This window comes from Pseudomonas sp. LAIL14HWK12:I1, assembly GCF_003202095.1.
Classification (GTDB): Bacteria; Pseudomonadota; Gammaproteobacteria; order Pseudomonadales; family Pseudomonadaceae; genus Aquipseudomonas; species Aquipseudomonas monteilii.
Map to the genome: position 1 here is coordinate 1 of NZ_QJKG01000003.1, position 57261 is coordinate 57261.

Genomic DNA, 57261 nt, shown 5'->3' on the forward strand with positions numbered 1-57261 from the left:
GGGCAGCGTTCCAGGCCGAGTATGACCAGCAGGAAGCGGAATTTCAGGGCTACATCGACAAGAACGCCCGTGCTTATGTTGCGCTGTTCGACACCCCCATGTTCAAGGTGGCCGAGCAGTACGACTACGACGGCGATCACCGCGAGTCTGGCGTGGCCTATGCCAAGACCATGGCGTTGTGCCTGGGGGGTGGCATTACCGAGGCGGTGGCGCCCGGAACGAGTCCCACGGCCGGCACCAGCGAAACGCTCTGGCTGAAATGGCTACAGGATCCTGATAGTCCCCCTTACCGCGCGTTGCTGATGCGCGACCGTGCGTTGTTGGCCGGGTTGCTGCCCAGCTTTTCCGCCACCGACGTTATCAACTGGAATGACAGCGACAAGTTCTACGGCATGCTGAGCAAGATCATCGCCAGCGACGACGCCGGCTTGCGCATGCGCAACACCCTCAAGCAGGCCATCGCCGAAATCCAGGGTGCCCTCAACGCCGCCAGCCAGCGCTTGGCGCCCAGCCTGCCGTCAGGCATTCAGAACGCCGTGCGGCACCTGAACAGCGCGACGCAGTATCTCTACAACGGTGTGCACCTGATCGAGCTGGAAGTGAAGATGAAGCTGGGTGAGTACTACGCGCTGCAGAGTGCCCACTTGCGCGAATTGCAGCACAAGGCCAATGCCTCGATTGCCGAGGCAAGGGACCGGATGCATCGCAATGTCGATGACTTCGACCTCCATTCAACCAAGGCCTGGAACAAGGTGCGGCCGATCATGCAGCACGGGCTGATGAGCCTGGCCGTGCTTGATCCACGGTTTACCCACACCATGATCAGCGTAACGGTGTGGGTGGAGGGTACGGCTGAAGAGGTGCGTGGCCGGTTGCTTGAGGGAGCCAGTAAGGCAGTGACCCAGGCGAGTAGCGCGGCACAGATTGCCTTGGTGGATATCTCGGTGGCGGCGGGGACGCTGGAGGCGAATGCGCGCAAGGTGTTGGAGGAAGTGCGCATTACTTCGCAGCAGGCGGCGCAGTTGGTGCGAACTGGCTTTAGCGGCTTGCGGGGTGTGGCAGGCAGTTGGGAAGTATTGCTCGCGATAGGCGGGTTGTATTTGCAACACGACAGCCTGAGCAGAAACCAGGATAAAGCAGAAACCGAGATTGGGCCAAAGGCTCATGAGGCCAAGTTCGCGATGCAGGGTTCGCTGTTGGGGGTATTGGGCGGGCAGATTGAGTTGATTGGACTCGTCATGCGCTCCAGCACCAGCAACATAAACAGGCCATGGGCTCGGGGGGCTGCTGTCACTGGAAAAGCCATCATAAAAATAGGCGCTGTATTGAGTGCAGTTGCAGGTGTTTTTGACACGGTTCAAGCGATTTTGGCGAGAAAACGCACTTTGGCCACTGGTGATACTACAGCTGCTTCGCATTATAAATATTCAGCTTTAGCGTCTGGGGTGGGTACAGTGGCGTTTGTGTATGCAGTTTTCAGACCTTTCGTGTTTGGCCCGTTGGGCGTAGCAGTCACATTAAGTCTAGTTGCCTATGAATTGAGTAAACGAGCAGAAAGCAAAGAAGCAACTGCTCTAGAACGCTGGGCGCGGCGATGCTATTTTGGGTTCGCGAACGAAACTCCCTCCATACACTGGAATGCTCCGGAATTTTCAGACATAGCATTCGCTGACCTCAATGCTGCGACGTTGGGCGTTCAGGCAAAACTACACTTTGAGTCGAGTTTGGCTACGGACCCTACACTCCCCAAGATAGGAGGCTTGGTCGGCTTGAATACGATGCAAAAGCTCAAGTTTCTCGTCATATTGCCCAGGTTTATTAAGGCGAAGTCCGCCTATCGCTGGAAACTGATAGCGCATCGTTTCGGTGATGGAACGTTTCCGGATTTCGTAGGTGGAGAGACTATTGCCTCGGGCGATTACCTGGCACACGCAACGAAATCACTTTCTCCATCATCGTCATTTTCTAAATTTTCACCCCCGCGCCACCCGGACTATACGAGTGATTGTTCCATTGATGAAAACCAGAGACCCTATGCCGTCGAAGACGGCAGTGTTCAGCTTGAAATTTCTGGGGTTGTGCCCCTGGTTCCTATGATTGGGACCCACAGCTTGCTCGCCGCCACTCTGCTGATTATGTATTGGCCCGACCGCAATTTGCCGGACGCCTATATTGAAGTTTGCTCTCGGGAGATGAATGAATGACGCTTAAGTCCAAGGTTTTATGGGAGCGTGCTATAGGCTGGAGCTATGATCTGCCTTCAACGGGAGAGGAGCCAGATGGCCGCTGCTGGATAGAGGCTGTAGATCCCTCGCCTAATTATTTTAATGATGTCTACCTTGAACTGCCGAGGAAAACAATAAGCCTTCGAGGGGTTTCAGCATTAATCGGTATTCCTGGTTTGCTTTTTTGCGCTGGTTCGGTACTTTCTTTGTACTGGGATTTGTTCGTGTACGGATTGCAGCGTGACTGGTTAATGAATGTATTATTTCTGATTGGCTCGCCAATAATTCTATGGGCACTCATCCCTTACGCGATAGAGGATCTTGTCTTGCCCAGAGACGAACCCATCCGCTTCAATCGCCTGCGTCGAAAAATCTACATCTACGAGTGCAAGATCGACCGCATTTTCATCTTCAGCCGCAAACGCTGGGGCGTCCAGCCCGTCGCCTATAACTGGGACGACATCACCGCTGAGGTCTACCGCATCTACGCCCCCGGCCACGGGGGCCTGATCGAAAACGTCATGCTGTCAGTCCGTAATCCCGAAACCAATGAAGTCATTGACCGTGTCTTCTTCACGCATACCTTGGACCAAGGCAAGGCCTACTGGGCTATTGCCCGGCTCTTCATGCAGCAAGGCCCTGAAGCCCTACCCACATTCGTGCACCCACCCCGCGACTGGAACGACGACGATGGCCTGAGCCACATGCATTGCCTGGCACCTAAGGTTGAATGGCCAGCGGACATAGACCGCGAATCCCGTACTGCGCCCTCTGAAGAAGATGCAGTGGATGGCACCGGCTAGAACCGCTCTCACAGGGGCTCTGCAAAAATTGCTACGGTGGATTCACCCCTTCTTCAGCCTGTAGGCCAGGGCAGGGCGGGTCATGCCGAGCAGGCGGGCGGCTTCGGAAACGTTATGCCCACAGCGCTGCATGGCCTCCTGCATCAGCACCGCCTCGACGGCGTCCAGGCCTGTACCGCTGTCGAGAATCTGCGCCACCCAGCCGGGCGTAGCCTGGTCACCGTCTGCCACCAGCCGGCCATCGCTGCCCAGTCCGATACTGTCGAAAGCCGGAGGAGCATGCGGGAACAGCGCGTCCAGGCCGATGCTCTGATTCTCGTCGGTGATAATCACCCCGCGCTCCATGAGGTTTTCCAGTTCGCGGATGTTGCCCGGCCAGTCGTATTGCAGGCACACCTGCATCGCCCGGTCGCTGAGCCCACGGGTTTTCTTGCCGTAGCTGTGGTGCAGCCGGCCGAGGAAGTGCTCGATCAGCAGCGGGATGTCTTCGCGGCGTTCGCGCAGTGCCGGAATGTGCACCGGGAACACGTTCAGGCGGTAGAAAAGGTCGGCCCGAAAGCGTCCATCCTTCACGGCCTGTTCGAGGTTTTCGTGGGTGGCGGCGATCACCCGTACATCCACCGGCCGCGTGCGGCTGTCACCCACGCGCTCCAGTTCGCCTTCCTGCAGCACACGCAACAGGCTGGCCTGGGCGCGTGGGGTCAGCTCGACGATTTCGTCCAGGAACAGCGTGCCGCCGTTGGCCCGTTCGAAGCGGCCCATGCGTGCCTGCTGGGCGCCGGTGTAGGCGCCTTTCTCTACGCCGAACAGCTCGGCTTCGATCAGGTCCGGCGGTATGGTCGCGCAGTTCAGCGCCACGAACGCGGCCCCAGCGCGCTCGCTGCGCAGGTGCAGGCTGCGGGCGATCACTTCCTTGCCAACCCCGGTTTCGCCCAGCAACAGCACCGAGGCCTTGCCAGGGGCGACTTTGTCGGTGAGTGCGCAGCAGCGCCGGTACACCGCCGACTGGCCGATGCCATAGAATTGCCCCGACTCGTACTGCAGGCGCTGGCGCAGGTTGGCCACCTGCACCTGCAGCGACTGCAGCTCGTCGATCACCGGGTCGCTCTGGAAGTAGCGCAGGAAGGTGTCGGCATCCTCCCATTGCTCCACCGGCTTGCCGATGATGCGGCATTCGCTGCCGCCGCAGCCACGGCAACTGACCTCCTTGTACAGCACCTGGCGGCCGAGGAAGAACGAGCTGTAGCTGATGGCGTAACCGAGCAGCATCCAGCACACCGGTTGCTCGGAATGCAGGGCCTCGGACTGGCAGTTTTCCACCTCGAAGGAGTCCTGCCATTCGATGTCGGCGTAGAAATGGCCGTTGTCCAGGTCGATTTCCAGCTGCAGCGGGCGCACCTTGACCATGCCCTTGAGCGAATGCAGTTGCGGGCCGATGAAGAACATTTCCACCGGGTTGCCATTGGGCCGCAGCTTGCGCGCCAGCTCGGCATCCTTCAGCCCCGACTGGTAACCCAGGCGCAGGAAGAAGCCCTTGGCCCGCTCCACGCCAAGCATTTCGATCAGCTCGCGGCGCATGCTGGCCATGGTTGCGGCCTGCACCAGCAGCATGCGCTGCTCGTCCAGCCAGATCTTGCCTTCGGTGCCTTCAAACCGTACCCGTTCGGTCAGGTCCTTCAGCGCCGGCGCAGGTTCCGGCGCCCTGTACTGGGTAATCATTCGCTTGCGCCCCTTGTTTGTAGTTGTATGGGGAATCGGCGTGCACCCGCTCAGGCAAGGCGGGTTTGCTGGTCACGCCGGGACGACCGCAGTCTGCAGGCAAGGCCCGGGTCGATCTCTTTTCTAAACCGCCTGAAAGCGGCGCAAAAGTCAATCGCCGGTGACGTTTGCCATTTGCTCAAACGGCGCTGGCGCATTTGAGCAAATGATCAAACGGGCAGCCTGCAGCGTGCGCATAGCGCTGCCTGAGGGTAACGCTGAAAAAATTAAAATCCTTTAGAAACAATTGGTTGGGTTGGGTTCTTGGCGATTTCAACGCGCCTGGCACAGCCGTTGCTCTGGCCTATGACACGTCCAACCAGAGCACCAGCGCATGACTCAAGCCACCACCACCTTCGAGCAAATGCCGCGCTATGTCCGCGTACGTAGCGAGCCGGACGCGGCATTCGTCGAGTTCGACTTTGCCATCGGTTACCCGGAACTGTTCGTCGAACTGGTCCTGCCGCGCACGGCCTTCGCCAGCTTCTGCGCCAGCAACCGGGTGCGCCACATGGACGCTGCGATGGCCGCTGCCGTCGATGCCGACATGCGCAAGTGGCGCTATGGCGAAAGCCGCGACGCGGACGATTGAAGCGCCGCCTGCCGGCGCATTGCATCCCCACAACAACAAGTACAGGACGCCTTGCATGAGTATCGAGATCAAGACGGCCACGGTCGAGCCGATCCGCCAGACCTTCAGCCACATCCGCCGCCGTTTCGGTGACAAGCCGGCCAGCCGCTACCAGGAAGCCAGCTTCGACATCGAGGCCGCCACCAACTTCCACTACCGCCCGCTGTGGCAGCCCGACAAGCTGCTCAACGACCCCAGCCGTACCACCGTGCAGATGGCTGACTGGTACGCCGTCAGCGACCCGCGTCAGTACTACTACGGCGCCTACGTGCAAGCCCGGGCACGCATGCAGGAAAACGCCGAGCACAGCTTCGCCTTCTGCGAAAAGCGCGAGCTGCTAGCCAGCCTGCCGGCCGAAACCCGTGCTTTGGTCGCGCGCCTGCTGCTGCCGCTGCGCCATGCCGAGCTGGGCGCCAACATGAACAACAGCGGCATTGCCGCCGACGCGTTCGGCACCAGCGTCACCCAGATGCACATGTTCCACGCCATGGACCGCCTGGCCATTGCCCAGTACCTGTCGCGCATCGGCCTGCTGCTGGAGGACGACGGCCTGGCGTTGTTGGCCGAGGCCAAGCAGCGCTGGCTGGACGAGCCGGCCTGGCAAGGGCTGCGCCGCTATGTGGAGGACAGCCTGGTGGTGCATGACTGGTTCGAGCTGAGCCTGGCGCAGAACCTGGTCAGCGACGGCCTGCTGTATCCGCTGTTGTTCGAACACTTCGATGCGCAGCTGGTGGCCATCGGGGCAGGGCAGCTGGGCATGCTCACCGAGTTCATGCGCCTGTGGTTTGCCGAAAGCCAGCGCTGGGTCGATGCGCTGGTCAAGACGGCCGCAGCCGAGAGCCCATACAACCGTGAGTTGATCGAAGGCTGGGTGTGTGAGTGGCGCAGCCGTGCCGTGCAAGCGCTGCTGCCGCTGGCCGAGGCCGGCCCAGGCCGTGACGCGCTGGATGCTTGTGACAGCGCCTTTGGCGCACGCCTGAAAAAACTTGGCCTCAGTGGAGACGCCGCATGACTTCCCTCGTGTACATCGCCTTCCAGGACAACGACAGCGCCCGCTACATCGTCGAGGCCATCACCCAGGACAACCCGCATGCCCAGGTGCAGCACCAGCCGGCGATGATCCGCGTGCAGGCCGAAGGGCGCCTGGAAATCCACCGCGCCACGGTGGAAGAAAAGATCGGCCGTGAGTGGGACGTGCAGGAAATGCTGATCGACGTGATCACCCTCGGCGGCAACGTCGAGGAAGACGAAGACTGCTTCGCCCTGCACTGGAACTGATCCGCACAACGACAATAACAAGGGAGACCACCATGGCCGCCAAGCGCCTCAACCAGAAAGACAAGTACCGCTGCCTGACCCGCGACCTGGGCTGGGAGCCAAGCTACCAGAGCAAGGACGCCATCTACCCCTACGAGCGGTTCGAGGGCATCAAGATCACCGACTGGGACAAGTGGGAAGACCCGTTCCGCCTGACCATGGACGCCTACTGGAAGTACCAGGCCGAAAAAGAGAAGAAGCTGTACGCCATCTTCGATGCCTTCGCCCAGAACAACGGCCACCAGAACATCTCTGACGCCCGCTACGTGAACGCCCTGAAACTGTTCCTGAGCGGCGTCACCCCGCTGGAGTACCAGGCCTACCAGGGCTTCGCCCGTGTCGGCCGGCACTTTGGTGGCGCCGGCGCACGGGTGGCCTGCCAGATGCAGGCCATCGACGAGTTGCGCCACGTGCAGACCCAGGTGCATGCCATGAGCCACTACAACAAGCACTTCAACGGCCTGCATGACTTCGCCCACATGCACGACCGGGTGTGGTTCCTGTCGGTGCCCAAGTCGTTCTTCGAAGATGCGCGCACAGCCGGCCCGTTCGAGTTCCTCACCGCCATCTCGTTCTCGTTCGAGTACGTGCTGACCAACCTGTTGTTCGTGCCGTTCATGTCGGGTGCCGCGTTCAACGGCGACATGGCCACGGTCACCTTCGGCTTCTCGGCGCAGTCCGACGAAGCCCGGCACATGACCCTGGGCCTGGAGGTGATCAAGTTCCTGCTGGAGCAACACGAGGACAATGTGCCCATCGTGCAGCGCTGGATCGACAAGTGGTTCTGGCGCGGTTACCGGCTGCTGACCCTGGTCGGGATGATGATGGACTACATGCTGCCCAACAAGGTGATGTCCTGGGCCGAAGCCTGGGAGGTGTACTTCGAACAGGCCGGTGGCGCGTTGTTCAAGGACCTGGAACGCTATGGCATCCGCCCGCCGAAGTACGTCGAGCAGACCACCATCGGCAAGGAACACATCAGCCACCAGGCCTGGTCGATTTTCTACCAGTACAGCCAGGCCACCAACTTCCACACCTGGATCCCCACCGACGAGGAGCTGGACTGGCTGTCGGCCAAGTACCCGGACACCTTCGACCGCTACTACCGGCCACGCTACGAGCATTGGCGCGAGCTGCAGGCGCGGGGTGAGCGCTTTTACAACCCGACGCTGCCGATGTTGTGCCAGATCTGCCAGATCCCGCTGGCCTTCACCGAGCCGGATGCGCCCACGCAACTGAGCCATCGCAGCCTGGTGCATGAGGGCGAGCGCTACCACTTCTGCTCCGATGGCTGCTGCGACATCTTCGCCTTCGAGCCGGACAAGTACGTGCAGGCCTGGCTGCCGGTGCATCAGATCCTGCAGGGCAACTGCGGTGGCGGCGATGTCGAGGCGGTCGTGCGCAACTACTACAACATCGACCCCGGGCAGGACAACTTCGAGTACCAGGGTTCGCCCGAACAGCAGCGCTGGCAGGCCTTGCAAGGCACCGGGCGCAAGACCGGCTGAGCCACCGAACCACCAGGGCGCCGTTGACGCGCCCTGGCCCTACAAGAACAAGAGGAACAACGCCATGCCCGTGACCTCCATCGGCACCTACACTGCCCAGCCCCTGGACCGCCAGGCCAACTTCCACGGCGCCCAGCTGGTGTACCTGTGCTGGGAAAACCACCTGCTGTTCTGCGCACCGTTCACCCTGCCGGTGGACCCGGCGCTGCCCTTCGCCGCTTTCATCGAGCAGGTGGTCAAACCGGCCATTGCCCTGCACCCGGATGCCGCCCAGGTGGACTTCGCCACTGCGCGGTGGCGCCTGGATGAGCAGCCCTTCACGCCCGACCTGGCCCGTGGCCTGGCGGCCAACGGCATCACCCACAAAAGCCTGCTGCACCTGCATACCCCCGGCCTTGAAGGCCTGGGCGGCAGCCACAACTGAGGAGTGCCGCCATGAGCTATCAAGTCACCATCGAACCCACTGGTGAACAGATTGAAGTAGAGGAGGGGCAGACCATTCTCGAAGCCGCCCTGCGCCAGGGCGTGTGGCTGCCGTTTGCCTGCGGCCACGGCACCTGCGCTACCTGCAAGTGCCAGGTACTGGAAGGCGAGGTCGACCTCGGTGCCGCTTCGTCCTTCGCTCTGATGGACATGGAACGCGACGAGGGCAAGGTGCTGGCCTGTTGCGCCATCCCGCAGAGCGACCTGGTCATCGAGGCCGACATCGACGTCGACCCGGACTTCGCCGGCCTGCCGGTGCAGGACTACCACGCCGTAGTCACTCGGCTGGTCGAACTGTCACCGACCATTCGCGGCGTGCACCTGAAACTCGACCGGCCGATGGCCTTCCAGGCCGGGCAGTATGTGAACCTGCAACTGCCAGGCATTGAAGGCAGTCGCGCATTTTCCCTGGCCAACCCGCCCCAGCAGGCGGATGAGATGGAACTGCATGTGCGCCTGGTGGAAGGCGGCGTGGCCACGGGGTACATTCACCAGCAGCTCAAGGTGGGCGATGCGCTGGCGCTGTCCGGCCCATACGGGCAGTTTTTCGTGCGCAGCTCACAACCGGGCGACCTGATTTTCATCGCTGGCGGCTCGGGGCTTTCCAGCCCGCAGTCGATGATTCTCGACTTGCTGGCGCGTGGCGATACCCGCCGCATCACCCTGTTCCAGGGCGCTCGTACCCGTGCCGAGCTGTACAACCGCGAACTGTTCGAAGCGCTGGCTGCCCGCCATGCCAACTTCAGCTATGTGCCAGCCCTCAGCCAGGCTGCCGAAGACGCGCAGTGGCAAGGTGTGCGCGGTTACGTGCACGACGCGGCCAGGCAGCATTTCGATGGCCGCTTCAACGGCCACAAGGCTTACCTGTGCGGCCCACCACCCATGATCGATGCGGCCATCACTTGCCTGATGCAGGGCCGACTGTTCGAACGCGACATCTTCATGGAGCGCTTCTACAGCGCCGCAGACGGTGCCTCCGAAGGCCAGCGTTCGGCCCTGTTCAAACGCATCTGAACCTTTTGGCGTCTGGCTCCCTGGCCACAGGGGGCTGGCGTGCACCCGACCGATAACAACAAGAAAGGTTGACCCGATGACCCCGACCCTTGCAAACCTGCTGCGCCTTGCCGTGTGTGCCTCGTTGTTCGGCGCTGCCAACCTGTCCCATGCCACCGAGGGGGGCGGCACGTCCTACCCGCTCGGTGCCGAAAACTACATGTCTGGCGCCATGCCGCCACCTGGCTTCTACGGCCAGCTGTTCGTCAACCACTACGAAGCCGACAACCTGCGCGGCAACGACGGGCGCAAACTGCCGGTGGACTTTCGGGTGCGCGCCAACGCCCTCGTGCCGCGGCTGATCTGGGTAAGTGACTACACCGTGCTGGGTGGCAGCTTGGCGCTGCATGCCATCGTGCCGCTGGTGGATGTGAAGGTCTCGCTCAATGGCCAGTCGCAGCACAACAGCGGCCTGGGCGACGTGATCTTCGGCCCGGCACTGGGCTTTCACCACAGTGACAAGTTTCACAGCATCCTGGCCTTCGACATGATTGCCCCCACCGGTCGTTACGACAAGAACGACCTGGCCAACCCCGGGCGCAACTATTGGGTGTTCGAGCCGGTGTACGCGATGAGCTACATCGACCCGGCCGGGCTCAACCTGGATGCCAAGGTGATGTACGACTTCAACAGGCGCAACCCGGCCACCGATTACCGTTCGGGGCAGGAGTTTCATGTGGACTATGCCGTGGGATGGGGCCTTGGGAATGGCTGGGTGCTGGGAGTAGGGGGGTATTACTATCGGCAGACGACTGACGACCGTCAGGACGGTGAGCGTATCGAAGACAACAAGGGGCGCAGCTTTGCCATCGGCCCGTCGATCAAGTACAGCGGCAAGGATGGCTGGTTCGTGACGGCGAAGTGGTCGAAGGAAACCGAAGTGCGCAATCGCGCCCAGGGTGATGCCTACTGGTTGAAGCTGACCTTGCCATTCTGAAAGGGGGGCTGCTGTGCAGCCCATCGCCGGCAAGCCAGTGCAGGCACTACAAGGCTGCCTGTACTGGCCGATTCATCAGGCCACATCTACCAGCACGATCTCGCTGTCTTCGATGGCGGTCACCCGCAACACTTCTTCCTGCTCGATCGCCACGCCATCACGCGCCTTGGCCCGCAACCCGTTCACCTCCACCAGCCCCTTGGCCGGCACCAGGTAACCCCGGCGTGCGGCATCGAAGCAGTACTCGGCGGTTTCCCCAGCACGCAAGGTAGCAGCCACCAGCCGCGCATCGGTGCGAATCTGCAGGCTGTCTTCATCGCCCACGCGGCCGCTGGCCAGGGTCACGAAGCCTTCACCACGTTCGCCTTTTGGGAACGGCCGGGTGCCCCACTGCGGTGCTTCACCGGTGCGCTCCGGCACGATCCAGATCTGGAAGATACGGGTATCGACGTCCTCCAGGTTGTACTCGCTGTGCACGATGCCGGTACCGGCGCTCATTACCTGCACGTCTCCGGCTTCGGTGCGGCCCTTGTTGCCCAGGCTGTCCTGGTGGCTGATCGCGCCTTCACGCACATAGGTGATGATTTCCATGTCGCGGTGCGGGTGCGGCGGGAAGCCGCTGCCGGCTGCGATCAGGTCGTCGTTCCATACCCGCAGGTTGCCCCAGTGCATGCGCGCCGGGTCGTAGTACTCGGCAAACGAGAAATGGTGGTGGGCGTCCAGCCAGCCATGGTTGGCGTGGCCGAGGCTATCAAACGGTCGTAATTGCAGCATGATCGTGCTCCTTGAAACGGTGGAATGACGCCATGATGCGCTAAGTAAACATCGAAAATAAGCGTAAATATCGGCTTAAAACAATCAGTTTAATAGATGTTATTGTTGCCGGCCTTTCTTCGCTTCATCGCCTAATCCACTGATCTGCAAGCATTCGCTGGCGATTTTCCGTCGATGCAGCGAACATGCCCGCTGATTTTGTTTTTCAACGGAGTGACCGTGGCCCACGAGCAACCCCAGGCCCCCGCCGACCTTACCCCGCCCGCCCAACTGCCCTGGTTTCGCCGCCTGGTCGCCCGTCTGCTGGGGCGTGGCCTGACCCGCCTGCAGGCTCAGCACCGCGACTCCTGGTTCCTCGGCCACGCCAGCGGGCAGCGCACGGGCCATGCCGAGGGTGAGCGCGAAGGGTTCGAGCGCGGTCGGGTGGAAGGCTACGAGGCCGGGCGCCAGGTGCTGGTTATTCGCGATACCCGCCCCGACACCGCCGCCGTGCCTGGGCAGGACGATAACCTGTTCGATGACTGGCGCCTGCCATTGACGGCCGAGCTGAAAAAGCGCTTCAAGGCTGATGTGGCCCAGCGTCTGCCTGCCGAGGCCCAGCCCAGTGCCGCGCAATGGAAGCTGATCTTCAGTGACACACCCTCCACCTGCGTGGTGGCCGGGGCTGGGGCAGGCAAGTCCACATCGCTGGTGCTGCGCATTTTGCTGCTGCGCCATTATTTGGGCTACGAGCTGGACGCGATGACCGTGGTCACATTTACCCGCGAGTCGCGCAAGGACTTCATCAAGCGCCTGTTGCACGTGTTCGCGCTGTGGCAGATCAACCTGCAACCGGTGCAGGCACGCGAGCTGGTGCGCACCTTCCATTCACGCATTCTGCCGCTGGTGCGCAGCCTGCCGGGTTTCGGCCTGGTGCGCGCATTCGAGACGCTGGGTAATGAGATGCCCGCCGGGCGTGAGGCCGAGGCCGACAGCAACCCGTTCGACCTGCGACTTAACGATGCCCAGCGCCAGCAATTGAACCAGTGCTACAGCAGCTTGCTGGGCGAGAGCCCGCGTTTTGCCGAGCTGGTCGGCCTGTTGCGCAGCGAAGCGTTGCAACTGAAGCCACTGGACCCGAACAACCCTGATGTGCAGAAGCGCGCACAGGTTACGCAGCTGGCGGCCCAGCGCGACGAAGAGCTGTGCGATGTGATCGAGGACCTGTGGTTCGCCGCTGGTGCCTGGCCGATCAAGGGTATCGAACCTTGCCGCGAAACCGTCGACATCCGTGGCAGCCGCTTCCATGTGCATGGCCGGCTGGAAGGCCAGGGGCCTTGGGTGGTGCTGGGCTTCGACCCCGCAGAAAGTGCCCAGTATCAGCGCCCCGGCGCCAAGCTGGCCGTGCGTGCCGAGTGGGCGGTCAAGCGCACCTTGTTGCAGGCCTTCTGCGACAGGCCGCTGATCTGGCTCGACAACTACGCCATGGCCCGGCGCCTGGCGGCCTCGCTGGCGGGCGATGCCGTGGCTGGCCCGGGGTTCGAGTACAAGGTCAAGGGTGAGCTGGCCCCGGCGCCGTTGCTGGATGCCTTTGTCGGCGCGGCCAACTTCATCGAGAACCTTGGCCTGGACGTGAACAACGCGGTGGCGGCGATGAGCTTCCCGTCGGGCGACAGTGATGCCTTGTTCTTCGAGGCCCTGGCCCTGTACTGGAAAGCCCTGGAGGCGCACCTGCTGGACCAGTCGCCGCCGGTGATGAGCTACAACCGTATGTTCGCCTTGTTTGGGGAGAACAACCCGGAAAACCTGAAACTGCTGCCCGACCCGCTGCTGCGGCCACTGGCGCACCTGATGATCGACGAGTTCCAGGACGTGTCGCCGCAGATCGTCAGTTGGCTGCGCGCCAGCCTCGCCGAAATCCGCCGACGCGGCCCGGCCATGCACACCGGGCGCCATGCGCAGCATTCGTCGTTGCTGTGCGTGGGGGACGACTGGCAGTCGATTTACGGCTGGCGTGGCAGTTCGCCCAAGTACTTCATGGAGTTCACCAAGGCCTTCCCGTCGCCGTCCAGCACTCGGGTGATGCTGGTCGACAATTACCGCTGCCAGCAGCAGGTGATCGACGCGGCCGAGCATCTGGTGAAGGGCACCCCGGCAATTGCTGGCAAGAAAGCCCGGGCCAGTGGCCCGGCAGCCGAACTCCCGGGTTCGCCAGTGAAGGTATTCGACCGTGATGAGGCCGCCCTGGGCGAAACGCTGATGGAGCACTATCAGCGGGGCGAGACGGTGATGATGCTGTACCGCAAGGGCAGCGACAGGGCCTTGATGAACGAGCACCTGCAAAGCGTGCTGCACGCCGAAGCCGCATTGCCGGCCGAACAGCGCCGGCTGCGCCAGCTGACCTACCACAGTGCCAAGGGCTTGCAGGCCGATGCGGTGTTCATGCTGGGCGACTGCCAGTACCTGACCAGCTCGCCCTACAAAAACCAGGTGTATCGCCAGGCCGGGCTGGGCAAGGCCGGTGATGCCCAACCGTTCGATACGGCGCAAAAGGAAGAAGTGCAGCGTCTGGCCTATGTGGCGGTGACCCGTGCGGTGCAGCACTGCTATTGGCATGTGGAGGCCGCCAATGCTGATGCGGCGGTGGCCCCGCGGGCGTCCAGTCAGGTGGATGGCCGGCAGGCCTTCTTTGAAGACCTGCGCGGTCAGTAGGATGCCTAGTCCTTCGGGTCTAGCGCGCGGGTGAGTGTTTCGAACAACGCTTCGCGCTGCTGATCACGGCCAGTATTGAGCCGACGGCTGGCCTGGTCATACGCCTGGCTGCCGAGCTCCATTCTCTGCAGTTGCCCGCGTTCGTCCAGCGGTGGCTCAGGCAGTACCTCGGTGAGGGCTTGCAGCACCGGGTCATCCAGTGAAGTGATCACTGCGTTCTCGGCATCCAGGCAATAGTCCAGATATTGCATGCCTTGATACCAGCGTTCATCCAGCGTTGCGAAGCGGCTGGCGAAACGCTGGGCAAGGTAGCGTTGCCAACTGGGCTGCCGCGCAATCCAGGACCTGCGCTCTGTGGCCGTACTGTCTAGCCGCAGAACGGCACGTTCGACATTGTTTTGCACGCGTGCTGAAATCATCGCTTCGTGGCGATACAGCATGCCTTGGCTGGTTTCTGGGAAATTGAGCGACCTCGCCAGCGATTGGCGCAGGGCCAGGCGTATTTCAATGAGGTCCACGCCGCCATTGAGCAAGGCGCCATCTTCAACGTCGTCAAGGCCGTCCAGCGCAGGCACGTCAAGCCTTTGCGGCTGCGCCTGTGCGGGTAACCGCTCCAGCTCTTGCAAGCGGGCCTGACGCGCCAGGCGGGCAAGCTGTAGTTGCTCGCCTATCGCGTTGACCATTTCGCGGCGATAGAGGCTTCTGAAAAAGTTGAAGAGCGCGGTAGGGCGTTCTGCGTCCTCGGCCAGTTGCCTGAACACCTGTGCTTCGAGCTCCAGGGCGCTGAACGCATCGGTATTGGCATCGCCACAGGTAGGTGGGTACTCTTGCGCGACAGTGTCCAGGTGGGTTCGCAACTCTTCATCCTGCCCTGCCTGCTCCAGTAGCTGCCAGACTTGGCGGGTCAGACTACGCAAGTTGCGCTCGGCCTGCCGCGAGCGCGCCACGCCTTCGACCACCTCGCGCAAATGCCGGTTTGAATCACCTTCGAACAGCTCGTCCCAAAGCTGCGCCTGATCCGGGCTGGCATCCACGAGCCAGAAGTCCACGCTGATAGCCGACAGCTGATCGTCGCTATGCACTTCGACGCCTGCCATGCGCAGCTGGCGATTGCTGCCAGTATCCAGATTGTTTTCGTTGAAGGTCCAGATGGCATCACCGCTTGGCGTACGCAGGGCATTGGCAAAGGCGCTGGTCAGCACCTGGTCGAGGTCTGGTATGTGGTCGATTGGGTTGTAGCTCAGGTTTAGGTGACGCAATTGCAGGTCGGCCTGCGTCATCAGTGGTGTGAGGCCGCGCGGCCATTCAAGCAGGCTACAGTTGCGCAGTTGAAGGTTGGCCAGGCGAGTGAGGCCGGTCACATGGGGGGCGTGGCCCAGAGGGTTGTTGGTCATTCGCAAGTCGCGCAGGTGTTGCAGGCGGGTAAAGCGGGCTGCCAGCGGTTCAGTCAACACGATGTGGTTGTTTTCAAGGTCAAGGTCCTCAAGGGGCAGTTGTGCAAGGGCTTGCAGGTCGGTTTCGTCGAGCTGCAGCCTGTTCAGGCGCAGGCTCAGCCGGCGCAAGTGGGGCAGGCTGGCCAGGCGCTGGCGCATGCTGTCAGTCAGGCTGCCGAGCTGGTTGTTGCCTAGCTCCAGCACTTCCAGTTGCGGTGTGGATGCCAGTGCCCGGAACAGGCCCTCGAAGTCGAGCTCTGGGCTTTGTGCCAGGCGCAGGGTGCGCAGCGAGGGGAAACTCTGGAAAAAGTCTGCAGGTATCTGGCGGATGCCGATGGCGCGAATGTTCAGGGTGGTGATGTGATCGAAGCGCGCCGGCAAGGACGGCAGCGTGTCGATGTCCAGGCCTTGAAGTGTCAGGCTGTCGGGGTCGTCGCGGCGCCAGGCGGCATTGAACAGGTCGCGCACCACGGTACGCGCGTTGCGCTGGTTTTCATTGCCCTGGCTTGCCCAGTGATGCAGCGTGCTGTCGAGGTTATCGCGCTCGATTTCCAGCGCCCTGAGCTGAGCTGCCATATCACCACGCTGGGTCAGCTGAGCCCGCAATGCGTTACGCGCTTGTGCGTCCAAGCCTGGGTAGAGCGAACGTAAGCGCCGATCTATCGTGTTGCGCCAAGGTAGCCGGCCGCTGAGCGGGTAGCCAAGGCCCCCGTCGGCCAGGCGCATTGGCGAACGGTAGCCTGGTCTGATCGGCTGCTGCCCGATCAGCCTGGCCGCACGCCCCCGGTCGGTGACGGCCATCTCATACCGTTGTCGTGCATCAAGGCCAGGGTGCTCGGCTCTGAGCGCAACGTCCAGCACCTCACTGTCTGCAGTGGCCAGCCCAGGGCGAAAAAGCCCCAGCAAGGCCCTGCTCAGGCGGGCGTGTGCCTGCAGGGCTCGGGCCTCTTCGGCAACCCGCAAGGGGACCTTGCCTTCGGCCAGGCTCAGGCGTTCACTGATGCAGGTCCTGGCCATGATCTGACCGATGGCGCGCTGCGGCAGGCCCGGAAACTGTCTGATTAGTGGCTGGGCTTCTTCGGGAAAACTGACCTCATTTCGCGCGCTCAGCCTGTCAAGTGCATCGGCCAGCAACGCAGGGGGATGCTGCGCTGCAACCTGGGTTTGGCGAAGTTCATTGCCTTGCACCCCTGAGCACTTGAGTGCCGCTTCCAGTTCCTCGTCATTCAGGCCGTCACTGATTGGCCCCAGGCGCCGCAATAGATGCAGCTCCTCCCACTCGAGCGGCATTTCATGTGCCGCTCGCCATGCGCCTGCGCCGTTATCGCGCACGAGTGGCCGATAGGCCTGTGGGTCCTGCGGGTGGGGGATTCGCCATTGGCCGCGCGCTTGTACCTGTTCGTACACAGTCCCATCGATGCGTATGTAGTGGCGCCCGTCTATCGTGTAGCGGCCTTGTGCATCGGGCTCAAGGTGTTCGATGGATACCGGGCTTGCGTGGTCCTTGAGCGTGGCGCTCCACAAGTAGTCCTTGCCATCCTTGACGACGCTCTGCATGGCATCGACGAAACCTGAAGCCTTCAGCGCCACAGCACCGCCACCCACTGCAGCCACCATGACTACGTTCATCAACACTGACTCAAGTTGAGCCACAGCCTCTTCGTTGTCACCTTCCTCCCAGGCCGAGATGCCTTCGAAGACGTTGTCCATGATCTGCGCGGCGCCGATGGCGAGCATGATCGGGTTCATGCATGGCACGACCATGGCAGCGACGTTCAGCACGGTCATGCCAAGATCCAGCCAGTATTCGATGTTGCGCAGACGTACCCTGGCGTCTACGTCTTCGGTAGGCACCGCGACCCAGCGGGCATCGGCCTTCAGGCGTGTAAGGTGCTTGGCCTCCAGTGGCGACCAAGGGATGTTTGGCAAGTTTGTGTCGATGGATTCCAGGTGTATCGACTTGCGAGGCTCCAACTGCGTTGCATCGTCCTGGTCGGGGTTGCTGTAAAGGGCTCGCATCAGTCGCTTGTTTAACGCCGCTTGCTGAGATTGCAGGGCCAGGGCGACAAAGCGCTTGCGGTAGTCGTCCTGCAGCAGTTGCTGGCGCAGGTACTTGTGTGCATCCCCTAGCGAGGCAAACTCCCTGAGCGTATCCCCATCCACCGGGTTATAGAGAAACACCGGGTCATGCTTGCGGTTTTGCGCGGGTGCGATGAACAGCAGCTCGTGGATGGGGATGCCAAACAACTGCAATTGCCAGCAATGCAGGGGGCGGCCTTGGTAGGTGGCGTTGGCGGGCTCTGCACAGAGGCCATGCATCGCCAAAGAGCCGGAAGCGCTGAGGTGGCCTTTGCAGGCAGCGATACGGGTTTGTACACGGAACTCGTCACGCCGAGCGTTGATGGCCAGCGAATGCAGCTTGGTTTTGCTCGCACCGCTGTAGACCTGGTCAAGGTGCTGCTGGTAACGCTGGCCCAGGTTCAGTGCCCGGCATTGCTCAATGTAGCTCGCCAGCGTCAACCCTTCGATTAGCCTGATGTTTTGGCGACTGTGCTGCAGGCGGCTCAAGCGCGTGGTATCGGCAAGGCCTTCGAAGTTGTGCAAGGCCGCTTCGAGGAGGCTGCGATACTGAGGGTTACCCTTGGGTATGATTTCGCCCAGCTCGTGTGGCACTGCAGGTCCGCCAGGTAGCCCGCCCGGTTGTTTGACGGAGGTTGCTTGATACACGTACTGAGCCTGAGTGACCGGTATGCCGATGCTCAGTTGTTTCTGCAGCAGTGGGGCGCAGAATTCGGAGATGCCCTGCAAGGCGCCGAGCGCCGCCTGCAGGGCCCTGTAGCTGGCGTCGCGTCTGGCGATGGCGCGCTGCAGGGCCTGGCGGGTGAGTTCGTCTGCCTGGTCATACCAAGCGTAGGTATTGCCGTCGGTGTCTTGGTAATCCTTGCGCAGTCGCCTCATTATCTGGCCGGCATGTTCACTGTGCAGTGCCTTGCTCCAGTCGGGAAGGGAACGCACGATTTGCGCGTGGTGGTAAGGGGTGTGGCTCATGTCGGTGCTCCGTATTCGGGAGCCGCTATGGGGCCGTATAAGCTGGCAGTCTGTGCGGTAGATAATTGCCTGCTCAGGTGGATGGCCGGCAGGCCTTCTTCGAAGACCTGCGCGGGCAGTGAGAGCCGCTTAGCCGCCGAGGGTTTGCGCCTGGCGAGTGAGGCTGGTCAGCAGGCCGGTTTCAACCTGTTGCTGCTCGGCAGTCAGCACGTCCACCCCCTGGCGGTACTGCTGCTCGTTGATCGAGACGCGACGCAGTATTCCTTGAGCATTCAATGGGCTTTCGGGCATGACGCCAGCCAGCGCCTGTAGAACAGAACTGTCCAGGGAGGTGACTGGGTCGGCGGTTTCATCCAGGCAGTAGTACAGGTAGTCCAGGCCCGGCCGCCAAAAATCGGTGATCAGGCTGAACTGTGCTGCATGCTCACGTTTCATGTACTCAACCCAACCCGGCTGCTGGTTCATCCATTGTTCCCGCGCGCTGGCATCCGTATCCAGCGCCAGGACCGCAGCTTTCACCCGGTCGATGATGGTCTGGTTGATCCTGGCTGTGTCGCGGTACAACATGCCTCGGCTCGGTTCGGGATAGTCCAGCGCGGTGGCCAGAGACTGGCGCAACGCCAGGCGTACTTCGATATCGTCCACCAGCCCCGTTTCCAGGTCGATATCCGGAAACGCAGAGGGTTCGTCGAGCACATCGTAAGCGGGAAGATCTTCATCGAAGACGCCATCGAGCAGCGCCTGTTTGCGCAAGGACCTTTTCCAGCTGATGCGGTCGGCCAGTTGATTGACCTGGTCGCGTCGATACAGCTTGCGATACAGCCTCAGCAGATCGATGGGTCGGCTACCAACACGGCCTGCGGCTTCGTGGGCCAGTACCTCTATTTCCAATGCGCTGAAAGCGTCGGCGCCTGCGTCGCCACAGGTTGGGGGGAAGTCGCCCGCCACGGTGGCCAGGCGTTCACGTAGCTCGGTGTCTTGAGCAGCCTTCTCCAGCAAGTCCCAGACACGTTCCCTCAGTGCTGCGGTATCACGCCGCGCTTCCGCCGACTGGGCGAGACGTTCCAGGACCCCTAGCAGTGCCGCATTCTCACCTTGGTCGAACAAATCGCTCCACAGTTGCTCCTCGGCATTGCTCGCCTCACCACGGAAAATGCCTTGCCACTGCGGTACGTCCTCTGCGTGCTCGAATACGTTGACGCCACTGCTGCCCAGGCGTGCACGTGTCTGGGCTTCCAGGGTGTTGTAGTTGAACAGCCAGCGGCGCTCAGGCAGGCGCGCGGCGACGTCACGGGCGAAGGGGGTACGCAGCACCCCTGGCAAGTCTGGCAGCGTGCGAATGCGGTTGGAGGAGAGGTTGAGATAGCGCAGTTGGTACTGGGGCTGGCTCATGAGGGTGGTCAAGCTGTCGGGCCATTGCTGCAGTTCGCAACGCTCGAGGTCCAGGTGGCTGAGGCGAGCCATGAAGCGCAGGTCGGGCGGCAGCTGCAATGGGTTGCCAGGCATGTGCAATACCATGGGGTGAATCATGTCCTGAAAACGGGCAGCGAGGGTTTCATCGAGTGTGATCCGATTATTGCCCAGGCCCAGTGCATCCAGTGGCAAGCGCGCAAGGAAGCTCAAGCTGGCGTCATCGAGTTGCAGGCGGTTACGGCTGAGGCCGAGTATTCTCAGGCCGGGCATCGCTTCGATGGCTTGTTGGGCAGTGGCTGTAAGGGCAGTCAAGCCATTGCTTGTCAGGCCCAGCTCGCGTAGCCGTGGCGCAGACTTGAGCGCCTCGAACAGTGTTTCGGCGTCAATGTCGGGGTTGCCAATGATTTCCAGGTTTTCCAGGTTGGGGAAGTTTGACAGCAAGCCGCTGTCCAGGCGCCGCAGCTGCAACCCATCAAGCGTGAGTTGCCGGATATGCGGCATGCGAGCAGTGAACGTTGGCAGCGCTTGCAACTGCATGCGGTCCAGCACGAGTGCCTCGCGTTGCGCGCCGCCTTCACGCCGGGCAGCACTCATCAGCCGCTCGGCGCACTGTTGGCGATCAAAGCGCTCTTCCAGCGAAGCTGAAGCGTTGGCCCAGCGGTTGAGGTCACGGCTGAGGGTACGCTGTTCTGCTTCCAGCCGACTGATGGCGATACCCAGGTCGCCCCCTTGCGCAAGTTCAGCTTGCAGCGCACTGATTTGCGGGCTACTGAGTTCGGGGTAGAGTGCCTGGAGGCGGCGCGCGGCTGGCAGGCCCCGACCACTCAAAGGGTAGCCAAGTTGGCCGTTGGCCATGCGCAAGGGTGAGCGCAAGCTCGGCTTGATGGGCTGTTGGCCAAGCAGCGAGGCGCAGCGCTGGCGATCGGCAAGGGCAAGTTGCAGCAACTGGGCCGAGTCAGCCTGTGGGTGCTCGGCTTGCAGGGCCTGTTTCAGGCGTTGGCTGTCATCGTTAGCCAGGCTGCGCCTGAACATGCCGAGGATGGCGCGGTCTAGCCGTGCACGGGCTTGCAGACGGCGGGCTTCTTCGGCAATGCGAAGCGGCACCCGTCCCCTTGTCAGGCTTAGCCGTTCGGCGTTGCTGATGTTGGCCAGTAACGCTTCAAGCGCACTGTCCGGCAGGCCGGGAAACTGCTGGGCGAGGGGTTGGGCGGCTGGGGGAAGGACGGGGCGGCGGCTGTGTTGCAGGCTGCTGAACAACGCTTCGCGATGTGCTTCCAGGTGGGTCGCGAGCGTGTTGTTCAAGGCAGAAGGTCGCTGCTCGGGCGGCGTGTCACCCAGCAGTTGCAGCGCGGTCTCTTCATCCATTTGAGCCAACACGGTCTGGCTCAGTTGACCATTGTCCAGGTCGGTGCGGGTGACTTCGATTTCTATTTGCCCTGTCGAATGGGACGGGCCGTAGCGCACAGACTCGCCCCAGGGTTCTGGCCCTTTGTAAACCTTGAGTACAGTTCCCTCAGGCCACCCCGGCAGGCGCAGCAGTTCAGGTAAGGCAAAGTTCTTGTACGCTGCCAGCGGTAGCCCATGGCGTACGCGATCGATGATCTGTTGAGCCTCGTTGTCGAGTTGCAGGCGTTGCAAGGTGTCGATCAACAGGGCGGGTGGGCGTGAGCCTGTTGCCTGGTTACGGCGTAATACACCTTCATCGGTACCGGTACTGCGCATGGCGTAGTCCAGCTCGCTTTCGTCCAGGCCAGTGGTGTAGTTGCCCAGGCGGCTCATGAGTTGCTGGTGGTCCCATTCCAGCGGTTGTTCATGGTCGAGTTGCCAGCGGGCGTTGCCATGATGCAACAAGCGTGGCGCATAAGCCTGCGCATCATCGGGGTGGCGCACGCGCCATTGTTGCTCAGCGTCCTGAAACACTTCGTATAGCGTCCCATCCAGCTTCAGGTAGGTCTTCCCATCGACGTGCACATGGCCGAGCGAATCGGGTTGAACTCCCTCAGGGACAGCCGCTGGGCTTGCATACGGCTTCATGTCGGGGTGCCAGAGCACTTCCTGATCTTCGTGCCACACACTCGTCAGTGCATCGACGAAGCCTGATGCCTGAACGATCTTGGCGCCTACCGCAAAACCGGCGATGACCGCCGCATTGATGGCCAATGATTCCAGTTGCACCAGCGCTTGCTGGCTATCGCCTTCTTCCCAGGCCTCGAACCCGGTGAACACAGAACTCATCAGGTCGTAGGCGAAAACGCCAAGCATGACCGTGTTCAGCCCGGGCACGAAGAACGCAGCCACGTTGAGCACATTCATGCCCATGTCGAACCAGTGCTTCAGGCGCTGGTTGCGGGCCTTGGCGTCTACGTCGGCAGTGGGGACAGCAATGGTTTTCGCGTCGGCCTTCATGCGCGCAAGGTGCGCGTTGTACAAGGTGGCCCAGGGATCGGTGCGGATGGGCGAGGGGGTGAAGTGGAGTACAGGCTTGTGTCGGGGTCTGCGTATGCCTGCATCGTCCTTCTCGAACAGCGCGTTCTCCAGCTTGTCGGCCAGCTCCTGTTGCCTGTCCTTGTAGGCGAAATGGACCAAGGCACGACGGAATGTGCTTTGCAGCAAACGGCTGCGCAGGTGCTGGCCTGCTGCCTGGCGTGAGGCAAATTCCCTGACCGGGTGCTCGTTGTCTTCAGGTATGTAAACAATGCACGGGTTTATCTGGCCAGGCTCGTCGGGCCCGATGAACAGGATTTCGTGGATGGGAATACCGAACAGGCTGAAGTTCCAGCAGTGCAACGGCTGCTTATCGTAGGTGGGGTGGGGCTTGCCATCGCATAACTGAATGAGCGCATTGCCTGCGTGGTCGCTCAGCAGGCCTTTGAGCGTTGCGATCAGGGCCTGCACCCTCAAAGCTTCACGGCTGGCTTGAATCGACAGGCGCTGGATTTCAGCGCGGTTGTCGCCCTCGTGGGTTGCATGCAGATGGTCTTGATAGCGCTGGCCAAGGTCCAGCGCCCGACAATGCTTGACGAAGTCCGCCATCGTCAGGCCTGGCAAGGGTGTCTCGCTGCCTGCTGCACGGGTGAGCCTGCTGTAGGCGCCTACTTCATCCAGGCCCTCGAAGTTGTGCAGAGCCGCCTCCAGCAAGCTGCGTGCTTGCGGCTCGCCCACGGGGCGGGTGGCCAGCACATCCACCTTCCGGTCAGGGAACAAAGGCACTTCCAGGTCGGGAACGCCGGTCCAGATATCGGCATCGGCTTCAAAGGGCTGGAAGACATACTGCGCTCTGTCTACGGGCACATTCACTTTCAACCGCTCGGTCAGCAGCGGGGTGCTGAAGGTGATGATGTCTTTGAAGCCCGCAAGCGCTGTCTTGAGTTGCGCCAGGCATTTGTTTCGCACTTTGATGGCGTTACGCAACTGCTCGCGCGCGGGCGCATCGGCAGTGGCATACCATGTGTAAGGGGTGCCATCTTCAGCCAGATAGTCCCTGCGCAGGCTTTGCACCACTTTTTGCGTGTGTGCGGGGTGAAGCGCCTTGCTCCATTTCGGCAATGCGCGGGTTATCTGGCTTTGATGCAGCGGCGTGGGGTTTGTCATGGTCATGACCTCTTGCGTAGAGGGAATAGTCCACGCTCTTCAAGGCGCCGTGGTGCGGTAGATAGTTGTCGGTAACGGTCGGTCTTGCGCATGCGTGGGTCGGTGAGGGGCCAGCAGCAGGGGGCGATCTGCGAGAGGGTGAGGCAGGCCATGGCGCAGGCTTCAGCCAAGGAGAATTGCAATGCGTTCGCTGTGCAGTCCGAAAGATCACCTGTTAGACCTCGATGGTATTGAAATAGCGGTCCGCACCTGGGGCGCCGAAGACGGTATTCCCGTATTGGCCTTGCATGGCTGGCTGGACAACGCTGCCTCGTTCGAACGCCTGGCACCGATGCTGGACGGTTGTTTCGTGGTGGCCCCCGACCTGGTCGGCCATGGCCGCTCTGACCATCGCCGCCACGACAGTGGCTATTACCTGTGGGAGCACGCCGAAGACATGCTGGCGGTGACCGACAGTCTGGGGCTGGCGCAGTTCCATGTGCTGGCCCACGGCATGGGCACCGGGGTGGCATCGCTGCTGGCTGCCATGACCAGCGGCATTGCCAGCATGACCTTCCTCGACGGCATGGGGGCACCGTTCACGGTGGCCGAGGATGACCGCGTGCAGCACCTGGCGCGGGCCTACCGGCTCAAGCGTATGGTGCAGCGCAGCCAGCTACCGGGTTTTGCCGAGCCAGACCCCGGCCGCTTCGACGACCTGGACACCGCACTGGCGCAACGCCGCGAACGCCTGGACACCGAGCTGTCGGAAGGTGCTGCACGGCTGCTGGCGCTGCGCGACCTGTTGCAACTGGGCGATGGCTATTGCTGGCGCCACGACCCGCGGCTGGTGCTGCCCGAACCCATGCCACTGACCGAGCGCGAAGCCTGCGAACTGCTCAACCAGATCAGCTGCCCGTTGTACCTGCTGTTTGGTCGCCAGGGTGCATTTACCGGCGAAGCCTTTGCCCGGCGCGAGGCTGCCTTGCCTGGTCAGGCGAAGATTTCGTGGCACCCGGGCGGGCACCACTTCCACCTGGATACCCCGGACCGGGCGCTGGTCGACCAACTGTTGCGCATCCTGACGCGGCATGAAGGGCGCGTGCTGCAGCGGTTGGTTAACGAGTAGCTGATTCTGGTCACGCCGGGCGAAGCTGGGCTATGGTGGCGAACGTATTCGCGCACACGGCACAAGGAGCCCGGCATGCGACCGTTCGCTATCAAGCACATAGACCATCTTGTTCTGCGGGTCAGCGACCTGCCGCGCAGTGTTGCCTTCTACACCGAGCTGCTGGGTTGCGCTGTCAGCCGCGTGCGCGACGACCTGGGCATGGTGCACCTGGCCACGGGCACGGCGATGATCGACCTGGTGACCCTGGACGGCCCGCTGGGCCAGCCAGGCGGGGCGGCACCGGGGGTGGAGGGGCGCAACCTGCACCATTTCTGCCTGCGTATCGAGCCGTTCGACGAGGCGGCATTGACGGCCTACCTGGAAGCCGCCGGGGTAAAGGTTGAGCCCGCAGAGAAGCGTTATGGTGCCGAAGGCGAGGGGCTGTCCCTGTACTGTTACGACCCGGATGGCAACCAGGTCGAGTTGAAGGGGCCGGTGGCAGGTGCGGTATGAGCGAGCTGCACAGTCGCGAGCCTTGGAACGACACCGCGCAAGGCAAGCTGTTCGCCTAGGCGTGGGTACCCCTGCAGGTGCAGGGGGCGCCCATTGTCCTGCTGGATGATTCGCTGGGTTGTGTGGTGGGTGGGCGGGCGGCGATGCAGTTGCTGCAAGGGTTTGCCATGCGCTGGTCAATGAATGCCTGACCCTCTGTAGCGTGGCGACCATTCCGCTGCTTGCCAACTGGCTGCCGGGTACGGGTCTTTGGCCTGATCATTGGCCGTTGGCCCTGCAGTTGCTGCTAGCCATTGCGCTGGCCGACCTGGGCATCACCCTGGTGCATTACGCCAGCCACCGCAGCCCGCTGCTGTGGCGGCTGCATGCGGTGCACCACAGTGTCACGCGCCTGTACGGTTTCAACGGCCTGATGAAGCACCCTCTGCACCAGTTGCTCGAAACCCTGGGCGGTACCTTGCCGTTGTTGCTGCTGGGCTTGCCCGTCGAGGTGGCATCGCTGCTGGCGTTCAGTGTGTCCATCCAGCTGTTGCTGCAACACAGCAACGTGGACATGCGCATTGGCGGCTTGCGCCATGTGTTTGCCTGGGCGCCGGTGCATCGCCTGCATCACCTGAAGTACGGCAGTACTGGCGACGTCAACTTCGCGCTGTTCTTTCCACTCTGGGACCGGCTGCTTGGCACGGTTTTGTACCTGCCAGGCTATGCGCTTGCGGACGACGACATGGGAATCGGGGATCGGCCCGACTATCCGCAGGCTTACCTGGCGCAATTGCGCGAGCCGTGGGTGAACGGCGATGCTCATGCCCCTGCGGTATTGCCAGCGGGGTTGTGCCAGGCGCTAGCCGACCGTACGTAGACGCAATCCGCGCAAGGCTGCCCGGGTGCTGAGGCCGAACTGCCGGCGAACGCTGCGGGTGAAGTGCGCCGAGTCGGCAAACCCTGCCGCCAATGCCGCTTCGGTCAGGCTGGCGCCGCTCAGCGCCCTTTGCAGGGCCACGCGCAAGCGCTGCCACAACACCAGCCGCCGCACCGACAGTTTCAGTGAACCGCTGAACAGACGCTCCAGCTGGCTGATCGACAGCGTAGCGGTACTGGCCAGTTCCCGGGCCGGCAAGGTTTGTTCGTCGAGCGCGCGGATGCGCTGGAGCGCTTTTTCCAGGCGCGGATCGAGCCGGCGGCGCGGCCAATGCCCAAGGCTTTCTGCCAGATGTTCTGCACTATTGCCCGCGTGCTCGCAGGCCAAGGCAAGGTCTGCCAGGTCGAATGCCAGCGGCTCGGCAAACAGGGTAAGGCACGGTATGCCATGACTGAGGATGGCATGAGGTTGCTGCGAGGCAATCAGCACCTGCGGGCCGCTGCAGAGCTGCTCGCCCACACGCACCTCGACATCGGCGCCGAGGCCGACAAGCACCTGATGCGCGTAGTGCACGTGACGGTCGGTCCTGCCGAGTGTAGACAGCAGCAGGCAGTGATCGTCAGCCAACCAGATATCGCCTAGCCAGCCCGGTGTAGCCGTGTCGTTCATGCTGCCCTCTGGAGTGCGGTCAGGCGGGTGGATATCCCGCCAAACCCGATTATGCTTTACTAACCTGCTGCGATCCGAGGCGGCCCGTCTCGTCGTGCTTCGCGCAACCAAAGCAAGCCCCAGGGCCTGGGTGCGACGGTGAAGTGGTTGTGAGGTGCTCCGGCCTGCATGATGACATGACGGAGGCAACCCATGGCGGTTCTCGACAGCGCATCCACGGGCAGTAGCGCGCCCCAACGCGGTATCACCCGGGAGGAGCGCAAGGTCATCTTCGCCTCTTCCCTGGGCACGGTGTTCGAATGGTACGACTTCTACCTGTACGGTTCCCTGGCGGCGATCATCGCCAAGCACTTCTTTGCCGGGGTCAATGAAACCACCTCGTTCATCTTCGCCTTGCTCGCCTTTGCCGCCGGGTTCGCCGTGCGGCCATTCGGTGCCATCGTATTCGGCCGCCTGGGCGACATGATCGGGCGTAAGTACACTTTTCTCATTACCATCGTGATCATGGGCCTGTCCACCGCCATCGTCGGCCTGCTACCTGGCTACGCCTCGATCGGTGTGGCCGCGCCGATCATCCTGATCACTCTGCGCCTGCTGCAGGGCTTGGCACTGGGGGGCGAGTACGGCGGCGCGGCCACCTACGTGGCCGAACATGCACCGAAGGGGCGGCGCGGCTTTTTCACCGCCTGGATCCAGACCACGGCTACACTGGGGCTGTTTCTGTCGCTGCTGGTAATCATGGCGTGCCGCACGGCCATGGGGACCGAGGCCTTCGAGGCCTGGGGCTGGCGGGTGCCGTTCCTGCTGTCGATCCTGCTGCTGGCGATTTCGGTGTACATACGCATGCAGCTCAACGAGTCACCGGTGTTCATGAAGATGAAGGCCGAAGGCAAAGCCTCCAAAGCCCCTCTGACGGAGTCGTTCGCCCGTTGGGACAACCTGAAGGTGGTGATCATGGCGTTGCTGGGCGGCACTGCTGGCCAGGCCGTGGTGTGGTACACCGGGCAATTCTATGCGCTGTTCTTCCTGTTGCAGATGCTCAAGATCGAGCCACAGACGGCCAACCTGCTGATTGCCGGCTCGCTGCTGATCGGCACGCCGTTCTTCATCTTCTTCGGTAGCTTGTCTGACCGCATTGGCCGCAAGAAGATCATCATGGCCGGCTGCATTATCGCTGCGCTGACCTATTTCCCGATCTTCAAGGCGCTGACCGAGTACGGCAACCCGGACGTGTTCGTTGCCCAGGAGCAAAACCCGGTGGTGGTGGTGGCTGACCCTGGCCAGTGCGCGTTCCAGTTCGACCCGGTGGGCAAGGCCAGATTCACCAGCTCCTGCGACATCGCCAAGAGCCTGCTGGCCAAGCGCGCCATTCCCTACACCAACGAAGCGGCCGAACCTGGCAGCGTGGCGCAGATCCGTATTGGTGAGCGGGTATTGCCGAGTTTTGACGGCAGCAGCATGGCCGCAGCAGACTTCAAAGCGCAAAGCGAGGCGTTTACCGCCACCCTCAGTGGTGCGCTGAAAGAAGCTGGATACCCGGAAAAGGCTGACCCGGCGAAGATCCACTACCCGATGGTGCTGTTGCTACTGACCCTTTTGGTGATCTACGTGACCATGGTCTACGGCCCGATTGCCGCCTGGCTGGTGGAACTGTTCCCCGCGCGTATCCGCTACACGTCGATGTCGCTGCCTTACCACATCGGCAACGGCTGGTTCGGCGGCTTCCTGCCGACGGTTGCGTTTGCCATGGTGGCGGCGACCGGGGATATCTATTACGGCCTGTGGTACCCGATCGTGATCGCCGTGATGACGGCGGTACTGGGGATCCTCTTCATGCCGGAGACCAAGGATCGGGATATCAGTCATACCTGACGAATGAGGTTGCCTGTACTGACCTCTTCGCGGGTAAACCCGCGAAGAGGTCAGTACAGGCAACCGGTCAGTCGAAGTACCCTCGCAGCCCAAAGGCATACCCGGTATCCACTTCAGCAGCCTGACCCCGACTCCAGCGCTTCTTCAAGACAAACTCGAACGCCGGCTCGTACAAACCGTCCCGCACCAGTGCCCCCGCCAGCACCTCCACGTCATACCAGCCGTTGTCCAGCTCGATGATCGGCCGCCCCGGCACCTGGTAGCGAGCCATGAGGTCGCCCAAGGTCTTGGGCGTGAAATGCTGCAGGATGCGCCAGGTGTACAGCATCAGCGCACCGTGCTCGACCCGCAGCACGTAGCCATTGCGCCGGTGCTTCAGGCGGCTGCCGGGCTCGCGCAGGGCCGGGGTGTAGCCATCGAGGGTGAAGAGGATGCGATAAGGCAGGTTGTCGACCCCGGCCAGCGGCAGCACGATGCCTTCGCGTACGGCTTGGTCGCCACTGTCGTCATGGGTGAATGCATAGGCAAGGTCGTCGGGCAGCTCATGCTCCTGTTTGAAGCGTTCGAGCAGCTGGATATCGCCAAGCAGAAAGTAATCGACCAGGTCGTTGAGCACTTCGCTGAATTCGTGGCGCATCTGTTTTCCTTGTTGTTGCGCGTGGGGTGGGGTGTCAGTGTTTTTGGGCGATCTGGATCAGGTTGCCACAGGTGTCATCGAACACGGCCACGGTAACGGGGCCCATGTTGGTGGGCGGCTGGGTGAACGTTACGCCCGCCGCACACAGACGTGTGTATTCAGCCTGGATATCGCGTACGCCAAACGACGTGGCGGGGATGCCGTCCTGTTTGAGCGCCGCTTTGTACACCTTGGACGCTGGGTGCGCATCGGGTTCCAACAGCAACTCCACACCATTGGGGTCGTTGGGCGAAGTGAGGGTCAGCCAGCGGTGCCGGCCCATGGGGATGTCATGCTTGGGCTCGAAACCGAGTACATAGTGATAGAAGGCCAGGGCCTTGGCCTGGTCGTCGACGAGAATGCTGGTAACCACGATCTTCATTGGCGCACTCCGTATCGCTGAGGCCGTTGGGTATCAGTAAAGACGTTCAGAGATTATTGGCCAGTGGCCGGGTTTCCAGATGGGGTACCGGGTGAGCGGACGATAGAGTCTATCTGGCAAGTTCACCCAACCCAGGAGTAACGTACATGCAAGATGAACCGAAGGCGGAATTGCCAGGTAACGATGAGCAACAGACGCTGGAGCATGTGGAGTCTGAAGTGAAACTCTCCAGGCGCAAGCGTGGCGTGGCCCCTGTAATGGAGATGGCATGTGCCCCAGGGTACAAACACGTCGGGGATGACTGCGTGATGGCGAATATAGACTTCGAGTGATCCGGTGGGGGCTTCAGGTGGCCCCCACAAAAAAACCTGCTCAAGCCATAGGTAAATCCTTTATCACCCAGCCCCCATCCGCCAGCGGCCAGGGTTAAAGTGTCAGCCATGATCCCTGCGTGCCCATCGGGCACCAAAGAGGTACCCGTGGCTGCCTATACCCTGCGACAACTGAAGTACTTCGTCACCACCGTGGAGGCCGGCAGCGTTGCCGAGGCTTCGCGCCAGCTGTACATCGCCCAGCCGTCCATCTCCACGGCCATCAAAAGCCTGGAGGAAAGTTTCGGTGTGCAGCTGTTCATCCGTCACCATGCCCAGGGTGTGTCGCTGACGCCCAGTGGCAAGCGCTTCTACGCCAAGACCAAGTCGCTGCTGCAGATGGCCCATGAGTTCGAGCAGAACGCCTTGGCCGACAACGATACCGTGGCCGGGCAGATCGACATCGGCTGTTTCGAAACCGTGGCGCCGTTGTACCTGCCGCGGCTGATTGCCGGTTTTCGTCAGCGTTACCCGGGCGTGGACATTCGCCTGCGTGACGGCGAGCAGCAGGACCTGATCCAGGGCCTGACGGCCGGCACCTTCGACCTGGCGTTTCTCTACGATCACGACCTGGACGGCACCATCGAAGCCGAGCCGCTGATGCCGCCGCAAAAGCCCTACGTGCTGCTGCCGGAAAACCACCGTTTTGCCGGCCAGGCCCAGGTCTCGCTGCGCGACCTGTGCCCGGAACCGATGATCCTGCTGGACGTGGCGCCCAGCCGCACCTACTTCGTCAGCCTGTTCAACGAACTGGGGCTGACGCCGAACATCGTTTTCAGCTCGCCGTCGATCGAGATGGTGCGTGGCATGGTCGGGCAGGGCTTTGGCTTTTCGCTGTTGGTGACACGGCCGCATTCGGAATGCACCTACGACGGCCAGCGCCTGGCCATGCTGGACATTGCCGAGCCGGTGGCGCTGTCGGGGCTGGCGGCGGCGTGGTTGAAGCGGGTGCAGTTGACCAAACCTGCACAGTTGTTTGTGGAGTTCTGTCGGGAGGAGCTGGCGAAGTTCTAAGGCCGGCACGCCATGCCGCCTGATTCAACGGCATGGCGTGCCAGGGTGGTCAAGGATTGACCTGATAGCCGCGGCCTTGCAAGCAGCCGCTGTAGGCACTGGCATGGGCCTGGGTTTTTGCTTCGTCCTGACCGCGCCTGTCCTGGCGCCGATCCTGACGCTGACGCATGCCACCGACTGCGGCACCGGCGGCAGCCACCTCGCCAGCGCGGTTTTGCCGGTATTGCTGCTTGGCATCGTCACTGGCCCGGTCATACAACGCTTCATGCTGGTTGCCGCGCACCTGCGCGCCCACTGCACCGGCGGCGGCACCGGCAGCCGCGCCGCGTACCCGGCCACCGACATGGGCTTCACCGGACGTTGCGGTGCTGTTTGCAGCATTTGTGGCGACGGTATTGCAATCGTTGATATCCAGTTGCATCTGCTGGCTGCTCTGGCCTTTAAGCGGCACTACCGACTGCGCCTGGGCAGCCGGTGCCGCGCTCAGCAGCACCAGCAGGCAGCTCCATGTGAACGTACGCATGGCACACCTCCACGGGGCGGAAAGCCCGTTTCACAGGATAGTCTGTCTTCAGTTGGACATGGCGGTTTTGCCTGCATGGTCTACACCGGATATCAGGCTTCACCATTGCATACGACCATCAAAGCGGGCTACCGGTGGGATCGTCATGACTCAGACCCACGATCTGATCATTTGCGAGTACTGCGACGCGGTGTATCACCGTGCGACGCTGCACAAGCATCAGCGCGCCCTTTGCCAGCGCTGTGGCGGAGTGCTGTACCGGCATACGTCCTTGACCCTTCAGCAGCGGCTGGCACTGAGTGTGACCGGTGGCATCCTGCTGGTGTTCGCCAATGCCTACCCGGTGATGACCATCGGCATGCAGGGGCTTACCCATTCGGCGACTTTGTGGGACTCGGTGCAGATCCTCAGCCACGGCAGTATTACCTTCATCGCCCTGGTCATGGCGCTGTCGATCATCGTTGCGCCGGTGCTGCAGATTGCCGTGTTGTGCTGGGTTTTGAGCTTTGCCCTGGCCGGTCAGCGTGCCCCCGGCTTTGCCCTGTGCATGCGCGGGCTGGAGAGCCTGCGGCCCTGGAGCATGCTGGAGGTGTGCCTGCTGGGGGCGATGGTGGCGGTGATCAAGCTGGCGGGGTTGCTCGATGTGATCCCTGGCATCGGTTTGCTGGCCCTGGCCGCGCTGAGCATGCTGATCATTCATATCGCCGGCAAGGACATTCGCGATTTGTGGGAGCAGGCATGACTGCCCCGGCCAGCGCTGACGACCTCGGCCTGTGTCTGTGCCATGGCTGCGGCCAGGCGTGTGACCTGAGCAGTGGCGCGCATACGTGCAACCGCTGTGGTGCTGCCATCCATCGGCGCAAGGCCAATGCCATCAGCCGCGGCTGGGCGTTTCTGCTGGCCGCGCTGGTGTTTTACATCCCGGCGAACCTGCTGCCTGTGATGCACACCGAAATGCTCGGCAGTGGCAGTGAAAGCACCATTGGCGGTGGGGTGCTGGAGTTCTGGGAGGCGGGGGCCTGGGACATCGCACTGATCATCTTCATTGCCAGCGTGGGTGTGCCTGCCATCAAGTTCTTTTCCCTCGGCCTGCTGCTGTATACCGCCCAGCGTGGTTCCACCTGGGCCTGCCGGCAACGTTCGCAGCTGTACCGCTTCGTCGAGCTGATCGGCTACTGGTCGATGCTCGATGTCATGGTGGTGGCGCTGGTGGCGGCACTGGTGCAATTGCGCGGGCTGGGCACCATCGAGCCACGGGTGGGCATCCTGTTCTTCGGCATGGTGGTGGTGCTGACCATGTTTTCTGCGATGAGCTTCGATCCACGCCTGATCTGGGATAGCCATGCCAACGAGGGGAGGCCGCACTGATGGGGCAACAGACTGACGAACGCGAGGGGGCGGGGCAGGTTGACGTGCGCACCCGACGCTGGAGCGTATCGCTGGTGTGGATCGTGCCGATACTGGCCATCCTGATCGGCGCTTCGCTGGTGGTGCGCAACTGGATGCAGCAAGGGCCGGTCATTGCCATTTCCTTCCACACCGGGGAAGGGCTGGTGGCGCACAAGACCCAGGTGAAGTACCGGAGCGTGGTGATTGGTGAAGTGACCACGGTGGAACTGGCCGACGACAAAAAGAGCGTAGTGGCCAAGGTGCAGTTGTCGGACGATGCCCGCTCGTTCGCCACACAGGGTGCGCGCTTCTGGGTGGTGCGCCCGCGCATCGGCGTCGGTGGGGTGTCCGGGGTGGACACGCTGCTTTCCGGCAGTTTCATCGGGGCTGACTCCGGCGAGTCGAAAGTGCCGGAAAAGGCCTTTGTCGGCCTTGAACTGCCGCCACCGATCACGTTCGACGAAAAGGGCAAGCGTTTTACCCTGACTGCCAGCGACCTTGGCTCGCTGGACGTCGGCTCATCGATCTACTACCGCAAGATTCCGGTGGGTGAGGTGGTGTCGTTTGCCCTGCAGGATGATGGCAAGGGGGTAGAGATTGGCGTGTTCGTGCAGGCACCCTATGACAGCTTCGTCACCACGGATAGCCGCTTCTGGAACGCCAGCGGCATCGACATGCAGATTGGTGCCAACGGCCTGAAGGTGGATACCGAATCGCTGTCATCGATCATGGTGGGTGGGCTGGCTTTCGGCTCGCCTGATTTTTCCCCCCAGGCCGAGGCTGCTGCCGACCAGGCCCGCTTCCAGCTGTTTGCCGACCGCGAGACCGCGTTGGCACCACCCAATGGCCAGGCGCAGTATTTGCAATTGCGCTTTGACCAGGCCATGCGCGGCCTTTCGGTGGGCGCGCCGGTGGAGTTCAAGGGCGTGGAGTTTGGCCGGGTTACCTCGGTCCAGCTTGACTACGATGCCGCCCGCCAGACTTTTCCGGTGGTGGTCAATGCGGTGATCTACCCGCAACGGTTGGGGCCGGTGCACCGCAAGATGCTGTCGGTGTTCAAGCACGCCGAGGGCGATATGGATGGGGCCAGGCGGTTGATCGGCACCTTCGTCGAACATGGCCTTCGGGCCCAGGCGCGCAGCGGTAACCTGATCACCGGGCAGATGTTCATTTCCCTGGATTTCTACCCGGATGCCCCCAAGGTGGCCTTCGACATGGCCGCCAATCCCATCACCATCCCCACACTGCCGGGTAGCCTTGAACAGTTGCAGGAGCAGCTGCAGCGGATGGTCGAGCGCATTGCCAAGCTGCCGCTGGAAAGCATCGCCGGCAACCTGGACGGCAGCCTTCGAGCGTTGCGCGCCAGCCTCAAACAGTTCAATGGCCAGACGCTGCCGGACGTGAAGGTGGCGCTCGATGAAGTGCACAAGACCCTACGCACGGCCAACTCGGCCATTTCCGAAGATTCGCCACAGCGCGAGCGAATGGGCGAAACACTGGATGAGCTGGAGCGCATGTCGCGTTCGCTGCGTGACCTCGCCGATTACCTGGGCCGGCACCCCGAGTCGCTGATTCGCGGGCGGCCGAAGGCGGCCGGTGCCGAAGCGCTTGAACCCTGAGGAGACAGCCGATGCAACGACTGCGCAATGTCTGTGTGGCCAGCCTGCTGGTGTGGCTCGGGGGCTGCAGCAGTACGCCGAACAACTACCACACGCTGGTGGCGAGCGAGCCGGTGCGCGACAGCGGGCAGCATATCCAGGTGACCCGGGTGGTGGTGCCGCCGCAGGTGGACCGCCCGCAACTGGTGGTGCGCCAGGGCCAGAGCGGCCTGGCCATTCTGGAAACGGAATGGTGGGGCGCCAACCTGGTGGATGAATTTCGCAGCGCCTTGCAGGACCAGTTGGGCGGGCCGGCGGCTGGCAACAAGGCGGCACTGCGGGTGGATGTGCGGCGCTTCGATACGGTGCCGGGGCGCTATGCCTCACTGGAGGCCGTCTGGCGCCTGAAGCAGGCAGGGCAGGCTGAACTGACCTGCCGCACGTCGGTGCAGACGGCCGCGGACAACAGCATCACCAGCCTGGTGAATGCGCACCAGGCCAACCTGCGCAAACTGGCCGAGGCGGTGCGGGGGAGTGCCCGGAACGGCAGTTGCTCTGCACCGGTATAAGTCCCATGCGGGCGGCGCGCTGGCATCCTGCCTTCATGCCTGTGTGGCCTGGCGCAGCGGCACTTCGCGCAGCAGCCAGGGCAGTGCGAAGGCCACGCTGGTGATCAGCCCTGCCAGCAGGACTACACCGTGCATCGCACCGGAAAACGTCCGCAGGTGCCGGCTTACTGCCGGCTGCTGGCTGTTTCCTGTGCTCGCTCAGGCTTGTCCAGCGGCAGGTGGTCGAACTCGCGCAAGCCATCCTTGCGGTAGGGGTCGCCGATCCAGCGCTGTGTTGCCACGAACTGCGGGCTTACCAGGCTCTTGGCCGGCTCGAAGCGGTCATAGCTCAGCCCGGCCAGGTCTGACAGGGTATGGATCAGGTGCGAGCTGCTGTAGGGGCGGTTGGCCATCGCCTGCAAGTCACGAGGGTGCTCGGCCTGCCAGCTGGGCGAGGTCCACAGCAGGAACGGAATGGTGTACATCGGCCGGGTCGGCGCGCCCTCGTTGCGCCCGAGGCGGTCGTGGTCGCCCGAGCTGTAAACGTCTTCACCGTGGTCCGACAGGTACAGCAGGAAGCCATTGGGGTTACCGGCCGAGTAGCGCTTGATCAGGCTCGAGACCACATAGTCGTTGTAACGCACCGCATTGTCGTAGAAGTTGTAGGTTTTGACCTGGTCCGGCGTCAGTTTGCCCGGCACGCCCTGGTTGTCGGTGAAGTGCGTGTAGTCGTCCGGGTAGCGGTAGCGGTAGTCCATGTGCGTGCCCAGCAGGTGCACGATGATGAACTTGTTCGGTGCAGGGTCCTGCAGGGCCTTCTCGAACGGCGCCAGCACCACGTCATCGTACTGGCTGGCATTCTGGTTGCGCTGGTTGTTCAGGTACACCGGCACGTCCGTCTGCTGCGAGAAGGTGGTGAGCATGGTGTTGCGCTTGGTCATGGTCTGCTGGTTGGTGATCCAGAAGGTCTTGTAGCCTGCCTGTTTCATCAGGTTGATCAGCGACGGGTCGGTGAGGAAGCGGTCCGGGTTCTGCTCATCGCCGAAGGTGAGGATCTGCTGCATCACTTCGATGGTGTACGGGCGTGGCGATACCACATCGCGGAACACCGTCAGGCCTTTGTCGCTGGCGGCCAGCGCGTCGAGGTTGGGCGTGGTGTCGCGGTTATAGCCGTACAGGTGCATGTGCTCGCGGGTGGTGGACTCGCCCAGTACCAGCACCAGGGTGCGGGGCGCTGTTCCGCTGCTGTCACGCAGGTTTTGCAGCGGCGGCAATGCGGCGTTCTGGGCCAGCAGTTCCTGCATGTTGTCCAGTTGCTGGCGGTACTGCCGGTAGCCGACCAGCAACTGCCAGGGCACGGCGGGTTCCATACGCTGCTGCACCTTCTCCGCGGCATCGGCGAAATTGCGCTCCTGGGTGACCATCTGCTTGTAGAACGGGTACACAAGGTTGGCCACCAGCAACAAGGCGACCACCGGCAGGCGACTGCGCAGCGGCAGGCTGACCGGGCGTACGCGCTTCCACAGCAGCACCGCCACCAGTGTGTACAGCAGCAACGCCAGACCCAGCGATACACTGAAGTACTGGCTGAAGTACTCACCGGCTTCGGCGGTGTTGGACTCGAACATCACGAAGATGACGCTTTGCGAGAACTCCTGGCGATAGATGCCGAAGTAGCTCAAACCCACCAGCGAAGCCCCCCACAGCACCAGGCCGATGACCGCTGCGGTGGCGCGGGTGAAGCGCGGCACCAGCAGCACCGGGGCCAGCCACAGGCTACTGAGGAAGAACGCATCACGAAAACCGGCAAACCCGGTCGTTCCGCTGAACAGCAGCAACGCCTGGGTTACGCCGGAAAAGTACCAGAAGAACAGCAAAAGCCAGCCCAGGCCGGCCCAGTCCACGCGCTTGCGCGCGGCGGGGGATGTAGTGTGTGACACGTATGCCTCGTCGTACCTTGGTAGCCAGCAGGTTTGCTGCGGCCATAAAGGATGTGACGCTAATCTGTGGGCTGTGAAAATAACGTCAACGTGGCGAAATGCGCAGGCCGCACGGGTATGATGGCGGCCGCTAAAACGTACTGACAGGCCCTGTGGATTATGAACCGTCGTAAGAAGATCAAGCAGCTATTGCAGGCGCATGCCAAAAAGGCCAGTGCCAAGCTGGCACCGCGCAAGCCCAAATACATTTGCAAGGCTGACCGGTTGAAGATGGAGGCAGAGGCGGTGGGGGACACCCCCACCTGACTCACTGAGCAGGCAGCGCAAGTGCTGCCGCAGCGCCCTTAACGGCGGTAGTACCGGTGGTCGTCATAGTGACGCTGGTGCATCGCCCGCTCATGGCGGCGCTCCCAGTCACGGCGGCGTTCCCAGTCCCGCCGCCGCTCCCAGTCCCGCCGGGCTTGCTCACGCCGCCACTGCTCACGGCGCCAGTCGCTTCTGTGGTCATGCCAGCGGTCGTCATCATGCGCCAACAGCGTGGCCGGCTGTTCGACGGCCCCGGAGGCCACTTTCGACCAAGGGTTGCCGGCAGGCTGCAACGGTGACTGAACGGCGGGGGCCTGGGCCACTGGTGCTTTCATTTGTGTTGCCGATGCCGAACCCATTGCCGCGAACGAGAACAGGCCGAGCAGCATCAACCTTGCGACATGTATTTTCATGAGCGAAGCCAACCTCTGATAACAATTGAGCCATCTGGCCAGCAGGTGAGGGCGAGCCTTGTCTCGCGAGCCGCTACCTTTCTGTACCTGCGAAATAGACCCGCCATCGAGAAAAAGTTCGCTACGGCAACAACTTGTAGAACATTTGCACACACCCGATGCCGCTTGCGCTGCTTGCCAGAAACCTCATCTGATTGGCTGATCACACAAAAGCCCGCCCCCCACGGCGGCGGTCTTCCTTCAGCAGCCCCTCTACTTTGCGCAACGCTTGCCCCAGTACGGCCTGGTCCGGTGCCCCGCCCAGCGAGATACGCACGGCCTCCGGCCCTTGCTGCGCAACGCTGAACGAGTCCGCCCCGGCCACACTCACCCCCACATCATCCAAGGCTTGGGTAAACCGTTCCTGGCGCCAGTGCGCCGGCAACGGTAACCACAGGTGCAGCCCGGTAGGGTGCGCCTGGAACTCATGGCTCAGCAGTGTGCGTGCCAAGTGCTGGCGGGCGCGGGCTTCGCGCTGGATTTCCTGTACCAGCTCCCTGGCGGTACCACTGCGGATCCACTGCTCGACCAAGGCCAGCAGCAGGGCTGAGCAGCCCATGCTCGAGGCGCGCAAGCCGTTGAGCAGGGCATGGCCGTCATCTCCGCGCGGGGGCAGTACAAAAGCGGTGCGCAGGCTTGGCCACAGGCACTTGGACAGCGATGCCAGATAATACGTGTTGGCACCCCCGGTCAGGCAGGTGATGGGCGTTGGCGCATCGTCAAGCAGATAGCGGTAGGGGTCGTCCTCGATCAGTGTGATGCCGCACTTGAGCAGCACTTCGGCAATCGCCTGGCGCCGGGCCACGGGCATGGTGTGCGCTGTAGGGTTCTGGAACGTGGGGTTGAGGTACAGCAGGCGCGCACCGCTTTGTTGGCAGGCTTGCTCCAGATGGTCGGGGCGCATGCCGTCGGCGTCACCGGGCACCGCGACAATGCGCAGCCCCAGTTGTTGGGCAGCCAGTAGCAGGCCGGGGTAGGTCAGTGGGTCGCACAGCACGGTGTCACCCGTGCGGGCATGGGCGCTGAGGATGGCGAATACGGCCGCTTGCGAACCCGGGCACAGGGCCAGGCTGCGGCTGTCCAGATCACCCAGCGCCGGTTTCAACCAGCCCTGCGCGGCCTGTAGCAGCGAGCGGGAGGCCGGCTCATCCTGGTAGGGCGACAGTGCTTCGATGGGGTTGCGTTGCAGTACCTGTTCAAGCCCGGCGCTTACCCATTGGGCCATCGAGCCATTGGCCGGCTGCGGCGGAATGTTCATGGTCAGGTCAATGCCTGCCTGGGTGGGTGTTTCGCGGGCACCCAGAATGAACGACCCGCGGCCACTGTAGGAGGCAATCAGGCCGCGGTCGCGCGCTTCGGCGTAGGCACGGGTCACCGTGGTCAGGTCGACACCCAGGTGCGCTGCCAGCGCACGCTGTGGTGGGATTTGTTCGCCGTCCTGCAAAATTCCAGACTGTATGGATTCTGAGATCATATCGGCAATCTGTATGTATCTTGGGCCGCTCTTCGGCTTAAATGGCCTGGTCCAGCTTATTTGAGCGTGTTCTCTTGGCGTTTCGGCAAGAGGCATGAGTATTATCCCCCGGTTGTCAGTCCATACGCATAGGAATATCATGACATACGGTTGTTAATAAATCCATACAAAATGGAAAGCGTATGGTTATTTTGATATGCACCGGAACGCCGCTGCAGGGCTGCAACGATAAGCGCTTCCGGGCTCCCAGTCATGGAGATGTTCGATGGATGACTGTCATCTGATCTGCGCCAACCGCTTGGGCGATGGGGCTGTGGTCTGGCTTGATGCCGGGCATGAATGGGTAGAGACACTGCAACAGGCCGGCACCTTCGATGCGCAGGCCCTGGAAGCGGCAACCTTCGCGGCCGAAGCTGCCGTGCGGGCCAACCAGGTGGTTGCGCCGACGCCTTGTGAAGCCTGGCTGGTCGATGGCCAGCCTGAGCCCAAAAGCCTGCGTGAGCGGTTGCGTGCGCGCGGCCCGTCGGTACGCAGCGACCTTGGCAAGCAGGCTCCCGGGGGGGCCCTACAGGTCGGCAAAGGGGTACGGCCGCAGCTGCCGGTTGCGGCGGGGCAGGCTGGGGTATACCGCTACGATCCGTTCGAGCGCGAGTTCCTCAAGGACCGCGCCCGCCAGTTCGAGCAGCAGGTTGCCCGCCGCCTGAGTGGCGAGCTGGATGAAGAGGCGTTCAAGGTCTACCGGCTGATGAACGGCCTGTATCTGCAATTGCACGGCTACATGCTGCGCGTGGCCATTCCGTATGGAACCTTGAGCGCGGTGCAACTGCGTCAGCTGGCCTACGTGGCACGCACCTATGACAAAGGCTACGGCCACCTCACCACCCGGCAGAACATCCAGTTCAACTGGCCGCACCTGGCCGATACGCCGGAAATTCTGTCGGTACTGGCAGATGCCGACCTGCATTGCATCCAGACCAGCGGCAACTGCATCCGCAACGTGACCACCGACCACTTTGCCGGTGCCGCCGAAGATGAAGTGCTCGACCCGAGGGTGCATGCCGAGATCCTCCGTCAGTGGTCTACTGATCACCCGGAATTCACTTACCTGCCACGCAAGTTCAAGATCGCCATCACCGGCAGCCCCAAAGACCGGGCGGCTGTGCGCTTTCATGATATCGGCATACTGGCGCAGCGCAACGAACAGGGCGAGGTGGGCTTCCAGGTGTATGCCGGTGGTGGTCTGGGGCGCACCCCGATCGTCGGCACCCGGGTGCGCGAGTGGTTGCCGGAGCGTGAACTGTTGCGCTACGTCGAAGCCATCTTACGGGTGTACAACGCCCTGGGGCGGCGCGACAACCTGTACAAGGCACGCATCAAGATCCTGGTGCGCGAGCTCAAGCCTGGCCGCTTCATCGAGATGATCGAGCAGGAGTTCGCCAGCCTTCCAGCTGACCATCAATACCTGGAGCCCGCCATCGTCCAGGGCATTCATGCCCGCTTCGTGCAACCCGCCTTCGAGGCATTGCCCAGGCTGTGTGACAGCTTTCTGCGCGCACGGGCAGACGACAACGCGTTTGCCAGCTGGGTACGCACCAATACCCACCCGCACAAGCAGCGTGGCTATATCAGTGCAGTCATCTCGTTGAAGCCACCAGGCGGCATCCCCGGAGACATCTGCGCCGAGGAAATGCTCACCCTGGCTGACCTGGCCGAGGCTTACTCGCTGAACGAAATCCGCGTTTCCCATGAGCAGAACCTGGTGTTGCCGCACATTCGTCAGGGTGACTTGTACAACGTCTGGCAGGCCCTGCGCCAGGCGGGGCTGGCGACCAGCAACATCGGCTTGTTGTCTGACGCCATCGCCTGCCCGGGGATGGACTACTGCAGCCTGGCCACCGCCCGCTCGGTGCCGGTCGCCCAGCGCATCGCCCAGCGTTTCGACGCAGCCCGACAACAGGAAATCGGCGAGCTCAAGCTCAATGTGTCCGGCTGCATCAATGCCTGTGCCCACCACCATGTGGCGCATATCGGCATCCTCGGTCTGGACAAGGCTGGCCACGAAAATTACCAGATCACGCTGGGCGGCAGTGCCGAAGAGGACGCTGCGGTGGGGACCATCCTCGGCCGTTCGGTGCCCTTTGAGGAGGTGCCCGACATCGTCGAGGCCATCGTTGGCATTTATCTGCAATTGCGCGAGGACGGCGAACGCTTCCTCGACACCTACCGCCGCGTCGGTATCGAGCCATTCAAGGAGGTGCTGCGTGATGCTCGTTGATCGTGAAGGCCAGGCGCAGCCCGACAGCTGGCGCTACCTGGGCAGCGAAGTGCTGCCAACCTATGCCCCGCACACCGTGCTGCAGCCGCAGCAGTGGGACGACTACCACATGCGTTTCGGTCAGCCGGCAGAGGGCCTGTGGCTGAGCGCCGACCAGGACCCGGCACAGGTGCTGGCGCTGCTTGGCCACCTGACGTTGATCGTGATCGAGTTCGCCAAGTCACGCGATGGTCGTGGCTTCACCTTGGCCAGGCTGCTGCGCGAGCGCCATGGGTTCACCGGCGACCTGCGCGCCGCCGGGCCATTGCTGCCTGACCAGTTCGCCATGTTACTGCAGTGCGGCTTCACCAGTGCCCTGGTTTCGCCCAGCGTACCGGCCCAGCGCTGGCAGGAGGCTGCGGCCACCCATCGGCAGGCCCGGCCACGCACGCTGCTGCAACGTCTTTCACAACGGAGCGAGGCATAGCCATGTTCAGCCTTACAGCCCTGGAGCTGGCCCGTATACAGTTTGGTTTCACCATCACCTTTCACATCATTTTTCCGGCCATCACCATTGGCCTGGCGGCGTTTCTGGCCGTGCTGGAAGGCCTGTGGTTGTGGAAAAAGGAAAACGCCTACCTCGACCTTTACCACTTCTGGTCGAAGATCTTCGCCGTCAACTTCGCCATGGGCGTGGTCTCGGGGCTGGTCATGGCCTACCAGTTCGGCACCAACTGGAGCTTCTACTCGCAGTTCGCCGGCAGCATCACCGGCCCGTTGCTGACCTATGAGGTGCTGACGGCTTTCTTCCTTGAAGCAGGCTTTCTCGGGGTGATGCTGTTCGGCTGGCACAAGGTCGGCCGTGGTCTGCACTTCTTCGCCACGCTGATGGTGGCCGTGGGGACGATGATTTCCGCCACCTGGATTCTGGCATCCAACAGCTGGATGCAGACGCCACAAGGCCACGAAGTGATCAATGGCGTAGTAGTGCCCGTGGACTGGTTCGCGATCATTTTCAACCCGTCGTTCCCGTACCGCCTGGCGCACATGGTGACCGCCGCCATGCTGTCGACCGCATTGTTCGTCGGCGCCTCGGCGGCGTGGCACCTGCTGCGTGGCAACCGCACCCCGGCAGTGCAGAAGATGTTTTCGATGGCGTTGTGGATGCTGCTGTTCACCGCGCCGCTGCAGGTGCTGATTGGTGACATGCATGGTTTGAACACGCTCAAGTACCAGCCGGCGAAGATTGCCGCCGTAGAGGGCCACTGGAGCAACACGCCGGGGCAGGGCGTGCCACTGATCCTGTTCGGTATACCCGATATGGAAGCAGAAACCACCCGCTACAAAATCGAGATCCCGAACCTGGCCAGCCTGATCCTGACCCACAGCCTGCACGGACAGATCCCGGCGTTGAAAGACTTCCCGAAAGAAGACCGGCCCAACGCGACCATCCTGTTCTGGTGCTTCCGGGTCATGGTCGGCCTGGGGTTGCTGATGGTCGTGCTCGGTCTGTTTGGCACCTGGCAGCGCTGGCGCGGGAAGTTGTACGCGTCGCGGGGGCTGGCACGGTTTGCCCTGTGGATGGGGCCTTCCGGGCTGGTGGCCCTGTTGGCCGGCTGGTACGTCACCGAGATCGGCCGACAGCCGTGGGTGGTGTACGGCCTGATGCGTACCAAGGACGCCGTTTCCGATCATTCGGCACTGACCTTGTCGGTGGGCCTGGTGGTGCTGGTGGTGATGTACATGGCTGTGTTCGGCACCGGCGTCGTTTACATGCTGCGCATGGTGGGCAAGGGGCCGCAGCCGCACGACGACCATGAGCACCCCGTGGCCGCCAACCAGCGCCCGGCCCGCCCATTGTCGGCCGTGGACGACCCGCTGTATCCGAATTCGCCCAATCACACTGACTGACCGGAGACGCTGTCATGGGTATTGATCTTCCGCTGATCTGGTTCTTGATCATCGGCTTTGGCGTGATGATGTACGTCATCATGGATGGCTTCGACCTGGGTATCGGCATCCTGTTCCCGTTCATCACCGACCGCGACCACCGCGATACCATGGTCAACACCGTGGCGCCGGTGTGGGATGGCAACGAAACCTGGCTGGTGCTGGGCGGGGCAGGGTTGATGGCGGCATTCCCCAAGGTGTACGCCATTTTGCTCAGCGCGCTGTACATCCCGGCGCTCGGCCTGCTGGTCGGGTTGATCTGGCGTGGCGTGTCGTTCGAGTTCCGTTTCAAGGCCGATGATGCGCACAAGCCGTTCTGGGACCGGGCCTTCATTGGCGGGTCGTATGCGGCGGCGTTTTTCCAGGGCGTGATGCTGGGCGCGTTCATCGACGGGCATTCGATTGTCGATGGCGTGGCCACCAACGGGCTGATGAGCTGGCTGACACCGTTCAACGTGTTCTGCGGGATCGGCGTGGTCGTGGCGTATGCGCTATTGGGCGCCACCTGGCTGGTGTTAAAGACCGAGGGCCGGCTGCAGGCCAGTATCATTCGTGCCTGCTCACCGATCACCCTGGCGACGGTGGCGGCGATGCTGATTGTGAGCATCTGGACGCCGCTGACGCACCCGGCGATCTTCGACCGCTGGTTCGGCCTGCCGAACTTCTGGTTCTTCCTGCCGGTACCGGTACTGGTGCTGGTGGCCACCTGGGCGATCCTCAGGTCGTTGCGCGGTACGCCCCATGCCGGTCCTTTCGTCTGGTCGCTGGTGTTGGTGTTCCTCGGTTATAGCGGTTTGGTCATCAGTATCTGGCCGTACGTGCTGCCGCCCAGCCTGACCATCTGGGAAGCGGCGGCGCCACCGCAGAGCCTGGGCTTCGCCCTGGTCGGGGCGTTGCTGATCATTCCGTTCATCCTGGGGTATTCGGCCTGGTCGTATTACGTGTTCCGCGGCAAGGTGAAGGACGGCGAGGGGTATCACTGAGCCACAAGCTCATAAACCCGCAAATATCACACGCAAGTGCGCCCGGTAACTGTCGAACGCGGCAATCGCGCCAGCGACCACTGCGGCCTCGTCCTGGTCGTCCAGCACCAGGCCGTCGAGCCGGGCAACGAACTCGCGCCAATGCAGCGCACGGCCATCCGGGTGTGGCGCCAGGTGGCGGGCGCCTTGGTCGCCATCGAGCCCGAGGCGCTGGGTTTGCTTGAACAGAAACGCCGCCCCCAGATTCGAACCTTCGCTGCAATATAGCCAGCCCAAGGCCTCGGCCGGGCCGACGCAGACTTGTTGAGGGCGCGTTGGCAGTGGCAGGCCGAGATCACGCAGGTCGGTTTCGATCGCAGCGAAGCGCGACAGCCCAACCAGCCCTGGCAGGTGCTGGTTGAGCTGTGCATCGTTGTACAACGTCAACAGGCTGCCGTGAAAGCGGTGTTGTACCTGCAGGAAACGGCCATAGCGCTCGCGGTTTTCGAAAGGGCGTGCCGCCATCACCAGTTGATCGACGCTGTCATGGTCCCGGCTGCTGGCCGCCTTCAAGCGTTTGCAGCGGCCGGGCTCCACGAGGGGGTAGTGTGCAGCGGTCATAGGGGTATCCGTGGTGTGAGGGGTATACGCCCATGATGCTTGCCATCCTTGGCCAGCATCAAGCACCACGCGGCTGGCCTGGCCGAGGGTGGCGGCCCGATATCGCCAGAACGCACGCCTGATTTACCATGGCAGACGCTTTCACGTTTCCAAGGAATCAGCCATGAGTATTGTCCAGTTCCGCACCCCCACCGCCGCAGACGCCGAGCGATGCTACGCCATTGAAATCGGCGCCTATGAAGGGGATGAGGCGGCCACCCTGGAGAAGATCCGCACCCGCATCGCACAGTACCCACAGGGTTTTCTCATTCTGGAAATCGCAGGTGAGATCGTCGGTTTCATCAACAGCGGCTGCGCCCACGAAGTTGTCATGTCTGATGAAGCGTTCAAGGAACTGGTCGGCCACGACCCGGCAGCACCGAACGTGGTGATCATGTCAGTAGTGGTGGACCCGGCACACCAGGGCAAAGGCTACGCCAAACGGCTGATGGAAGCATTCATCGCCCGTATGAAAGCGTCGGGCAAGCAGACCATTCACCTGATGTGCAAAGAGCAGCATGTGGCCCTGTACCAGAAGCTGGGCTACCAGTATGTGAAACCGTCACCGTCGGACCACGGCGGCATGGCCTGGCACGAGATGATCATGGGCCTGTAATCGAGGGCGTGCTTCAGGCCGGGCGGCCGAACAGGTTGTGGATCACCTCCCTCAGCCAGCGGTTGCCACTGTCCTGGTGGTAGCGAGCGTGCCAGTGTTGCTTCACCGTGAAACCCTCAACTGCAAACGGGCAGTCGTGCACTTGCAGGTCGTGCATATCGGCTAGGGTCTGGCCGATATGCCGAGGCAGGGTTGCGACCAGGTCCGTAGTGCCGACGATCATGCCCAGTCCGAGAAACGCGGGTAGCTCCAGCACGATGCGACGTTCGATGCTGGCGCGGGCCAGCCCCGCTTCCAGCAACTTCTGGCCGGTCCCCGCGCTGATCTGCACATGGCCTTCAGCGTGGTAGCGGGCCAGGTTCATGCCGCCTTCCAGCCGCGGGTGCTGGCGGTTGCTCAGGCATACCCAGTCCTGTTCGAACAGGACCTGCTGGTACATCCCGCCACCCAGCCAAGGCACAAAGCCGATGGCGAGGTCGGCCTCGCCCGACTCCAGCGCGCTTTCACTGTTGCCATCGATGCGCACAGCCTCCAGGCGAATGCCCGGCGCATGGGTGCGCAGGTGGTTGAGGATGCTTGGCAGCAGGGTGATATGGCTGGCATCGCTGACACACAGGCGAAAGCGCCGTTGTGCCGTGGCGGGGATGAACTGCGGCTCCCAGGCGGTGAGCCTGCGCAGCGACTCCAGCACCTCGCGGCAAGGCCCGATCAGCTGGTCGGCGCGCGGGGTTGGGGCCATGCCGCCGGGGGTGCGCACGAACAGAGGGTCGTTCAGTTGCTGGCGCAGGCGGGCCAGCCAGATGCTGATGGTCGGCTGGCTCTGGCCCAGCTGTTCGGCGGCACGGGTAACGCTACGACAGTGGTAGAGCACATCGAACAATTGCAGCAGCTTGGGCTCGGGCAGGGCGTCGGCAGCAGACATTATTGTAAATCTCAATTGGCATATTGTAGTCATTGTATAGCGCGAATAAGGCCCGCTGCATAAGGTAATCGCAAACCACAGGAGGTCTGCGATTTGAAAGTCTGCATTCTGGGTGCCGGCGCCTTGGGCTGCGCCATTGGTGCGGCGCTGAGCGAGGCCGGGCATGAAACCTGGCTGCTCAACCGTGGTCGCGAGCATGTCGAAGCGATGAACCTGCACGGGCTGCAGGTGCAGGATGAGCGCGGTGAGCGCCACGTGCGCGTCAACGCCACCACGGACGCCAACGACGTGGGTGTGGCCGACCTGGTCGTGGTGCTGGTGAAGTCATTCCACACCGCCGAAGCGATGGCCGGGGCCACCGCGCTGCTGGGGCCGCAGACGCTGGTGCTGTCGCTGCAGAACGGCTTGGGGCACGAGGACATTCTGGCCGAGGTGGCCGGACGGGAACGGGTGTTGGCGGGTAAGACCTATGTGGGCGGCGTGCTGCTTGCACCCGGTTCGATTCGCGCTGGTGTGGCGGGCAAACACACTTACATCGGTGAACTCGACGGCCAGCTTTCAGCGCGTGTGCAGGCCATCGCCGAGGCCTTCAACGCTGCCGGGCTGGCCACCACGGTCAGTGACAACATCCTCGGTACCATGTGGGACAAGCTGCTGGTCAATGTCGCCACGGGCGCACTCAGCGGCATCACCATGCTCAGCTACGGCCAGTTGTACAGCGAGCCGCTGCTGGCCAGCACTGCCAAAGCTGCGGTGGCCGAGGCGATTGCCGTGGCCGAGCGTGCCGGCATAAGCCTGAGCCTGACCAGCCCCGACGCAGCGTGGGCCTTGGCCGCCGAGGGCCTGCCATCGAGCTTCCGCACCTCGATGCTGCAAAGCCTGGAAAAAGGCTCGGTCACCGAAATCGACTTCATCAATGGCTCTGTCGTGCGCTGGGGCCAGCGCCATGGCGTCGCCACACCGGTCAACGCCACGTTGGTGGCTTGTATCAAGGGCATCGAACGTGCGATGGCCGATCATCAGAAAAGGGACAACCCATGAGCCAGCCAAAAGCCTACCTTGAACACGTGGCGTTCTGGGTGCAGGACATCCAGTGGCATATCCGCTTTTTCAGCGAAGTGTGTGGCATGACCATGCGTGAGGTGCAGGGCAGCGTCGAGCAACCGGCGCAGTACTGGACGCTGGGTGGCCTGCAGTTCATTCACCAGCCCGACTTTGCCGGCCCTGAGGGGCGCATGGCACACCTGGGCATCATGTGCGAAGACCTGGAGAGCGTACTGGCAGCCGCCCAGCGCTATGGCGTCAGCGAAATGCCCCAGGGCCGCAACTGGCTGCGCCTGCCGGATGGTCTGGCGGTGGAGTTCATTCAGGCGTTGCCGGCGAAGTGTGTTGCCCAGGCACTGGCCATCGACCCGCGTGCGCAGGTGCAGGCATGAGCGGGGTGGAAAGATACTGGGATGATGCCCGCGAAGGCGATGAGTGCATCAGCCCCACCTATACCGTAACCCGTGAGCGCATCCTGGCCTACGCCGATCTCACGGGTGATCACACCCCGGTGCACGTCGACGAGGCCTACGCCAACGCCAGCCACTTTGGCTGCCTGGTTGCGCACGGCCTGTTCGGGCTGTCGATCGCCGATGGTTTGAAGACCCAGTGCGAGTACCGCTTCTTGCCGGGCATGTCGCTGGGCTGGACCTGGGACTTCGTGTTGCCGATCAAGGTCAACGATGTGTTGCACGTACGCATGCGGGTGGGGGCGATGCGACCGAGCAACAGCCGGCCAGGCTGGGGCATCGTGGTGCTGCCGTCAGAGTTGGTCAACCAGCATGGCCAGGTCGTGCAGCGCGGTGAGCACCGGTTGATGGTGCCACGGAGGGGGCAGGCATGAGCCAGGCATTGCCATTGGCGGGTATCCGCGTCATCGATTACAGCCACTTCCTTGCCGGGCCCTATGTAGGGCGCTGCCTGGCGGCGCTGGGCGCTGAAGTGATCAAGGTCGAACGGCCGGGCAGCGGCGATGCTGGCCGCCAGCACGCCTTTACCCTGGACGATCAGCAGAGCGGCTATTTCCTGCAGATGAACATGGGCAAGCAGGGCGTCAGCGTGAACATGAAGGACCCACGCGGAAAAGCCTTCATGCAGCGCCTGGCCGACTCGGCCGACGTGTTCATTGAAAACTACCGCCCCGGCGCGTTGGACAAGCTGGGGCTGGGTTATGCCGAGCTGTCGGTGCGTAACCCGCGCCTGGTGTACTGCTCGATCTCCGCCTATGGCCACACCGGGCCGGATGCCCACCGCGCCGGTTTCGGGCTGATCGCCGAGGCCAAGAGCGGGATCATGCAGATGGTCGGCGTGCCGGGTGAAGCGCCGCCATTGCTGCGCATTTCGCTGGGCGACATGTACACCGGTATTCACGCTGTAGCCGCGATCAATGCGGCGCTGCTGGGGCGGGTGAGCAGTGGGCGCGGCCAGCACATTGACATGGCGCTGTACGACACCTTGGTGTCGATGCATGAGTACGCCGTGCAGTGCTACACGCTGTCCGATGGCACCGTGCTGCCCGAGCAGACCGGCCACGACATGCCCACGTCTACCTTGTACGGCGTGTTCCGCGCCGCCGACGGCGATCTGGTGATTGCAGCCCAGGTCGATGATGCCTGGCGGCGCTTCGCCGCCATGCTCGAAGCCAACGGCGGCCCGGTAGGTTTTGGCAGCGATAACCGCTACCACGACCTGAATGGCCGCAATGCCCACCGCGAGGCGATTCTGGCGGTGGTGCGTGACTGGGCGGGTGCGCGCTCGGTGGCCGAGATCCTCGCCTTGCTCGACACCGTCGACATTCCCAGTGCCAAGGTCCAGCGTATCGATGAGGTGTTGGCAGACCCGCAAATCCAGGCGCGCAACATGGTCATCGAACAGCTGCACCCTCGCTACGGCACCCTGCGCCTGCCCAATCTGCCGTTCCGGTTTTCCGGCTGTGACACCACGATCCATCAGGTAGCCCCTGACCTCGGCCAGCACAACGCCGAAGTGGCCGCAGCGCTTGGCTTCAGCCCTGAAGAAATCACCGCCATGCAGGCAGACGGTGTGCTGTTTACCCACGGAGATACACGATGAGCGACCGCTACGCAGTGATCGGCCGACCGATCAACCACACCAAGTCACCGCTGATTCATGGCCTGTTCGCTCAGGCCAGCAGCCAGCACCTGGAATACGGGGCTATTGAAGGCTCGCTGGACGGTTTTGAGGCCCAGGTGTTGCAGTTTCGCACTGACGGTGGGCTGGGCATGAACATCACCGCGCCGTTCAAGCTGCGTGCCTTCGAACTGGCCGACCGGCGCAGCGAGCGCGCGCAGTTGGCCCGGGCCGCCAATGCGCTGAAGTTCGAGGATGGCCACATCACAGCTGAAAACTTCGACGGCATCGGCTTGCTGCGCGATATCGAAGACAACCTCGGTGAGCCGCTGCGTAACCGCCGTGTGCTGGTGCTTGGCGCCGGTGGTGCAGTGCGCGGTGCGCTGTTGCCGTTCTTGCACGCGCAGCCCAGCGAGCTGGTGATTGCAAACCGCGACATGTCCAAAGCCTTGGCACTGCGTAACGAACTGGATCACCCAAGGCTGCGTATCAGCCGTTACGAAGCGCTGGAAGGGCAAACCTTCGACATTGTGGTTAACGCCACTTCCGCCAGTCTTGTCGGTGAACTGCCGCCGCTGCCTGGCGGGGTGCTGAGCGAAGCGCGACTGGCGTATGAACTGGCCTACGGCAAAGGCCTCACGCCGTTCCTGCGCCTGGCGCGCGAGGCCGGTGTGGCACGTCTGGCGGATGGCGTGGGCATGCTGGTCGAGCAGGCCGCAGAGGCGTTTGCCTGGTGGCGAGGAGTGCGGCCTGAAACCCGTGCCGTGATCGACCGCCTGACGATTGCGCTGGAGTAAGCCATGGTCGCCAATGTCCTGATGCTGCACGGTATCAACCACAACATGTTTGGCAAGCGCGACCCGCGCCAGTATGGCACGGCAACCCTGGCCGACATCGACCACGCCTTGGAGGCGCTGGGCGCGGAGCTGGGGGCAAGGGTCGAAAGCTTCCAGAGCAACTTCGAAGGTGCCCTGTGCGAGCGTATCCATCGGGCCTTTGACGAGCGGGTGGATGCAGTGCTGATCAATGCCGGGGCGTGGACGCATTACAGCTACGGTATTCGTGATGCACTGGCCATTCTTGAGGTGCCGGTGGTTGAAGTGCATATGTCGAACATCCATGCTAGGGAGCCGTTTCGGCACCACTCGGTGTTTGCCGAAGTGGTGCGTGGGCAGATCTGCGGGTTTGGTGTCGAGACTTACCTGCTGGCGTTGCGTGCGGCCTTGCGCATGCTCTAGGTCCCAGCACCGACCTTTGTGGGAGCGGGCATGCCCGCTCCCACAGGGGCTGCTCCACGGCCCATGATTCATTGCCAACCAGAAGGACGCGTACCTTGGCCAATCCGGCAGCCCCCTATACCTCCCGCCAAGCCACCTGCATCGCCTTGCTGGTCGCCATCACCTTCTTCATGGAAAACCTCGACGCCACCGTCATTGCCACGGCACTGCCGCAGATGGCCAGTGACTTCGGCGAAAATGCGGTCAGCCTGAACATCGGCATCAGTGCCTACCTGCTGGCGGTGGCGGTATTCATTCCGCTGAGCGGCTGGGTGGCCGACCGCTTTGGCCCGCGACAAGTGTTCGCCGGGGCCATCGGCCTGTTTACCGTGGCGTCGTTGCTGTGTGGTATGGCCCCCAACCTGGAAGCCTTCGTCGCCGCGCGGGTATTGCAGGGTATTGGCGGTGCCTTGATGGTGCCGGTAGGCCGGTTGGTGGTGCTGCGTACCACCGAAAAGAAAGACCTGGTGAAAATGCTTGCGGTGATCACCTGGCCCGGGCTGGTGGCGCCAGTACTGGGGCCACCGCTCGGTGGCCTGATCGTCACCCATTGGTCGTGGCCCTGGATCTTCTACCTGAACATCCCCCTCGGGTTGCTGGCGATCGCGGCGGCCTGGTTACTGGTTCCGAATGCCCGTGCAGATGAAACGCGCCGTTTCGACATGCTGGGCTTCCTGTTTCTGGCGTCGGCTTGTGCGGCGTGGCTGGTCGGCCTGGAAATGCTTGGTTCACTGGCTGGGGGCAGCCTGGGGACCGGGCTGGCGCTGGTGTTGCTGGGTGGGGGGCTGACCGGGTTGGCGATCCGTCACTGCAACCGCCATCCTGCACCGCTGTTGCCACTGGCAACCCTGGCTATTCCCACGTTCAGGGTCAGCATCGTGGGCGGTACCTTGTTCCGCCTGTCGATCAGCGCCTTGCCGTTTTTGATCCCTCTGCTGTTGCAGATCGGTTTTGGCCTGTCGCCAGTGGATGCCGGGTTGCTGGTGCTGGCGATCTTCGCGGGCAACCTGGCGATGAAGCCGTTCACCACCCGCTTGCTGCGCCGTTATGGCTTTCGCCGGGTGTTGCTGGTCAATGGCGTGATTGGCGTTGGATGCATGCTGGCGTGCCTGGGCTTGCAGCCAGGCATGCCGTGGTACTGGATGGCGGCGGTGCTGTTCGTGGGTGGGCTTTCGCGGTCGATGCAATTCACCACCTACAACGCTGTCGGCTTTGCCGAAGTGCCCAAGCAGCAGATGGGCGAGGCTTCGACGTTGTTCAGCATGTGCTTCCAGCTGGCGATGGCCTTGGGTGTGGCCGTGGTGGCGCTGCTGCTACGCGTAGCGATGATGGTGCGGGGCGGCGAGACTGAGATGTCAGTCAGTGATTTTCACTGGGCGTTGATCGGCGTTGCATTGATCGCCTGCGTCGCGTTGGTGGATGCCATCCGCTTGCCGAGCAATGCAGGGGAGCAGGTCCTGCGCACCTGATGGCAGTGCTGCGTACCTAGAACGCCATCCGCCAGCAGGCGTGAGCAGGCTGCTGCGCCCGACATGGGACGCAGCAGCCGGGTGCATCACGCACCGCTGACCAGTTGGTGCGCCAGCTGGTTGTGGCGCTCCAGTACGCGGGGCAGGTCGACGGTGGCCAACTGGCCGTCCTTGACCACCACACGGCCATTGATCACGCTGGTGTGCACCTGGGTCGGGGTACAGAACACCAGTGCCGCCAGCGGGTCGTGATGGCCGCCGGCATAGGCCACGTGGCCCAGGTCGAAGGCGACAAAGTCGGCGACCATGCCGGGTGCCAGGGCGCCGATGTCATTGCGGTTGAGCACCTTGGCACCGCCCAGGGTGGCGATTTCCAGTGCTTCGCGTGCGGTCATGGCGTCGGGGCCGAAGCCTACCCGTTGCAGTAACAAGGCCTGGCGCACTTCACCGATCATGCTGGCGCCGTCGTTGGACGCCGAACCATCGACCCCCATGCCCACCGGCACGCCGTGGTCACGCATCTTGCGCACCGGGGCGATGCCTGAGGCCAGGCGCATGTTCGAGCAAGGGCAATGGGCGACCCCGGTGCCGGTGCGGGCGAACAGCTCGATGCCGTGCTGGTCGAGCTGCACACAGTGTGCGTGCCAGACATCGTGACCGACCCAGCCGAGGTCTTCGGCGTATTCGGCGGGGGTCATGCCGAATTTCTCGCGGCTGTAGGCGATATCGTTGACGTTTTCGGCCAGGTGGGTGTGTAGCGACACGCCGTACTGCCGCGCCAGCACGGCGGCTTCGCGCATCAGGTCGCGGCTGACCGAGAAGGGCGAGCAGGGCGCCACCACGATACGGCGCATCGCGCCATGGCTGGCATCGTGGTAGTCCTCGATCAGGCGCTGGGACTCCTTGAGGATGTCGGCCTCCTTTTCCACTACCGCGTCAGGCGGCAGGCCGCCCTGGCTCTGGCCCACGCTCATGCTGCCGCGCGCGGCGTGGAAGCGCATGCCGATCTCGGCGGCGGCATGGATGCTGTCGTCGAGCTTGCAGCCGTTGGGGTAGATGTACAGGTGGTCGCTGGAGGTGGTGCAGCCGGACAGGATCAGTTCGGCCATCGCGGTCTGGGTCGACACCGCGATCATTTCTGGGGTCAGGCGTGCCCAGATCGGGTACAGATTGGTCAGCCAGTTGAACAGCTCACCGTCCTGGGCAGCAGGCACCACGCGGGTGAGGCTCTGGTACATGTGGTGGTGGGTGTTGACCAGGCCCGGGATCACCACTTTGCCGGCCATGTCCAGGATGACATCAGCCTGTTGTGGCAGGGTATCGCTGGGGCCGACCTGCTTGATCAGGTTGTCTTCGATGAACAGGCCGCCGTGTTTGATTTCGCGGCGTTCGCCGTCCATGGTGACCAGGAGTGCAGCGTTCTTGACGAGGAGGGTTTTCTTGCGGGTTGAAGATGACATGGCTAAGGCCCGTCGCAATACGCATCGGCGTTTACCGAGGTCGTAGGCGAATGGTTATGTAATCAGAATTCATGAAAGTTGTATACATTGCCCCATGATTGATGAATCTGGTTCATTTAATTTATGAAATATGACCAGAAATATGAACCCATTTTGCCAATAGACTGACAGACTCTTTTCTGGAGCCTGTCTTGATGCCTGTTCATGAATCCAGCCTTGGGGCTGCCACTACCGGGCGAAATGTTGCAATCAGCATCGCCATCCTGGCCTTCTCGGCATTCCTGATCGTCACCACCGAGTTCCTCATTGTCGGGTTGCTGCCCGCGCTCAGCCAGGACCTGGAGATATCGATCTCGATGGCGGGCCAGTTGGTTACGCTGTTCGCCTTTACCGTCATGCTTGCCGGCCCGGTCTTGACAGCCGCATTGGCCCATCTGGACCGCAAGCGGTTGTTCATCGCCATCCTGCTGGTGTTTGCCGCAGCCAATGCGCTGGCTGCGGCATCGAGCAGTTTCTGGGTGCTGGCTATCGCGCGGGTGATTCCGGCTCTGGCATTGCCGGTGTTCTGGGGCACGGCCAGCGAAACGGCCGGGCACCTGGCCGGGCGTGATAGCGCGGGGCAGGCCATCGCCAAGGTTTACCTGGGCATCTCGGCGGCGATGTTGCTGGGCATTCCGCTGGGTACTGTGGCGGCCAATGCCGTGGGCTGGCGTGGCGCGTTCTGGATACTGGCCGCACTGTCGTTGCTGATGGCATTGGCCATGGGGTTGTGGATGCCGCGAGTCGCCCGCACGGCGAAAATCGATTTCATGCAGCAGGCGCGCATTTTCAAGGAGCGCTATTTTCTCGCCAATGTGCTGCTGTCGGTGGTGGTGTTCACCGCGATGTTTACCGGCTACACCTACCTGGCCGATCTGCTACAGCGGGTTGTCGGCGTCGCACCGGCTCATACCGGCTGGTGGCTGATGGGCTTTGGCGCAGTCGGCCTGTTTGGCAACTGGATCGGCGGGCGCGCAGTGGACCGTTCACCGCTCAGGGCGACGGCGCTGTTCCTGCTGCTGTTGGCCATCGGTATGGCGGCGCTGGTGCCGCTGGCAGGTGCCGGCCTGGCATTCTGCCTGGCACTGGCGGTGTGGGGCATTGCCAACACGGCGCTGTACCCCGTCAGCCAGGTGCGGGTGATGAGTTCGGTGACGCACGCCCAAGCGTTGGCCGGTACCACCAATGTGTCGGCGGCCAACGCTGGGATCGGCCTGGGCGCCTTGCTCGGTGGCATGACCATCTCTGGCTTGGGTATCGAGTACCTGGGCTACATGGCCGCCGGTGTCGCGCTGTTGGCGCTGGGCCTGGTGCCGCTGGTCAGCAGCCTTTCGCGTCAGCCCGCGGTGCTGGCACGGGTGCCGTGAGGCGACAACCGGGGCAGCAGGTAGTCGCGCAAGGCGCGTACCTTGGGTAACCCTTCGCGGCTTTTCAGCCACACCAGGTTCATCGGCAGGCCGTCGGTGGCCAGGGCCGGCAACACCTCTACCAGCCGCCCTTGATCGAGGTGTTGCTGGGTCAGCCAGGTGGGCAGCTGGCCGATGCCATGACCGGCCAGCACGGCTGCAACTTCCCCCTCGCCGTCGCCCACCGCGATGCGCGGCTGCACGGTGCGTCGCTCCATCTCGCCAGGTTGGCGGCCCTTGAAGAACCATGGGCTGACCATGCCGTCGGTGTGGCCATAGCCGATGCAGTGATGGTGTTCCAGGTCGCGCTCGTCTTGCGGCACACCGTGCTTCTCCAGGTACGAGGGGGCGGCACAGAACATCAGGCGCTGGGCACCGAAGTACTGGTGGCCGAGCGCGGTCGGCCATGCATCCGGGCCACCGATGCGCACGACGATATCGATACCTTCGTGCACCGGGTCGACAAAACGATCGGAAAACGACACATGCGGCTGCAGCAGAGGGTGCAGGCGGATAAAGTCGAGGATCAGTGGCAGCACATGCAAGCGACCGTAGGAGGCGGGTAGCTCGATTCGGACTTTACCGTGGGGTTGACTATCGCTGGCGACCAGTGCGTGCTCGACCTCTTCCAGGTCAGCCAGCACCGAGGTGCAGGTGCGGTAGAACAGCACGCCCGCTTCGCTGAGCGACAGGCTGCGGGTGGTGCGATTGAACAGGCGTGCGCCCAGGCGAGCCTCTAGCCGGGCCACACTCTTGCTGATGGCCGAGCTGGTGAGGTTGAGCCGATCGGCGGCTGCGGTGAAGCTGCCCAGATCGGCGACGGCGACGAAAACATCGATGCCTTTCAGGCGTTCGGAGGAGTACATGGCCGGCCTTTTGATGAATTGAGTTTGATTGTCAGTGCTGCATTATTGAATGCTGACAACCCAAATTCATCAATGATGTGAGCCTGTAACGGCCTCCTCGCGGCGGTTAGGCGCCTCGAAGAGGCCGGCACAGGCTACCTCAGTGCCCGTTCAAACCGTCTCGCGGGTGGCCACACCATCCACCAACCTTGTAATCCCCAGCGGGTTGGCGCTTTTCAGTGCATCCGGCAGCAGCGCCTCCGGGTAGTTCTGGAAGCACACCGGGCGTAGGAAGCGGTCGATGGCCAGGGTGCCGACCGAGGTGCCTCGGGCATCGGACGTGGCCGGGTAAGGCCCGCCATGCACCATCGCGTCGCTCACCTCAACGCCAGTAGGGTAGCCGTTCAACAGCAGGCGCCCGGCCTTGCGTTCCAGCAGTGGTACCAGCCCGGCAAAGGCGTGCAGGTCGTCAGGCTCGGCAATCAGGGTGGCAGTCAGCTGGCCTTGCAGGTGGCGCAACGCCTCGGCCAGTTGCTGGGCATCGGCCACCTCCACTACGACGGTGGTCGGGCCGAATACTTCTTCCTGTAGCAGCGGGTCGCCGTTCAGCAGCAGGCTAACGTCTGCCTTGAACAGCTGTGGCCGGGCCTGGTTACCGGTTTGCGGCTGCCCGGCCAGATGCTGGATGCCTGGGTGCGCCAGCAGGTGCTGCACACCGTTCTGGTAGCTGCGCAGGGTTCCGGCATTGAGCATGGTCTGTGGACCCTGGTCGGCCATGCGCGCCACCAGCGTGTGCACGAAGTGCTCGAACTGCGGCGACCGAATACCGATGACCAAGCCCGGGTTGGTGCAGAATTGCCCGCACCCCAGCACCACCGAGGCGGCCAGCTCTACAGCCACTTGCTCGCCACGGGCCTGCAGCGCC

Annotated in this window: 49 protein-coding genes and 1 pseudogene (1 of these 50 only partly in view); 34 read left to right on the forward strand and 16 right to left on the reverse strand. The window is 62.5% G+C overall.

What is annotated here, in order from left to right:
- A partial coding sequence (locus D906_RS09365; protein WP_256586151.1) for a T6SS effector BTH_I2691 family protein occupies positions 1-2204 on the forward strand: 2204 nt, incomplete at its 5' end.
- Positions 2201-3028 (forward strand): DUF6708 domain-containing protein, encoded by an 828-nt coding sequence (locus tag D906_RS26760; RefSeq protein ID WP_232104675.1) that lies wholly within the window; start codon positions 2201-2203, stop codon positions 3026-3028. The genes D906_RS09365 and D906_RS26760, both read left to right, overlap by 4 nt.
- Before the next feature lie 42 nt (positions 3029-3070).
- Here D906_RS26760 and D906_RS09375 read toward each other — a convergent pair whose 3' ends face one another.
- On the reverse strand, positions 3071-4747 hold the full coding sequence (locus D906_RS09375; protein WP_019097313.1) for a sigma-54-dependent Fis family transcriptional regulator: 1677 nt from the start codon (positions 4745-4747) through the stop codon (positions 3071-3073).
- Positions 4748-5120: 373 nt separating this feature from the next.
- On the opposite strand from D906_RS09375, the gene D906_RS09380 reads away from it, so the two are divergent.
- From D906_RS09380 to D906_RS09410, 7 genes are all read left to right on the forward strand, one after another.
- The gene (locus D906_RS09380) at positions 5121-5378 is read left to right on the forward strand and encodes a phenol hydroxylase subunit (RefSeq protein WP_027615104.1); all 258 of its coding nucleotides are present in this window, start codon (positions 5121-5123) and stop codon (positions 5376-5378) included.
- A gap of 55 nt (positions 5379-5433) precedes the next feature.
- Positions 5434-6429 carry an aromatic/alkene monooxygenase hydroxylase subunit beta gene (locus D906_RS09385; RefSeq protein WP_019097311.1) on the forward strand — a complete coding sequence of 332 codons (996 nt, stop codon included), beginning with the start codon at positions 5434-5436 and terminating at the stop codon, positions 6427-6429.
- The gene (locus tag D906_RS09390) at positions 6426-6695 is read left to right on the forward strand and encodes an MmoB/DmpM family protein (RefSeq protein WP_019097310.1); all 270 of its coding nucleotides are present in this window, start codon (positions 6426-6428) and stop codon (positions 6693-6695) included. The genes D906_RS09385 and D906_RS09390 overlap by 4 nt, the downstream gene beginning before the upstream one ends.
- Before the next feature lie 32 nt (positions 6696-6727).
- The gene (locus D906_RS09395) at positions 6728-8242 is read left to right on the forward strand and encodes an aromatic/alkene/methane monooxygenase hydroxylase/oxygenase subunit alpha (RefSeq protein WP_019097309.1); all 1515 of its coding nucleotides are present in this window, start codon (positions 6728-6730) and stop codon (positions 8240-8242) included.
- A 64-nt stretch (positions 8243-8306) separates the two neighbouring features.
- On the forward strand, positions 8307-8666 hold the full coding sequence (locus tag D906_RS09400; RefSeq protein ID WP_027615105.1) for a phenol hydroxylase subunit P4: 360 nt from the start codon (positions 8307-8309) through the stop codon (positions 8664-8666).
- An 11-nt stretch (positions 8667-8677) separates the two neighbouring features.
- A complete protein-coding gene (locus tag D906_RS09405) occupies positions 8678-9739 on the forward strand; it encodes an NADH:ubiquinone reductase (Na(+)-transporting) subunit F (protein ID WP_016714636.1) in 1062 nt (353 codons plus the stop codon).
- A gap of 76 nt (positions 9740-9815) precedes the next feature.
- Positions 9816-10715, forward strand: a complete 900-nt coding sequence (locus tag D906_RS09410) for a transporter (protein ID WP_019097308.1) — start codon at positions 9816-9818, stop codon at positions 10713-10715.
- A 75-nt stretch (positions 10716-10790) separates the two neighbouring features.
- Here D906_RS09410 and D906_RS09415 read toward each other — a convergent pair whose 3' ends face one another.
- Positions 10791-11489, reverse strand: coding sequence for a pirin family protein (locus D906_RS09415; protein WP_027609093.1), 699 nt, complete (start codon positions 11487-11489; stop codon positions 10791-10793).
- Between the two features lie 174 nt (positions 11490-11663).
- Between D906_RS09415 and D906_RS09420 the strand changes: the two genes are divergently transcribed.
- On the forward strand, positions 11664-14180 hold the full coding sequence (locus tag D906_RS09420; RefSeq protein ID WP_033693196.1) for a UvrD-helicase domain-containing protein: 2517 nt from the start codon (positions 11664-11666) through the stop codon (positions 14178-14180).
- A gap of 5 nt (positions 14181-14185) precedes the next feature.
- Here D906_RS09420 and D906_RS09425 read toward each other — a convergent pair whose 3' ends face one another.
- Positions 14186-18661 carry an NEL-type E3 ubiquitin ligase domain-containing protein gene (locus tag D906_RS09425; RefSeq protein ID WP_027615106.1) on the reverse strand — a complete coding sequence of 1492 codons (4476 nt, stop codon included), beginning with the start codon at positions 18659-18661 and terminating at the stop codon, positions 14186-14188.
- A gap of 129 nt (positions 18662-18790) precedes the next feature.
- Entirely contained in the window at positions 18791-23665 is a 4875-nt protein-coding gene (locus D906_RS09430; RefSeq protein WP_232238356.1) for an NEL-type E3 ubiquitin ligase domain-containing protein, read from the reverse strand.
- Positions 23666-23846: 181 nt separating this feature from the next.
- On the opposite strand from D906_RS09430, the gene D906_RS09435 reads away from it, so the two are divergent.
- The 3 genes and pseudogenes from D906_RS09435 to D906_RS09450 form a co-directional block, all read left to right on the forward strand.
- Positions 23847-24773 carry an alpha/beta fold hydrolase gene (locus D906_RS09435; RefSeq protein WP_019097303.1) on the forward strand — a complete coding sequence of 309 codons (927 nt, stop codon included), beginning with the start codon at positions 23847-23849 and terminating at the stop codon, positions 24771-24773.
- A gap of 75 nt (positions 24774-24848) precedes the next feature.
- Positions 24849-25268 (forward strand): VOC family protein, encoded by a 420-nt coding sequence (locus D906_RS09440; protein ID WP_019097302.1) that lies wholly within the window; start codon positions 24849-24851, stop codon positions 25266-25268.
- 160 nt (positions 25269-25428) lie between these two features.
- Positions 25429-26127 (forward strand): annotated as a pseudogene (locus tag D906_RS09450) (sterol desaturase family protein); the annotation flags it as partial.
- Here the strand turns inward: D906_RS09450 and D906_RS09455 are convergent.
- Entirely contained in the window at positions 26110-26796 is a 687-nt protein-coding gene (locus D906_RS09455) for a helix-turn-helix domain-containing protein (RefSeq protein ID WP_027615108.1), read from the reverse strand. The pseudogene D906_RS09450 and the gene D906_RS09455 overlap by 18 nt on opposite strands.
- Positions 26797-26988: 192 nt before the next feature.
- On the opposite strand from D906_RS09455, the gene D906_RS09460 reads away from it, so the two are divergent.
- On the forward strand, positions 26989-28668 hold the full coding sequence (locus D906_RS09460) for an MFS transporter (RefSeq protein WP_025754540.1): 1680 nt from the start codon (positions 26989-26991) through the stop codon (positions 28666-28668).
- A gap of 67 nt (positions 28669-28735) precedes the next feature.
- Here the strand turns inward: D906_RS09460 and D906_RS09465 are convergent, their stop codons facing one another.
- Both D906_RS09465 and D906_RS09470 read right to left on the reverse strand, forming a co-directional pair.
- Positions 28736-29305, reverse strand: coding sequence for a hypothetical protein (locus tag D906_RS09465; RefSeq protein WP_019097298.1), 570 nt, complete (start codon positions 29303-29305; stop codon positions 28736-28738).
- Positions 29306-29339: 34 nt separating this feature from the next.
- Complete coding sequence (locus D906_RS09470) at positions 29340-29726, reverse strand: VOC family protein (RefSeq protein WP_019097297.1); 387 nt, start codon at positions 29724-29726, stop codon at positions 29340-29342.
- A gap of 146 nt (positions 29727-29872) precedes the next feature.
- Between D906_RS09470 and D906_RS09475 the strand changes: the two genes are divergently transcribed.
- On the forward strand, positions 29873-30058 hold the full coding sequence (locus tag D906_RS09475) for a hypothetical protein (protein ID WP_019097296.1): 186 nt from the start codon (positions 29873-29875) through the stop codon (positions 30056-30058).
- A 147-nt stretch (positions 30059-30205) separates the two neighbouring features.
- Positions 30206-31111 (forward strand): LysR family transcriptional regulator, encoded by a 906-nt coding sequence (locus tag D906_RS09480; protein WP_025754539.1) that lies wholly within the window; start codon positions 30206-30208, stop codon positions 31109-31111.
- Positions 31112-31160: 49 nt separating this feature from the next.
- Here D906_RS09480 and D906_RS09485 read toward each other — a convergent pair whose 3' ends face one another.
- The gene (locus tag D906_RS09485) at positions 31161-31634 is read right to left on the reverse strand and encodes a YMGG-like glycine zipper-containing protein (RefSeq protein WP_019097294.1); all 474 of its coding nucleotides are present in this window, start codon (positions 31632-31634) and stop codon (positions 31161-31163) included.
- Between the two features lie 145 nt (positions 31635-31779).
- On the opposite strand from D906_RS09485, the gene D906_RS09490 reads away from it, so the two are divergent.
- The 4 genes from D906_RS09490 to D906_RS09505 are packed head-to-tail and all read left to right on the forward strand — an operon-like array spanning position 31780 to position 35190.
- Positions 31780-32376: a paraquat-inducible protein A gene (locus D906_RS09490; protein WP_027615109.1), complete on the forward strand. Its 597-nt coding sequence runs from the start codon at positions 31780-31782 to the stop codon at positions 32374-32376.
- Positions 32373-33002 (forward strand): paraquat-inducible protein A, encoded by a 630-nt coding sequence (locus D906_RS09495; protein WP_016714620.1) that lies wholly within the window; start codon positions 32373-32375, stop codon positions 33000-33002. The genes D906_RS09490 and D906_RS09495 overlap by 4 nt, the downstream gene beginning before the upstream one ends.
- Complete coding sequence (locus D906_RS09500; protein ID WP_028614261.1) at positions 33002-34642, forward strand: intermembrane transport protein PqiB; 1641 nt, start codon at positions 33002-33004, stop codon at positions 34640-34642. Before D906_RS09495 ends, D906_RS09500 begins: the two co-directional genes overlap by 1 nt.
- A gap of 11 nt (positions 34643-34653) precedes the next feature.
- Positions 34654-35190, forward strand: coding sequence for a membrane integrity-associated transporter subunit PqiC (locus tag D906_RS09505; RefSeq protein ID WP_019097291.1), 537 nt, complete (start codon positions 34654-34656; stop codon positions 35188-35190).
- A 164-nt stretch (positions 35191-35354) separates the two neighbouring features.
- Here D906_RS09505 and D906_RS09510 read toward each other — a convergent pair whose 3' ends face one another.
- Entirely contained in the window at positions 35355-37109 is a 1755-nt protein-coding gene (locus tag D906_RS09510; RefSeq protein ID WP_081741854.1) for a phosphoethanolamine transferase CptA, read from the reverse strand.
- Between the two features lie 159 nt (positions 37110-37268).
- Between D906_RS09510 and D906_RS09515 the strand changes: the two genes are divergently transcribed.
- Entirely contained in the window at positions 37269-37415 is a 147-nt protein-coding gene (locus D906_RS09515) for a DUF2986 domain-containing protein (RefSeq protein ID WP_016714615.1), read from the forward strand.
- Between the two features lie 38 nt (positions 37416-37453).
- On the opposite strand, the gene D906_RS09520 is transcribed toward D906_RS09515, so the two are convergent.
- Both D906_RS09520 and D906_RS09525 read right to left on the reverse strand, forming a co-directional pair.
- A complete protein-coding gene (locus tag D906_RS09520; protein WP_019097288.1) occupies positions 37454-37804 on the reverse strand; it encodes a hypothetical protein in 351 nt (116 codons plus the stop codon).
- A gap of 226 nt (positions 37805-38030) precedes the next feature.
- Positions 38031-39341, reverse strand: coding sequence for a PLP-dependent aminotransferase family protein (locus D906_RS09525; RefSeq protein WP_232062856.1), 1311 nt, complete (start codon positions 39339-39341; stop codon positions 38031-38033).
- Positions 39342-39606: 265 nt separating this feature from the next.
- Here D906_RS09525 and D906_RS09530 point away from each other — a divergent pair, with 265 nt between their 5' ends.
- Genes D906_RS09530 through cydB form a run of 4 tightly spaced genes read left to right on the forward strand, consistent with a single transcriptional unit; the run spans position 39607 to position 44528 of the window.
- Positions 39607-41616, forward strand: a complete 2010-nt coding sequence (locus D906_RS09530) for a DUF2849 domain-containing protein (protein ID WP_027615112.1) — start codon at positions 39607-39609, stop codon at positions 41614-41616.
- Positions 41606-42082, forward strand: a complete 477-nt coding sequence (locus D906_RS09535) for a DUF934 domain-containing protein (RefSeq protein WP_019097285.1) — start codon at positions 41606-41608, stop codon at positions 42080-42082. The genes D906_RS09530 and D906_RS09535 overlap by 11 nt, the downstream gene beginning before the upstream one ends.
- A 2-nt stretch (positions 42083-42084) precedes the next feature.
- Positions 42085-43506: a cytochrome ubiquinol oxidase subunit I gene (locus tag D906_RS09540; protein ID WP_027615113.1), complete on the forward strand. Its 1422-nt coding sequence runs from the start codon at positions 42085-42087 to the stop codon at positions 43504-43506.
- A gap of 14 nt (positions 43507-43520) precedes the next feature.
- Positions 43521-44528, forward strand: coding sequence for a cytochrome d ubiquinol oxidase subunit II (gene cydB / locus D906_RS09545; protein WP_027615114.1), 1008 nt, complete (start codon positions 43521-43523; stop codon positions 44526-44528).
- Positions 44529-44537: 9 nt separating this feature from the next.
- Here cydB and D906_RS09550 read toward each other — a convergent pair whose 3' ends face one another.
- Positions 44538-45128 carry a biliverdin-producing heme oxygenase gene (locus D906_RS09550; RefSeq protein ID WP_025754533.1) on the reverse strand — a complete coding sequence of 197 codons (591 nt, stop codon included), beginning with the start codon at positions 45126-45128 and terminating at the stop codon, positions 44538-44540.
- A 163-nt stretch (positions 45129-45291) separates the two neighbouring features.
- Between D906_RS09550 and D906_RS09555 the strand changes: the two genes are divergently transcribed.
- On the forward strand, positions 45292-45783 hold the full coding sequence (locus tag D906_RS09555; protein ID WP_019097282.1) for a GNAT family N-acetyltransferase: 492 nt from the start codon (positions 45292-45294) through the stop codon (positions 45781-45783).
- Between the two features lie 13 nt (positions 45784-45796).
- Here D906_RS09555 and D906_RS09560 read toward each other — a convergent pair whose 3' ends face one another.
- Positions 45797-46705 carry a LysR family transcriptional regulator gene (locus D906_RS09560; protein ID WP_016714611.1) on the reverse strand — a complete coding sequence of 303 codons (909 nt, stop codon included), beginning with the start codon at positions 46703-46705 and terminating at the stop codon, positions 45797-45799.
- 93 nt (positions 46706-46798) lie between these two features.
- Here D906_RS09560 and D906_RS09565 point away from each other — a divergent pair, with 93 nt between their 5' ends.
- From D906_RS09565 to D906_RS09595, 7 genes are all read left to right on the forward strand, one after another.
- Positions 46799-47746, forward strand: a complete 948-nt coding sequence (locus D906_RS09565; RefSeq protein ID WP_025754531.1) for a ketopantoate reductase family protein — start codon at positions 46799-46801, stop codon at positions 47744-47746.
- Complete coding sequence (locus tag D906_RS09570) at positions 47743-48141, forward strand: VOC family protein (protein ID WP_016714609.1); 399 nt, start codon at positions 47743-47745, stop codon at positions 48139-48141. Before D906_RS09565 ends, D906_RS09570 begins: the two co-directional genes overlap by 4 nt.
- A complete protein-coding gene (locus D906_RS09575; protein ID WP_016714608.1) occupies positions 48138-48593 on the forward strand; it encodes a MaoC family dehydratase in 456 nt (151 codons plus the stop codon). The genes D906_RS09570 and D906_RS09575 overlap by 4 nt, the downstream gene beginning before the upstream one ends.
- Positions 48590-49822 (forward strand): CaiB/BaiF CoA-transferase family protein, encoded by a 1233-nt coding sequence (locus tag D906_RS09580; protein ID WP_027615115.1) that lies wholly within the window; start codon positions 48590-48592, stop codon positions 49820-49822. The genes D906_RS09575 and D906_RS09580 overlap by 4 nt, the downstream gene beginning before the upstream one ends.
- The gene (gene aroE / locus D906_RS09585) at positions 49819-50637 is read left to right on the forward strand and encodes a shikimate dehydrogenase (RefSeq protein WP_019098900.1); all 819 of its coding nucleotides are present in this window, start codon (positions 49819-49821) and stop codon (positions 50635-50637) included. The genes D906_RS09580 and aroE overlap by 4 nt, the downstream gene beginning before the upstream one ends.
- Before the next feature lie 3 nt (positions 50638-50640).
- The gene (gene aroQ, locus D906_RS09590; RefSeq protein WP_019098899.1) at positions 50641-51078 is read left to right on the forward strand and encodes a type II 3-dehydroquinate dehydratase; all 438 of its coding nucleotides are present in this window, start codon (positions 50641-50643) and stop codon (positions 51076-51078) included.
- 95 nt (positions 51079-51173) lie between these two features.
- Positions 51174-52586: an MFS transporter gene (locus D906_RS09595; RefSeq protein ID WP_019098898.1), complete on the forward strand. Its 1413-nt coding sequence runs from the start codon at positions 51174-51176 to the stop codon at positions 52584-52586.
- A gap of 86 nt (positions 52587-52672) precedes the next feature.
- Here the strand turns inward: D906_RS09595 and D906_RS09600 are convergent, their stop codons facing one another.
- Complete coding sequence (locus D906_RS09600; RefSeq protein WP_097156169.1) at positions 52673-54046, reverse strand: 8-oxoguanine deaminase; 1374 nt, start codon at positions 54044-54046, stop codon at positions 52673-52675.
- Between the two features lie 194 nt (positions 54047-54240).
- Here D906_RS09600 and D906_RS09605 point away from each other — a divergent pair, with 194 nt between their 5' ends.
- Positions 54241-55452, forward strand: a complete 1212-nt coding sequence (locus tag D906_RS09605) for an MFS transporter (protein ID WP_027615116.1) — start codon at positions 54241-54243, stop codon at positions 55450-55452.
- Here D906_RS09605 and D906_RS09610 read toward each other — a convergent pair.
- Positions 55422-56357, reverse strand: coding sequence for a LysR family transcriptional regulator (locus tag D906_RS09610; RefSeq protein WP_027615117.1), 936 nt, complete (start codon positions 56355-56357; stop codon positions 55422-55424). The genes D906_RS09605 and D906_RS09610 overlap by 31 nt on opposite strands.
- Before the next feature lie 150 nt (positions 56358-56507).
- On the reverse strand, positions 56508-57261 hold the 3' end of the coding sequence (locus D906_RS09615) for an aldehyde dehydrogenase (NADP(+)) (RefSeq protein WP_027609083.1). The gene runs 827 nt beyond the window's last position; the window shows 754 of its 1581 coding nt (coding positions 828-1581); its start codon lies off the right edge, out of view — the gene reads right to left on this strand; it ends in the stop codon at positions 56508-56510.

What these genes read in the sequence shown, in the direction of transcription:
- D906_RS26760 (WP_232104675.1), top strand. Translation starts at nt 2,201, where the DNA reads ATGACGCTTAAGTCCAAGGTTTTATGGGAGCGTGCTATAGGCTGGAGC.
- D906_RS09375 (WP_019097313.1), bottom strand. Translation starts at nt 4,747, where the DNA reads ATGATTACCCAGTACAGGGCGCCGGAACCTGCGCCGGCGCTGAAGGAC.
- D906_RS09380 (WP_027615104.1), top strand. Translation starts at nt 5,121, where the DNA reads ATGACTCAAGCCACCACCACCTTCGAGCAAATGCCGCGCTATGTCCGC.
- D906_RS09385 (WP_019097311.1), top strand. Translation starts at nt 5,434, where the DNA reads ATGAGTATCGAGATCAAGACGGCCACGGTCGAGCCGATCCGCCAGACC.
- D906_RS09390 (WP_019097310.1), top strand. Translation starts at nt 6,426, where the DNA reads ATGACTTCCCTCGTGTACATCGCCTTCCAGGACAACGACAGCGCCCGC.
- D906_RS09395 (WP_019097309.1), top strand. Translation starts at nt 6,728, where the DNA reads ATGGCCGCCAAGCGCCTCAACCAGAAAGACAAGTACCGCTGCCTGACC.
- D906_RS09400 (WP_027615105.1), top strand. Translation starts at nt 8,307, where the DNA reads ATGCCCGTGACCTCCATCGGCACCTACACTGCCCAGCCCCTGGACCGC.
- D906_RS09405 (WP_016714636.1), top strand. Translation starts at nt 8,678, where the DNA reads ATGAGCTATCAAGTCACCATCGAACCCACTGGTGAACAGATTGAAGTA.
- D906_RS09410 (WP_019097308.1), top strand. Translation starts at nt 9,816, where the DNA reads ATGACCCCGACCCTTGCAAACCTGCTGCGCCTTGCCGTGTGTGCCTCG.
- D906_RS09415 (WP_027609093.1), bottom strand. Translation starts at nt 11,489, where the DNA reads ATGCTGCAATTACGACCGTTTGATAGCCTCGGCCACGCCAACCATGGC.
- D906_RS09420 (WP_033693196.1), top strand. Translation starts at nt 11,664, where the DNA reads ATGCAGCGAACATGCCCGCTGATTTTGTTTTTCAACGGAGTGACCGTG.
- D906_RS09425 (WP_027615106.1), bottom strand. Translation starts at nt 18,661, where the DNA reads ATGAGCCACACCCCTTACCACCACGCGCAAATCGTGCGTTCCCTTCCC.
- D906_RS09430 (WP_232238356.1), bottom strand. Translation starts at nt 23,665, where the DNA reads ATGACAAACCCCACGCCGCTGCATCAAAGCCAGATAACCCGCGCATTG.
- D906_RS09435 (WP_019097303.1), top strand. Translation starts at nt 23,847, where the DNA reads ATGCGTTCGCTGTGCAGTCCGAAAGATCACCTGTTAGACCTCGATGGT.
- D906_RS09440 (WP_019097302.1), top strand. Translation starts at nt 24,849, where the DNA reads ATGCGACCGTTCGCTATCAAGCACATAGACCATCTTGTTCTGCGGGTC.
- D906_RS09455 (WP_027615108.1), bottom strand. Translation starts at nt 26,796, where the DNA reads ATGAACGACACGGCTACACCGGGCTGGCTAGGCGATATCTGGTTGGCT.
- D906_RS09460 (WP_025754540.1), top strand. Translation starts at nt 26,989, where the DNA reads ATGGCGGTTCTCGACAGCGCATCCACGGGCAGTAGCGCGCCCCAACGC.
- D906_RS09465 (WP_019097298.1), bottom strand. Translation starts at nt 29,305, where the DNA reads ATGCGCCACGAATTCAGCGAAGTGCTCAACGACCTGGTCGATTACTTT.
- D906_RS09470 (WP_019097297.1), bottom strand. Translation starts at nt 29,726, where the DNA reads ATGAAGATCGTGGTTACCAGCATTCTCGTCGACGACCAGGCCAAGGCC.
- D906_RS09475 (WP_019097296.1), top strand. Translation starts at nt 29,873, where the DNA reads ATGCAAGATGAACCGAAGGCGGAATTGCCAGGTAACGATGAGCAACAG.
- D906_RS09485 (WP_019097294.1), bottom strand. Translation starts at nt 31,634, where the DNA reads ATGCGTACGTTCACATGGAGCTGCCTGCTGGTGCTGCTGAGCGCGGCA.
- D906_RS09490 (WP_027615109.1), top strand. Translation starts at nt 31,780, where the DNA reads ATGACTCAGACCCACGATCTGATCATTTGCGAGTACTGCGACGCGGTG.
- D906_RS09495 (WP_016714620.1), top strand. Translation starts at nt 32,373, where the DNA reads ATGACTGCCCCGGCCAGCGCTGACGACCTCGGCCTGTGTCTGTGCCAT.
- D906_RS09500 (WP_028614261.1), top strand. Translation starts at nt 33,002, where the DNA reads ATGGGGCAACAGACTGACGAACGCGAGGGGGCGGGGCAGGTTGACGTG.
- D906_RS09505 (WP_019097291.1), top strand. Translation starts at nt 34,654, where the DNA reads ATGCAACGACTGCGCAATGTCTGTGTGGCCAGCCTGCTGGTGTGGCTC.
- D906_RS09515 (WP_016714615.1), top strand. Translation starts at nt 37,269, where the DNA reads ATGAACCGTCGTAAGAAGATCAAGCAGCTATTGCAGGCGCATGCCAAA.
- D906_RS09520 (WP_019097288.1), bottom strand. Translation starts at nt 37,804, where the DNA reads ATGCTGCTCGGCCTGTTCTCGTTCGCGGCAATGGGTTCGGCATCGGCA.
- D906_RS09525 (WP_232062856.1), bottom strand. Translation starts at nt 39,341, where the DNA reads ATGATCTCAGAATCCATACAGTCTGGAATTTTGCAGGACGGCGAACAA.
- D906_RS09530 (WP_027615112.1), top strand. Translation starts at nt 39,607, where the DNA reads ATGGATGACTGTCATCTGATCTGCGCCAACCGCTTGGGCGATGGGGCT.
- D906_RS09535 (WP_019097285.1), top strand. Translation starts at nt 41,606, where the DNA reads ATGCTCGTTGATCGTGAAGGCCAGGCGCAGCCCGACAGCTGGCGCTAC.
- D906_RS09540 (WP_027615113.1), top strand. Translation starts at nt 42,085, where the DNA reads ATGTTCAGCCTTACAGCCCTGGAGCTGGCCCGTATACAGTTTGGTTTC.
- cydB (WP_027615114.1), top strand. Translation starts at nt 43,521, where the DNA reads ATGGGTATTGATCTTCCGCTGATCTGGTTCTTGATCATCGGCTTTGGC.
- D906_RS09550 (WP_025754533.1), bottom strand. Translation starts at nt 45,128, where the DNA reads ATGACCGCTGCACACTACCCCCTCGTGGAGCCCGGCCGCTGCAAACGC.
- D906_RS09555 (WP_019097282.1), top strand. Translation starts at nt 45,292, where the DNA reads ATGAGTATTGTCCAGTTCCGCACCCCCACCGCCGCAGACGCCGAGCGA.
- D906_RS09560 (WP_016714611.1), bottom strand. Translation starts at nt 46,705, where the DNA reads ATGTCTGCTGCCGACGCCCTGCCCGAGCCCAAGCTGCTGCAATTGTTC.
- D906_RS09570 (WP_016714609.1), top strand. Translation starts at nt 47,743, where the DNA reads ATGAGCCAGCCAAAAGCCTACCTTGAACACGTGGCGTTCTGGGTGCAG.
- D906_RS09575 (WP_016714608.1), top strand. Translation starts at nt 48,138, where the DNA reads ATGAGCGGGGTGGAAAGATACTGGGATGATGCCCGCGAAGGCGATGAG.
- D906_RS09580 (WP_027615115.1), top strand. Translation starts at nt 48,590, where the DNA reads ATGAGCCAGGCATTGCCATTGGCGGGTATCCGCGTCATCGATTACAGC.
- aroE (WP_019098900.1), top strand. Translation starts at nt 49,819, where the DNA reads ATGAGCGACCGCTACGCAGTGATCGGCCGACCGATCAACCACACCAAG.
- aroQ (WP_019098899.1), top strand. Translation starts at nt 50,641, where the DNA reads ATGGTCGCCAATGTCCTGATGCTGCACGGTATCAACCACAACATGTTT.
- D906_RS09600 (WP_097156169.1), bottom strand. Translation starts at nt 54,046, where the DNA reads ATGTCATCTTCAACCCGCAAGAAAACCCTCCTCGTCAAGAACGCTGCA.
- D906_RS09605 (WP_027615116.1), top strand. Translation starts at nt 54,241, where the DNA reads ATGCCTGTTCATGAATCCAGCCTTGGGGCTGCCACTACCGGGCGAAAT.
- D906_RS09610 (WP_027615117.1), bottom strand. Translation starts at nt 56,357, where the DNA reads ATGTACTCCTCCGAACGCCTGAAAGGCATCGATGTTTTCGTCGCCGTC.